We start from the raw sequence: 56,185 nt of genomic DNA on the forward strand, positions 1-56,185 counted from the left end.
CTGCTGGTTTCGCCGCAGGTTTAGCTGCTGGCTTGGCAGCTGCAGGTTTCGCGGCAGCTTTCGCAGCGGCCGGTTTGGCAGCTGGCTTGGCTGCAGCCTTAGCAGCAGGCTTGGCGGCCGGCTTCGCTGCGGGTTTGGCCGCTGCTTTCGCAGCAGGCTTGGCGGCAGGTTTAGGTGCAGCTTTGGCAGCAGGCTTGGCAACCGACTTGGCCGATACGCCAGCGATCTTCTCCAACTGCTTGGTCAGGCTGTCGACCTTGTCATTCAGTGCCTTGACCTCATTGCGGCTGGGCACGCCCAGACGCGAGATGGCATTGTTCAGACGCTTGTCGAAAGCCTCTTCCAACTCACCCCACTTGCCGATCGCCTTGCCCCGGACTTCATCGACCTTGGACTTGGCGGAACCTACCTTGGAGCCGACACCGGCTTTCACCGCGTCAACCTGCTTGTCGACTTCGCTCTTGGCCAGCTTTTCAGCCTTCTCGCCGTCCTTGACCAGCGTGTCGAACAGCTTGGTGCCGTCCTTGCTGACCTTGGAGTAAGCGCCCAAGCCTGCCAACCAGATCTGACGCGAGTATTTCTCGACCTCGCCGATCCAGGAGCTGGTCTGTTTCTCGGTTTTCTTCTTAACAGCCATCCTGATCTCCTTATTTGGTACGCGCGACATGCTCGAGCAACGCGCTCAGCTCATCCAGCTTAGCAGAGAGTGCTTCAACATCCTGCTTGGACGGAATGCCGATACGGTTCAGAGCGGAAGCCACACGAGTATCGAAAGCCTTCTCGATCTTGTCGAGTTGAACTTCGACCTTGCCTTTGACACTGGTGACATTGCTGTTGACCGACTGCTTGACCGATTCGATCTGGCTGTTGGCGGCTTCGACCTGCTCGTCGACCAGCTTCTTGCCTTTGCTTTCGACGCCTTCACCGGTTTTGACCAGTTCCTTGAAGTATTCGGCCCCCTCGCTACCCGCCTTGGCGTATGCGCCCAGGCCTGCGAGGTAGATCTTGCGGGCATAGCCCTTCACGTCGTCGAACAGACCGGCTTTGTCTTCGACCACGGCTTCTACTTTTTTCTTCACGGCAACTTTCGACATGGTGCACCTCACGCGCTTTGACAGTTAGCGGAAACGCCCACGGAATGCAGGCTTGGGTACACCCTAAGGAGAAAAATTAGAAATCGCATACTAGGAACAGGCGACAGCATGCATGCCCAAGCGACCCAGAGGCGGTGCGCACAGCGCACCCTACTGGCTTGCCACTGCTCTCAGGCCAGCGACTTGTCCAGCACCTGCTCGATTTCGCGCTGGATCATGCCGCCCATGGGCGACAGCAACAGCCCCAGCTTGAGCTCAACACGCACGGTATCGTCCCCAACCGCGATGCTGCCGTCGGCACCGCTGCGCTTGAACTCCAGGGTGTCGCCGTTCCAGCGGTAGCGCACGTTGTATTCGCTGGCCAGACGCTCGGCCAGACGCTCGGCTTTCTCCCGCGCGGCCTCGCGGCCAAGGGAATGGGATCGTTCGACACGAATACGGGACATGACAGCTCCTCAATCAGGCAGGCGCCGCAGCACTGCGGCATGAAGTCACAGCACTCTAACAGCCCGCCAACCCACCTGGCACCCAGGCAAGACAAAGGCGGCAGGCGGCTTTAGAATGGCCAGGTTTTTTACCTGGTGAGAGCGACATGAGCGATCCACGCAAGGCCCACGAGCAGGAACCCACCACCCACTTCGGTTTCCAGGACGTGCCGGAAAGCCAGAAGGCGGAGAAGGTGGCCGAAGTCTTCCACTCGGTGGCGGCCAAGTACGACCTGATGAACGACGTGCTATCCGGTGGCCTGCATCGCCTGTGGAAGCGCTTCACCATCGAGCTGTCCGGCGTGCGCACCGGTAACCGCGTGCTGGATATCGCGGGTGGCACCGGCGACCTGACGCGCAAGTTCGCCAGCATCGTCGGCCCAACCGGTCAGGTGGTGCTGGCCGATATCAACGACTCCATGCTCAAGGTCGGTCGTGATCGCCTGCTGGACAAGGGCGTGGCCGGCAACGTGCAGTTCGTCCAGGCTGACGCCGAGAAGCTGCCATTCCCCGATAACCACTTCGACGTGGTCACCATCGCCTTCGGTCTGCGCAACGTCACCCACAAGGAAGACGCCCTGCGCTCGATGCTGCGCGTGCTCAAGCCGGGCGGCCGCCTGCTCGTGCTGGAGTTCTCCAAGCCCGGCAACCCGCTGCTGGCCAAGGTCTACGACACCTACTCGTTCAGCTTCATGCCGCTGGCCGGCAAGTTGATCACCAACGATTCGGAAAGCTACCGCTACCTGGCCGAGTCGATCCGCATGCACCCGGATCAGGAAACGCTCAAGGCGATGATGGTCGAGGCCGGCTTCGAGCGCGTCACCTACCACAACATGACCGGCGGCATCGTCGCCCTGCATCGCGGCATCAAACCTTAATGCTCATCATGGGCTTGCTGGCAGGCGTCGAGACTGGCCTCAACCGCGTCCTGCGCCTCGATGGCACGGCCTTGCCGCGTCTGCAGGCACTGAGCGGCAAGGTCATCGCCGTGCAGTGTCAGAGCCCGGCACTGGAGCTGTTCATCCTGCCCAGCGGCGACGGCCTGCAACTCGCCGCACAGTGGCACGCTGCGGCTGACTGCACCCTGACGGCCCCGGCCGCCAGCCTGGCACGCCTGGCCCTGAGCCGCGAGAAAACCGCCGCCCTGCACCGCCCCGAGGTATCACTCGATGGCGACAGCGCGGTGCTGCTGCAACTGGCCGGCATCCTCCAGGATCTGGAGCTGGACTGGGAATACGAGCTCTCCCGCTGGCTCGGCCCGGTGGCCACCACCCTGCTCGCGGGTCACCTGCGCAGCCGGGCCAATCTCGCCAGCCACGGCGCCGCCAGCCTCAAGCAGAATCTGGCCGACTACCTGGCCGAAGAGTCACGCACCCTGGTGGGCCAGCGCGAAGCCGATGCGCGTTTCGCCGAGCTGGATCAACTCAAACTCGCCCTCGACCGCCTGGAAGCACGCATCGAGCGCCTCACTTCTGCCAATAAGTCCGACGCATGAAGCTGCTTGCCGTTCGCCGCCTGTTGCGCATCCAGCGCGTAGTCATCCGCTATCAACTGGACGAGATGCTCTTCGAGCTGCCGCTGCCATTCTGGCTGCGCGCGCTGTCCTGCCTGCTGCCCTGGCGCTGGCTGCCACGCAAGCCGCTGGCGCTGTCGCGCGGCGCACGCCTGCGTCTGGCACTCGAAGACCTGGGGCCGATCTTCATCAAGTTCGGCCAACTGCTGTCCACCCGCCGCGACCTGCTGCCGCCGGACATCGCCGACGAACTGGCGCGCCTGCAGGATCAGGTACCGCCCTTCCCCGAAGCCCAGGCCATCGCCCTGATCGAAGCCCAACTCGGCGCCCCGGTGAGCGAGCTTTTCGCCCGCTTCGACAGCCAGCCGCTGGCCTCGGCCTCGGTCGCGCAGGTACATGCCGCGCAGCTCAAGAGTGGCGAGCAGGTGGTGGTCAAGGTGGTGCGCCCCGGTCTCAAACCGGTGATCCGCCAGGACCTGGCCTGGCTGTTCCTGATCGCCCGCATTGCCGAAAAGGCTTCGGCCGATGCCCGCCGCCTACGCCCGGTGGAAGTGGTCAGCGACTACGAAAAAACCATTTTCGATGAACTCGATCTGCTGCGCGAAGCCGCCAACGCCAGCCAGCTGCGGCGCAACTTCGACGGCTCGCCGCTGCTCTACGTGCCGCAGGTGTACTGGGACCTGTGCCGCCACCAGGTGCTGGTGATGGAGCGCATCTACGGCATCCCGGTGACCGACCTGGCCACCCTGGCCGACCAGCGCACCGACATGAAGCTACTGGCCGAGCGCGGTGTGGAGATCTTCTTCACCCAGGTGTTCCGCGACAGTTTCTTCCACGCCGACATGCACCCCGGCAACATCTTCGTCAGCACCCGCACACCCTGGAGCCCGCAGTACATTGCCATCGACTGCGGCATCATCGGCAGCCTCACCGACGAGGACCAGGATTACCTGGCGCGCAACCTGATCGCCTTCTTCAAGCGCGACTACCGCAAGGTGGCGCAGCTGCACATCGACTCGGGCTGGGTGCCGGCCGACACCAAGGTCAACGAGTTCGAGGCGGCAATCCGCACCGTGTGCGAGCCGATCTTCGAGAAACCACTGAAGGACATTTCCTTCGGCCAGCTGCTGCTGCGCCTGTTCCAGACCGCCCGGCGTTTCAATATGGAAGTGCAGCCGCAGCTGGTGCTGCTGCAGAAGACCCTACTCAATATCGAAGGCCTGGGCCGTCAGCTCTACCCCGATCTGGATCTGTGGAGCACCGCGCAGCCCTTCCTCGAACGCTGGATGCGCGAGCGCATCAGCCCGCTGCATCTGCTGCGCAACCTGCAGCAACAAGCCGAGCAGGTACCGCACCTGTCACAGATCGCCCGCGACACCCTGGAGCGTCTGCAGCAGCCGGTACAGGTCCAGACCACCGCATCGCGCGATCACTGGGCACTGCGCCTGCTTGGCGCGGCGCTGATCGGCGCCGGCGCTATGCAGGGCCTGGCGCCACTGCTGGCCACCTGGCCAGCCTGGCTGATGGTCGGAGGCGGGCTCTATCTGGTGCTGCGCCGATAGCCAGTTGGCTGCGGCACTGGCACACTTGGCGAATTCACGGGCCGAGGCCCGGCGAGACAGACACGGAATACCGATGAACGATTGGCTCGATGAAATCCACTGGAACGAAGACGGCCTGGTGCCGGCCATCGCCCAGGACCACCAGAGCGGCCGCATCCTGATGATGGCCTGGATGAACCGCGAATCCCTCGCCCTCACCGCCAGCGAACAACGCGCCATCTACTGGTCGCGCTCACGTGGCAAGTTGTGGCGCAAGGGTGAGGAATCCGGTCATGTGCAGAAGCTGCACGAGCTGCGCCTGGACTGCGACGCCGATGTCATCGTACTGATGGTCGAACAACTGGGCGGCATCGCCTGCCACACCGGTCGCGAAAGCTGCTTCTATCGGGTATACGAGAATGGCGGCTGGAAAACCGTCGACGCCGTGCTGAAAGATCCGCACGCCATCTATGCAGGACACCGCCATGAGTGACACCCTGAGCCGCCTGGCCGAGGTACTGGAGTCGCGCAAGGGCGCAGCGGCCGACAGCTCCTACGTCGCCAGCCTGTATCACAAGGGCCTGAACAAGATTCTGGAAAAGGTCGGCGAGGAATCGGTGGAAACCATCCTCGCCGCCAAGGACGCCGCCGCCAGCGGTGACTGCAAGGACCTGATCTACGAAACCGCCGACCTGTGGTTCCATAGCCTGGTCATGCTCGCCGCCCTCGGCCAGCATCCCCAGGCCGTACTGGATGAACTGGATCGCCGTTTCGGCCTCTCCGGCCACGCGGAAAAAGCCGCGCGACCGCAATCCGAATAAACCTTCATAACGGAGTACATATCATGGGTTTCGGCGGTATCAGCATCTGGCAACTCCTGATCATCCTGCTCATCGTGGTCATGCTGTTCGGCACCAAGCGCCTGAAAGGCCTGGGCTCGGATCTGGGCGACGCGATCAAGGGTTTCCGCAAATCGATGGATAGCGGCGAAGCTGAAAAGCCAGCCGTGGAAGACCCCAAGGGCCAGACCATCGACGCCCAGGCACACAAGGTCGAAGAGCCAGCGAAGAAAGACTAAGCCATGTTCGACATCGGTTTTACCGAGCTGCTGCTGGTCGGTCTGGTGGCCCTGGTGGTGCTCGGCCCTGAGCGCCTGCCAGGTGCCGTGCGTACGGCCAGCCTGTGGATCGGCCGGATCAAGCGCAGCTTCAACTCGATCAAGGCCGAGGTGGAACGCGAGATCGGCGCTGATGAAATTCGCCGTCAGTTGCACAACGAGCGGATTCTCGAGCTCGAGCGCGAGATGAAGGCAATGAAGCAGGACATTCTCGGCACTGGCACTGGCAGCAACAGTCAGCCTGCCGAGAACGTCGCCGAAGCAGCCCCGAGCGTTCAGGACAAGAATCCCCAGCCATGAGCAAAAATTCGCAAGACGACCAGGAAATGCCTCTGGTCTCGCACCTGGCCGAACTGCGTACACGCCTGTTGCACTGCGTGGTGATCATCCTGCTGATCTTCGCCGGCCTGTTCTACTTCGCCCAGGACATCTACGCCCTGGTCGCCGCGCCGCTACGCGCCTATCTGCCGGACGGTGCGACGATGATCGCCACCGGCGTCGCCTCGCCGTTTCTCACGCCCTTCAAGCTGACCCTGATGTGCGCGCTGTTTCTCGGCATGCCGGTGATCCTGCACCAGGCCTGGGGTTTCATCGCGCCAGGGCTGTACACCCATGAGCGGCGCATCGCGGTGCCGCTGCTGATCTCCAGCATCTTCCTGTTCTATGCCGGTATGGCCTTCGCCTACTTCGTGGTGTTCCCGATCATGTTCGGCTTCTTCGCCAGCGTGACCCCGGAAGGCGTGGCGATGATGACCGACATCGGCCAGTACCTGGATTTCGTCCTGACCCTGTTCTTCGCCTTTGGCGTGGCGTTCGAGATCCCCATCGCCACCTTTCTGCTGATCTGGGTCGGCATCGTCGACGTCGCTACCCTGCGCAAGAGCCGTCCCTACGTGATCGTCGGCTGCTTCGCGGTCGGCATGGTGCTGACGCCGCCGGACGTGTTCTCGCAGACCTTGCTGGCCCTGCCGATGTGGCTGCTGTTCGAGGCCGGCGTGCTGGCTGGCGCGCTGGTCAAGCGCAAGCGCGACCAGGAACAGGCCGAAGAAGAAGCCAAGCCCGAAGACCAACCGCCCGCGCCACTGCCGTGAACCTGCTGCTGCTGGAAGACGCCGACTTCGTCGACGGCGATCGGGTACGCCTCAGTGGCAGGCGCCTGAAGCATCTACATGAAGTGCATCGCGCAGAAGCAGGTGACCGTCTGCGCGTCGGGCGCCTTGGTGGGTTGATGGGCGAAGGTCGACTGGTCGCCCTGGATGCCGAGCACGCTGAACTGCAGGTCAGCCTCGAGCAAGCACCACCGGCCAAGCTGCCGCTGACCCTGATCCTCGCCCTGCCACGCCCGAAGATGCTCAAGCGCGTGCTGCAGACGGTCAGCGCCATGGGCGTACCACGCCTGGTACTGCTCAACAGCTATCGCGTGGAGAAGAGTTTCTGGCAGACGCCATTCCTCGAACCGGAAGCGATCCGGGAACAGCTGATTCTCGGCCTGGAGCAGGCGCGCGACACGGTACTGCCTGAGGTGAGCATCGAGAAGCGCTTCAAGCCCTTCGTCGAAGACCGCCTACCGGCCCTGGCGGCGGGAACGCTTGGCCTGACCGGCCATCCCGGCGATTACCCGGCCTGCCCACGTGCGGTGCAGGAACCAGTGACCCTGGCCATCGGCCCGGAAGGCGGCTGGATTCCTTACGAAGTCGAGTTGCTGCGCGAAGCCGCAGGCCTGCAACCGGTACAGCTTGGCGAACGTATTCTGCGGGTGGAAACGGCGGTGCCGGTGCTGTTGGCCAGGTTGTTCTGATGCCTTGGCTGTGGACAAGCTTCGCGTTGTCCACCCTAGGCACCAAGAACGCGTGAGCAACCTGTAGGAGCGAGCTACCGCTATACCTCGAGCAGGAATGTCACCGGCCCATCGTTGACCAGGTGCACCTGCATGTTGGCGCCGAAGCGTCCGGTGGCGACCTGCGGGTGCTGGGCTCTGGCCATTTCGACCAGAGCATCGAACAGCGCAGCACCCTGCGCGGGCGGCGCGGCGCTGGAGAAGCTGGGGCGCATGCCGCTCTTGGTGTCGGCAGCCAGGGTGAACTGTGACACCAGCAACAGCCCGCCTTGTACGTCCGTCAGCGAGCGGTTCATCTTGCCCGCCTCGTCGCTGAATACCCGATAGTTCAACAGCTTGTGCAGGGCACGGGACAGACTGGCCTGATCGTCCTGCGGCTCGATGCCGACCAGCGCCAGCAGCCCCTGATCGATGCTGCCCACCACCTCGCCTTCGACCTCAACCCGCGCGCCAGTGACGCGCTGGATCAGCAGCTTCATGCATCCTCCGGCGGCAGGTCGAGCAGGCGCCGGGCCATCTGTTCGGCGGAGCGGATCAGCGCATCGGTGATGCCGGGTTCCGCCGCCGAGTGGCCGGCGTCACGGATGATCTGCAGTTCGCTGTTGGGCCAGGCCTGGTGCAGCGCCCAGGCGTTGTCCAGCGGGCAGATGGCGTCATAGCGGCCATGCACGATGATGCCCGGCAGGTGGGCGATCTTCGGCATGTCGCGGAGCAGCTGGTTAGGTTCGAGGAAGGCGTCGTTGACGAAGTAGTGGCACTCGATACGGGCGATGGACAGCGCCCGGTGCGCCTCACTGAAACGGTCGACTACCTGGGTATTGGGACGCAGGGTCGCGGTACGCCCTTCCCAGGTCGACCAGGCCTTGGCCGCATGCATCTGGGCAATCTGGTCGGCACCCGTCAGGCGCTTGTAGAAGGCCTGCATCAGGTCGCCACGCTCCTCCACCGGGATGGGCGCCACGTAGTCTTCCCAGTAATCGGGGAACAGGCGGCTGGCGCCCTCCTGATAGAACCAGCTGAACTCCTGCGGCCGACACAGGAAAATGCCGCGCAGAATCAGTCCATGCACGCGCTGCGGATGCGCCTGTGCATACGCCAACGCCAGGGTCGAGCCCCAGGAGCCGCCGAACAGCACGAACTTGTCGATGGCCAGATGCTCGCGAATACGCTCGATATCGGCAATCAGCGCCTGGGTGGTGTTGTTCTCCAGACTCGCGTGCGGCGTGGAACGACCGCAGCCGCGCTGGTCGAAGGTGACGATGCGGTACAGGGCGGGATCGAAGTAACGGCGGCTGGCAGAATCGCAACCAGCGCCGGGGCCTCCATGGATGAACAGTACCGGCAACCCATCCGCAGAGCCGCTCTCGTCGATATACAGCACGTGCGGCTGCTCGACCGCCAGTTCATGGCGAGCGTAGGGTTTGATCTCCGGGTACAAAGTCTGCATGGTTGGCTCCTGTTGGCTGGGCTACAACTGCCGTGTTCCACTCTGCCCGGCATCATAACCATGAAAAGGAAGTTCGGCATGTCGATGCGTCATCTGGCTTGGTCGCTGTTTATGTCCTTCACCCTCCTGCTCGCCGGCTGCGGCGACCGTGACGACCCGCAGGCCGCTCTGGAAGCGGCCGTTCAGCAGTTGCAGGACAACATCGAGGCCAAGAGCACCAGTGCAGTGCTGGACCAGCTGCATGGCGATTTCCTGGCCCGCCAGGAGCTGGACCGTGAGTGGGCCAAGCGCACCATGGCCCTGCTGTTCCTGCGCCACAAGAACATCAAGGTAATCGCACTGGGCAAGAACAGCTGGATCGACGCCGCGATCAGCAGCAAGGGCTACACCGAAGCCCAGGTCGGCCTGAGCGGCGCCGAGGGGTTGATCCCCGACAGTGCGCGGCACTACTCGGTGAAACTGGAATGGTGGCTCGACGGCGGCGAATGGAAGCTCGCGCGCCTGGATTGGGAGTGAAGGCGTAGCCCGCCCCCCGCCTGCGTAGGAGCTGGCTTGCCGGCGATCACTCGATGTTCGCCATCCGATCTGATCGCGAGCAAGCTCGCTCCTACAGGGGGCGGGCCTAAGGCACCCAGTTACGTAGCCGATGCAATCCGGGCTACAGGCTAGTCAGCCTGACGCCAGATAAGGTCCGACGTGACATAACCCTGCTCGCGCGCCACGCTGAGCAGCTTGTCGCGGGTCTGCTGATCCACTTCAGGGGTGCGCGAGAGCAGCCACAGGTACTTGTGCTCCGGGTGACCGACCAGCGCCACGCGATAGTCCTCATCGTGGTAGATCACCCAGTAGTCGCCCTTGATCGGCAGCAGTTTGCTTGCCCAGTTGTCGAAGCGCACCCACAGCTTGTCGGTTTGCCCTTCGACCTGAGGCTCGGCGACACCCTTGGCCTCGATCCACTTGCCGTCCTTGTCGCGGCAGCGGTTGGTCACGTCGATGCGGCCATCGTCACGCAGCCCGTAGTGCGCCTCGGACTGCACGCAGTTACGCTGGAAGAACATAGGCAGGCGTGCCAGCTCGTACCAGGTACCCTGGTAGCGCTGCAGGTCGACCTGCATGGTCTGCGGTGGCGGTGTGGGGATGCTGCCGGTACCGGAGTTGGCACAGCCTGAAAGGGCGAGAATGGCGCTGGCGATTAGGATCGAACGCATGGAAGCTCCTGTTTACTTGAGTCCCTTGCCGGAGAACAGCATGACCTTGTCCCCGGCGTACTGGACACTGATATAGGCCTTGTCGTCACCCCAGGTGCAGCTGGTCATCCCCAACGCACCGGCACACTCGCCCGGCGCACCGAGCAGGCTTTCCACTTCCTGCTTGCTCATGCCGGCCTTGAGTTTGGAGTAGTTTTCCTGATTGATCTTGCTGCAGGCGGCGAGCAGACAGCAGGCGAGCAACGCGAGGATACGCATCGACATGGATGAAGCTCCTGATGGGAAGGTGCCAGCAAGCTTGGCATAGCCGGCGACGACTTGCCCGCTTGGAGTTCAGAAACGCGAGCCGGGTTCCCGCAGGAAGGCTTGCTCTTCGTCAGTGGAGGCGCGACCGAGAATCGCATTGCGATGAGGGAAGCGACCGAAGCGGGCAATCACCCTCTGGTGGCGCTCGGCGAAATCGAGGAAATTGGCGAACAATGGCCGCTCATCGACAGCGGCTTCGTTCAGCAGATCAGCAAACAGCTCGACCGCGCGGTCCTGCAAGGGCAGATCTTCGGCGTGCTCGAAGACCAGATAGGCAAAGACACGCTGGATCGGCGTCAGCCTGCGATCCCAGCCGCGATCCAGGCCATCGCGCAGCAGCGGCCGGGCCAGCTGGTCACCAGCGAATGCGCGTGGCGTATCGCGAAAGATCATGCGCGGCAGCTGATCGAGCAGGATCAGCTGCGCCAGCCAGCCCTGCGGATCGTCCATCCAACCCTTGAGCTGGCCAGCCAGTGCCTGCTCGACCAGGGCGCCGAAACGCGCCTCGGCCTCACGATCCTGGCTGTCGCGCTTGCCGAACCACAACCCCTGGCGCGCTGCCGCGACTTCGGTGGCGCTGCCGTCGGCACCGAACCACCAGTCGAGCAGCGGCTGCCAGGCGTGCATCAGCTGCGGTGGTACGCGGTGATGCGCAGCACTTCTTCCTTGGAGCCAAGGTACACCGGCACACGCTGGTGCAGGGAAGTGGGCTGAATATCGAGAATGCGCTGGTTACCGTCGGTGGCAGCACCGCCAGCCTGTTCGATGATCATCGCCATCGGGTTGGCCTCGTACATCAGACGCAGCTTGCCCGGCATCGACGGATCGCGTGCGTCGCGCGGGTACATGAACACACCGCCGCGGGTGAGGATGCGATGCACGTCTGCCACCATCGAGGCGATCCAGCGCATGTTGTAGTTACGCCCCAGCGGCCCGGTTTCACCGGCCAGCAGCTCGGAGACATAACGCTGCACCGGGGCTTCCCAGTGACGCTGGTTGGACATGTTGATGGCGAACTCCTTGGTCGCCTCCGGCACCTTGATGGTGTCGTGGGTAAGCACGAAGCTGCCCAGTTCACGATCCAGGGTGAAGCCCTTGACGCCGTCGCCGAGGGTCAGCATCAGCATGGTTTGCGGACCATAGATGGCGTAGCCGGCCGCGACCTGCTGGGTACCCGGCTGGAGGAAGGCTTCCTCGCCCAGGTCGCCGGTTTCACCGTTACGCTCGGGGCTGCGCAGCACCGAGAAGATGGTGCCGACCGAGACGTTGACGTCGATGTTGCTGGAGCCGTCCAGCGGGTCGAATACCAGCAGGTAGGCACCTTTGGGGTACTTGCCAGGGATCTGGTAGGCGTTGTCCATTTCCTCGGAGGCCATGCCGGCCAGGTGGCCGCCCCACTCGTTGGCTTCGAGCAGGATCTCGTTGGAGATCACGTCGAGCTTCTTCTGCACTTCGCCCTGCACGTTCTCGCTGTCCAGGCTGCCCAGCACGCCGCCGAGGGCGCCCTTGGAAACCTGGTGGCTGATCGCCTTGCAGGCCCGTGCCACGACTTCGATAAGGAAACGCAGGTCGGCCGGGGTGTTGTGGCTGCGAGTCTGCTCGATCAGGTAGCGGCTCAGGGTGACGCGGGACATGGACGGCTCCGGAAAGGGGAAAAATCGCGCGCAGTTTAACCCGAGTCGCCGCGCAATGCTGCCTGCCGGGATGGATGGCTGAGATCGGCGTCGGCCAGCAGTCCGCAAACGCGATTGCGCCCGTCGCGTTTGGCCTGGTAAAGCGCGGCGTCGGCAACCTGCAGAAGCTCGTCGAGCGCCTGCCCCTGCTCAGGCCAATGGGCCAGGCCGGCAGACAGGGTCACACGCTGGTCACCGCCACGGGTGGCGACATCGCGAGCCGCCAGTTGCGCGCAGATGCTCTGCAGGCGTTCGCTGGCCTCATGCGGATCGACGCCCGGCAGTATCAACAGAAACTCTTCGCCACCGATACGAAACACCGCGTCGGTGCTGCGCAGGTTATCCAGCAGGTGCTGCGCGACGGCCTTGAGTACGTCGTCGCCGACCAGGTGGCCGCAGTCGTCGTTGAGGCGCTTGAAATGGTCAAGGTCGATCAGGGCCAGCGCCAGTGGCAGGTTCTCGCGCTGCGCCCTGGCCAGTTCGCGCTCGAAGAACTCATCCAGATAACGGCGGTTGTACAGCCCGGTCAGCGGATCGCACAGGGCCTGCTCACGCAGTTGCTCGTGCAGGCTGGAGATGGTGCGCAGACGTTCCTCGCTGAGCGCCAGCGCCTCGGCAAGTTTGAGCTCACTGAGGTGGCGCTGGGTCACGTCACGGATGTAGAGCATATGGCCGAGCAGCGTCGGGCCATGGCGGGTAGCGCGCCGAATGGCACGTACACGCACTTCGTAGTAGCGCGCGGCACTGGTCAGCGTCAGCGGCAGGTCCTGCTCGGTGCCGTTGTGCGCTTGCAGCAGTTGCTGCAGATCGGCACCGAAGACCGGCCACTGCCCCAACTCGGTGCCTTGCCATCCCGATTGCAGACCCGCCAGTTTCAGCGCCGCCGGGTTGGCCTCGATCACGCGCCCACGTGGGTCGATCACCAGCACTGGATCGAGCAAGGCTTCGAGCAGCAGATGACGGGCCACCGGCAACAGGTCGAACAGGCGCACACCCACGATCAGCCAGGAGAACGCCACCAATGTGAACGCGAAACTGAAGGGCGTCGGGTCGAAGCCGAACAGGGTCCAGCCGAACGCTACGTAGCCGATATTGGCCACCCAGGGCACCGCGGTGACCAGCACGAAGGCCAGGTAGTGGCCCCGATGCAGCCCCTGACTCAGCGCTGCGGCGCGGATCACTATGCCCATGCAGAAGGCCATGAACAGGTAGACGTAGACGGCCGTGGCGTAGAACAGCGGGCCATGCTCGTAGCGCACCGGCGCGCCCAGACTGGCGTCGACCGGTGCGCTGCCAGCGCCGTAGAACAGCCCGTGCCCGGGGTTGCTCAACGCCAGCCCCCAGACCAGCAGCGGCACCAGGCTCAGCCCGAGGATGCTGGAGCGCGCCATCGGCGCGCGCATGCTGTTGACGTATTGCCAGAGGAACACCGCCCAGAACGTGGGCGTGGAAATGATGCCGGGCCAGGCCATGCTGGCCCAGAACATCTTGCAGTCGGCGCTGAGGAAGGTCATTTCCAGCGCCGCAGCCACCATCCACCAGAGGCTGGCCAGATGCAGCAGGATGAAACTGTCACGTCCGGGAAAGTCGCGCTGACGGGTCACCCAGTGCGCCAGCAGAATCACGCCGAGGCACACCAGCAGCGTCACCAGTACGGGGGCCGAGAAACTCCAGCCGGAAGCCATGCAGGCTTGCATCAGCGACGCCTCCGCATTCCCGGCGAAGCAGTGCGTGAGTCGCGGAGGCAAGCGACACGAGGCGACTGGGCGATGACGCGAATCGAAATACGCAAGGGCCTTCCTGACCTTCAATGCTGGATTGGCGCGGGGCGCCTAAGATACTGCAAAAGCCCTGCCGCAGCCGGGCTTTGTTGCTCCATGCCTCTCAGGCGTCTGGCGGGCGACGCAGCACACTGGCGGCCATCGCAGCCAGCAATCCAACGCCCACTAGCAGTACAGCCCAGAGTCCCCAACGCTGCCAGTCTCGAGCGGGGCCAGTCTGTGATTCGACCGGGGAGGCAAACGCCTCGGTCAACTCGGCACGACCAAGGCTGACCAGTCGTTCCGGCTGATAACCGGGGATCAGGGTGTGCAGCGGCAATGCTGCCGACTGCGCACTCGGGCTACCCAGCGCCAGCCGATAAGGCGGCTCGCCACGTGCGAGAAACACCAGTTGCGTGGCGCGCAGCGCTACCTGCATACGTGGCGTATCCGTGCCCAAGCCGCCCCCTCGCGCATCCACCTGCACACGCAGTTGTCGCACCGGCCAACCGGGCAGGGTCAACTCATCGCTCACCACTTCGCGCCCAGCCTCGGGCAGGCGATAGAGCACACCGTTGACCAGCTGGCGCCAGGCGCCCTGATCACTGCTGCGCGCCTCGAAACGCAGTGGCGCCAGCGTATTACTCTGTTCCAGCTCGACCCGCAGTCGCTCCAGAGGCAACGACAAGGGCAACTGCCACTGGAACTGCCCCTCAGCGTTGGCCTGCGCCGACAGGGGTTCGGACCACACCAAAGGCGCAGCCTGATGAGCCTGCCGTTGACTGCGCAGGGTAACGGCCTCCAATTGCGGGGCCTGAGCAGGGTTGCGCCACAGCAACCGCAGATAACGGGCACGCTGCCCAGGCAATTCGACCTGGCGCTGATCGATACGCTCATCGGCGAAGCTCAGACGCGCTACCTGCCCCTCCCCCCAGCCGCGCCAATGCTGCAGATCGTCACTGGCCTCGATGCTGAAGCGCTGAAATCCGTCCTCTACCCCGCTCCAGTCCAGATTCAGACGCACCAGCGGCGCATCGATGGCGCTGGCATCGAGCAACCAGCCGCGCAGTTGCTGCTCGCTTTCGGCCGGCGCATCGCCGCGCAGTTCGATCAGCGTGCCCGTGGTGCTGCGCTCGACTCGCAGCGCAGGCATTTCCTGGGCATCGGCGCGGCCCCTCAACGGGAACCAGCGCACGCCATGCTCCTGTTCCTGCTGCACGGTCTCGCCACGCCCCGGAATCAGTGCATAGGCCTGCATCTGACCCTTGCTGTCGAATACGCGCAGATCACGCAAATCGCCATGCCCGGCGGCGAGGTGAGCAGCGAAGGGCAGCTCCAGGCGATACCAGGGTCCCTCGCCAGCGAGTTGCAGGGCAGCGCCATGCCGATAGTCCTGAGGTTTCTCGCTGGCCTGGCTGAGTGCACTCAGCGATAGGCCCAGGAGCAGGCCCCAACGGATGAGGTTCATACGGCAGACTCCTGTTGGTTAGCGGCCGAATCATCGACCTTGCGTGGCGGCAACGGCGCGAAGTAACCGACCACCAGCAACAGCACACCAACCCCGATGAACGAGACGATGCGCTCCAGGCCGCCGCGGTTGCCCAGCTCGACGAAGAACAACTTGGCCACCACCAGGGCGATCAGCGCGGCGCCTACCAGCCACAGCTCGCGGCGTACGCGCAGGTGGCCGAAGAGCATCAACGCCAGGGCGATCAGGGTCCAGACGATGGACAGCCCGGCCTGCACCAGCATCGAGTCGAACAGTGCCGCGCTCTGCCAGGGCACGCCGCCCCAGTGGTGCGCGGTACGCATCACCATCACCGTCAGCAGGGCGAACAGAGAAAGCCCTGCGACGCCCTGCACCAATTGCTGTGCACGCGCAGGTTCCAGGCCAAAGCGCGGCAGGGCATCGCGTGCCCAGACAAACAGCGCGCCCAGACACAGCAGCAAACCCAACTCCAGTGGATTGAACAGCGGCAGATAAGGCAGCGGATCGCTATCACCGGCGCTATTGGCATTGGCCAGCCAGAACCAGGCGAGCATCAGCGCGGCCAGCGGTGCCGCCGCCCACAACCGGTACTCGCGCTCGAAGCGGGCCACCGGCCAGGGCAGGCGGCGCGCCTGCGCCATCGCCCAGAGGTAGGCGGTCGGCAGCAACGCCCACCCCAGCCAGCGCCAGGCGTTGTAGTGATCGGACAGGCTCAGCAGCAGATAACGCAGCTCCAGTGCCAGCACGCCAAGCAGCAGCCAGCAACCGAGTACATGGGCGACGCTGGCCGCCTTACTCGGCAGCAGATCGGCCAGGGACCGCAGGATAAGCAGATGCACCGCGATCACCGCAGCCCAGCCCAACCAGCCGAAATTAGCCGCCGGGTGATAAAGCGGGTGCCAGGCATGAATCAGGATCAAACCCGCCACCGGCGCCAGCAGGCTGCACAGCATCGCCAGTTCGCGCCAGCGAGTACGCAGGGCAAGTAGCATCCACACCACAGCCGACAGGGCTGCCAGTACCAGCAGCACGCTGGCTTGCTGTTGCGGCGCGACGAAGCGCAGCACTTCGCTGGCCAGTGCCAATGCCCACCAGGCGCCTCCCCAGGCCAGCAACAGCTGGCCCAGGCGCTGCAAACTGACGCCATCGATGCCCGTATCACGGCCGCTACGCGCCAGCCCCTGCAGGCGCCAGGCGCCGATCTGCGCAGCCAGGCCGAGCACAGCGGGCGTCCAGAAGCCGGTGTGCGCCAGCGGCGCCAGCCCCTCGCCACTGATGCCCGACAGCAGCAACGGCCCGGCAGCGAGGAAGGCCAGGCCGGCAAACACTTGCAGGAGCAAGCTGAACAGGAAGGCGGCGCGCTGCTGCAGATACAGCGCCAGCCAGAGAATCAGCAGGCCCGTACCGCCCCACACGGCCGCAGCCGCCACCCAGGGCAGCACGAACAGCACCGCCAGATTGATGAACACCAGGCCCACCAGCATCACCATCGACAAGGCGCCGAGCAGCCGGCGATTCTCGCGAATCTGCGGGTCGCGCGCCGCCAGCAGCATGCCGGCGATCAGGCCGAAACCGACCATCGACGCGGCCAGCAGGCCGAACCAGCCGGCGCTGAAGCCGCCACGCCCGAACAGCGAATCCAGCGCCATCTGCCCGAGGAACAGCAGCCCGCCCAGCAACTGCACGGCAAAGGCGCTGTAGACGAAGCTCGGCGCAGCGATGCGCAGGCCGACGAACAGGGTCGCCAGCCCCGCCAGCGCCCAGGCGATGGCCGTGCCGGGAGCCTCGAACAGCAGCGGTGCGATCAGATAGAGAAACGCCAGGCCGACGATACCGAGCCAGGGCAGCAGGCGATTTTCCCAGGCGTTTGCCGCTTCGGGCATCGACCGCAACTGCCAGTAGCTGAACAGCAGCGCCGCACCGAGCATCAGCGCGCCCAGCGGCGAGCCATCGAGCAGGCTTTCATGGCCGACGTCCAGACCACTGACGAAGGCCAGGGCCGCGCCCACCTGCAGCAGCAGGGCAAAAGCCCGCGCCAGCGGTCGGCGCTGACGCAGGCCCAACCAGTAGATGCCGGCGCCCTCCACGGCCCAGGCCGCCGCCGTCCAGCGCGCATCGAGACCCAGTGGGATGGCCAGGCTGGCGAAGACCACGCCGAGCGCCAGGCAAGTCTCCACCAGTAACAGTGCACGGTCGCCAGCGCGCGCCTTGAGCACCCGTGCCAGCAACAAATAGAAGAAACCCAGGCCGAGGGCACTGAACGCCGCGGCGAATTCGATATGCCGTACCAGCGCCACCTGCAGACCGAAGCCGATCAACGGTGGACCGAACAGCGTAGTGGCATCGACATAGTCACCACGGCGCAACGACCAGCGCAGCAGTTCGTCACGCGACTCGGGCGCATCCGTCGCGTCACGCAGGGTGCGGCGGGCGAACAAGAGGCCGATGCCCACGTACATCAGGAAGAACAGGATCAGGAAAGGTTCGGTGCTCCAGAGCAGATCCGCTGTATAGGAGCGCAGGCCCCAGGCAAGGCCGATACCGAAGGTGCCGACGAAACCGATCAGATTGAGCAGACGCCAGGCCTTGAACCAGGCGATGGCGAAGATGCCGGCGTTGAGCAGGGCGAAGTAGGAGAACAGGGCAACATGATTGCCGCTACCCGTGGAAGTGAGAATGGGCGCGGCGAAACCGCCGAGTGCCGCTGCAGCCGCCAGGCCCAGGGCGTTCTGCTGCACCGCGAGAATCGCCGAGAACAGCGTCACCGCCACCAGCAGGCCGAGTGCCAGGCCAGGGTCCAGCAATGGATGCAGACGCATGGCGGCGAACACCGTCAGGTACAGCACGGCGATACCGGTACCTTGCAGCACCAGGGCATAGTTGCGATTGCGCAGGCGTAGCCACCAGCCAAGGCCGAGCAAGGCCAGGGCACTGGCCGCGACGCCCATGTAACGCAGCTCTACCGGCACCTCGACACCTTCGGTGGCGTAACGCAGGAGGAAGGCCAGACCGAGAAACAGCAGCACCACGCCGACTCGCAGCACGGTATTGCCACCGAACAACCAGGCCTTGGCAGCAGCGATACCACGTTCGATCAGATTCGGCTCGCGCGGGGTCTGCTCGCGCCAGGGGCTCTGCTGGGGACCAGGCTGCGGCTCGTGGACGACCTGTGCGGCAAGCGGGACAGGCTGTTCGGCTGGAGGGGTTTCGAGTTCCGGCAGCGTCCAGTCCAGCTCCGGCTGCGCTTCTTCGACAACGGCCGGCTCGGGCGGCAGTTCTGGCGCTGGACTGGCGACGGGTTCGACGGGAGCAGGTTGCGGCTCGCCCCGCTCGCCCTGCTCGACCTTGACCAGGCGTTCATGCATGGCGCGCGTACCGCGATCGAAGCGCTCGGCGAAGTCCTTGAGCTGCGCAGTCAGTTGCGCATTGCGCGTCTCCAATCCCTGCAGACGCAGCGCCTGACCCAGACCGAGGCCGATGAGCCCGCCAAGCAGCGCGCCTGTGACCGATTCGCTGACGCCCGCACCGAGCACCAAACCGACCAGCATGAAAATCCATTGCATGCGTTATGTCCCAATCCTGAGAAAGAAGTCGCCTCACGTTCCTGCTGGCCGCCAGAGACGAGCCACAGTATAGGAGTCGCGCCGACCCACACCCAGAGAGACGACTGCCAAGCTGTTCACAGGCACAACGGAAAACGATCAGCCGCCAGCCGGTGCTTCACAAACGCCCCGCGCCCGCTATCATCGCCGCCCCCGTGACAGCAGCGGCGCAGACCGCACGATAGCCAAAACCATGATGAAGCCCCGCCTGATAGCCGCTGCAGAGATCGACCGCCTGGAAACCTGGGCCAAATACACCAGCGACATGTGCCACAGCTGCATGTCCACCTGCTGCACCATGCCGGTTGAGGTGCGCCTCAACGATCTGATCCGCCTGGAGCTGGTGGACGAGTTCGAGCGCAGCGAGCCGCCGAAGAATATCGCCAAGCGCCTGCAGAAGGACGGCATCGTCGAGCGCTTCAACCAGAAATCAGGCATCTTCACCCTGATCCGCATGTCCAATAACGACTGCCTGTTCCTCGATCGCAAGACGCGCCTGTGCACCGTTTACGACAAGCGCCCGGACACCTGCCGCCACCACCCCAAGGTCGGCCCGCGGCCGGGGTATTGCGCTTACAAGCCGAAGTAGGCCGCGCGTTCCGGGGTTTCAGCGCTGCAGCACGCGGATGCGCGACAGCAGTTCGTCGCGGTCGACATAGCAGCCCTGGAAATGCCGCGCGCCGCTGGCGGGGTCGAATTCGCTGCGCGCGTGCATGACCCGGCGGTTGTCGAAGCACCACAGCTGGCCGGCCTCGAGCCGGCGCTGCAGGCGAAAACGTGGCTCGCGGGTCAGCGCGATGAAGCGCCGATAGGCCCGATACAGCGCCGGCATGCGCTCGACCGGCGCGTCGAACGGGCCGCGCAGGAAGTTGGCCATGCGCACCTCGCCGATCCGCCCCTCGGCATCCAGCGCGATGATCGGCGCCAGGCAGCGGTAGTCGCTGTTGCGGCTCTTGTTGCGGAACTCCACCAGCGTCGTGCACAGGATGTCGAACAGCTCGGGCGACTCCTGATGCAGCGCCTCGGCGATGGCGAAACCGTCGACGAATACGCTCTCGCCACCCGTCGCATCGTTGACCAGGCAATGCAGGAACTGCAGGCCCGGCTGCAGCTCGCGAGTCGGCAGGTCGGTGTGCAGCGGCAGGTTGAAGGCGGTGTAGGCGTTGCTGTCGGCATCGGCCTTGGACTGCACGTCGAACAGCACGCCGAAGTTGCTCTCACGAATGAAGGAGATGCGCTTGGCGAGCCGGAGCAGAACGCCCTCGCTGGCCGGCACCGCCACCAGCTGGGTCAGGCCCAGATCGCGCACCGCCAGCAACCAGCGCAACAGGGTGCCATCATCCTCGAGCACCGCCTGGTAGTCGAAGCGCGGCAACTGCTCGGCCAGTTCGGCGCCCCACAGCTGTGGTTGCGGACGCTGCGCCTGGCGCTCGTCGCGTGATGCCAGGTCATAGGCGTGGGCCCGCAGCCAGCCGGGGTGGAAGCGGCTGTGGTGACCGCCCTGCCAGTCGATCAACAGATGGCCCTGCTCGTCGATGCAGGTCCGCTGCGGAGCCAGCTCCTCCGCCACGTCGACGATCTCCAGCAGTTGCTCCCGGGTCACACCGTAGACGCACTGGCTGCAGGGACAGTTGTCGCGCAGCCACTGGTAATGGAAGGGGCTGACCCGACCATCGCTCCAGGTCACCTGCAGGCTGTCGCGGGTAGCGTCGAGGCCAACCAGATCGGCACTGATCGGGTAGGTACGCCAATCGGCGATGGGCGCGGCCTGGAGCGAGGGGTCTACGGCATTCATGGCGGTCTCCTTGCGGGATGCTGGCCCGCGAAATCGTTGTCAGGGATGGGTGTACGCGCACCAGGCCATCCTGGTCTGCCGGCCGGGCACTAGGCCCTGGCCGGGGGCAAAGCTATGACCCGGCCGACATGCAGCGGCATGGGCAGGCTCCGATGGGCCTGCGCCAACGCCAGCAACCGTTGCCGCACCTGCTCGTCGAACGCGGCCGAGCGACCGCCGGCGCTGTCGATGTTCATCAGCATCTGCTCGCTGGCGGCGAGCAGTTCCTCGCCCTCCGGGTAGTAGAGGCCGTGGTGGATGTGCAGGCGCTTGCCGTCATGCGCCAGCAACTGGGTACGCACCTGCACCTCGGCGCCGAGCTTGACCTCGGCCAGGTAGTTGAGGTGGCACTCCAGGGTGTACAGGGTGTGGCCGCTGCGGGCACGCCCCGCCTCGTCCAGGCCCAGGTGGTCCATGAGCGCGTCGGTGGCGTAGCTGAAGATCAGCAGATAGAAGGCGTCGCGCAGATGGCCGTTGTAATCCACCCACTCGGTGGAGATGGTGGTGCGATAAGTCGGCAGATTCATGTTCAGCTTCCGATGAGGCCTCTCCCCCGGCCCCTCCCATCAATGGGAGACGGGAGCTAGACAGGAGTTGCCCGTAGGGTGCGCCGTGCGCACCGGAAAGACGCGGTTACTCGGCAAACTCGAAACCATGCTTCGTCTTGGTCTCACGGATCGCACCAAGCACCGCCAGCAGGCAGTCGTCGCGGTAGCGCTCCAGGGCATCCAGGCTGCGTTCGCCCTGCTGCTCGGCGGTGCCCTCGACCACCGCGTCGATCAGCCCCTCGGTCAGCTCCGGCGCCTCGAGGTAGGTCCAGGGCAGCTTCAATGCCGGGCCGAACTGGGCCATGAAGTGGCGCATGCCAGCCGGGCCACCGGCCAGGGTGTAGGTGAGAAAGCTGCCCATGAACGACCAGCGCAGGCCGGCACCGAAGCGGATCGCGTCATCGATCTCGCCGGTGGTCGCCACGCCGTCGTTGACCAGGTGCAGCGCCTCGCGCCACAGCGCCTCGAGCAGGCGGTCGGCGATAAAGCCGGGCACCTCCTTGCGCACATGCAGCGGGCGCATGCCGAGCGACTCGTACACGTTGATCGCTGCCTGTACCGCTTCGGGCGCGGTCCTGGCTCCGCCCACCACCTCCACCAGCGGCAGCAGATAGACCGGGTTGAACGGGTGGCCGACCACGCAGCGCTCAGGATGCTTGGCGTCTGCATAGAACTCGCTGGGCAGCAGGCCCGAGGTGCTGGAGCCGATCAGCACATCCGGGCGCGCGGCGGCGCTGATCTTCGCGTGCAGCTCACACTTGAGTTCGAGGCGCTCGGGCGCGCTCTCCTGGATAAAGTCGGCATCGCGCACGCAGTCTTCGATGGTGTTCACGAAACTCAGGCGATCCAGCGAGGCGCCGGGCGCCAGACCCTGTTTTTCCAGCGCCGGCCAGGCATTGGCCAGGCGCGTGCGCAACGCGGCCTCGGCGCCGGGCGCCGGGTCCCAGGCGATCACATCCAAGCCATGGGCCAGGGCGCGGGCGATCCAGCCGGCGCCGATCACGCCGGTGCCGAGGGCGGCGAAAGTCTTGATATCGGTAACGAAGGTCATGGTGAACTCCGGTAGCCCGGATGCAATCCGGGGCATGACAGGTGAAGTTTTCCCGGATTTCATCCGGGCTACGGGAGCGCTGGGCATCAGCCCTCTCCCCCGGCCCCTCTCCCAGAGGGAGAGGGGAGATAATCGTTAACGGCGCTTGAGCTTCATCTTCTCGCGCCCTTCGGCCGGGGTCAGGGCGCGACCGCCGAGGCGTTCGATGATCTCGATGGCGCGCTCGACCAGCTGGCCGTTGCTGGCGTGCACGCCGCGATCCAGCCAGATGTTGTCCTCCAGGCCTACCCGCACGTGGCCGCCGAGCAGCATGGCCTGGGCCACCATCGGCATCTGCATGCGGCCGATGCCGAAGCCGGCCCAGGTGATGCCGGGCGGCAGGTTGTCGGCCATGGCCTTCATGGTCGTGGTATCGGCCGGCGCGCCCCAAGGGATGCCCAGGCACAGCTGGATCAGTGGGTCGTCCAGCAGGCCTTCCTTGATCATCTGCTTGGCGAACCACAGGTGGCCGGTGTCGAAGATTTCCAGCTCGGCCTTCACCCCCAGTTCGGTGATGCGCTTGGCACCGGCACGCAATTGCGCCGGGGTGGAAACGTAGATGAAGTCGCCGTCGCCGAAATTCAGCGTGCCGCAGTCCAGGGTGCAGATTTCCGGCAGCAGCTCCTCGACATGCGCCAGGCGGGTGATCGGCCCGACCAGGTCGGTGCCGGCGCCGAATTCCAGCGGCTGCTCGCCGCGACCGATTTCCAGGTCGCCGCCCATGCCGGCGGTGAGGTTGATGATCACGTCGGTGTCGCTCTCACGAATGCGCTCGACCAACTCGCGGTACAGCGCCACGTCACGGCTCGGCTTGCCGGTCTGCGGATCGCGCACATGGCAGTGGGCGACGGTGGCGCCGGCCTTGGCTGCCTCGATGGCGGCGGCAGCGATCTCCTTGGGCGTGACCGGGATCGCCGGGTGCTTGCCGACGGTGTCGCCAGCGCCGGTCACCGCGCAGGTGACGATGACTTCGTGGTTCATGGAATCTCCATCCTTATTCGAGGCGAAAGGGTGCCGTACGCCGCGAGAGAGGCGCACGCACGGCAGGTAATCGTTGAAGTTGGGGGGCGGCGCGTCTCAGTCGAGGGCGGCTCGTACCGCCGCGATACCGTCCTGACCGTCGAAGGTGGACACCCCGGCCAGCAGGCGGCTGAGGTCCTGCGGATTGTCCTTGAGCCAGCGACGGGCCACGGCCTTGGCATCCTCACGGGCCATGATCGGCTCCATCAGCTGGCTTTCCTGGGCGGCGCTGAAGGTCAGGTTGTGGAGCAGGCGGTCGACGTTCGGGCAGCGCTGGGCATAATCCGGGGCGACCACGGTCCAGACCGTGGCCAGGCCTTCATCGGCGCCGAACACATCCTCGCTGCCGGTAAGGTAGGTCAGGTCCATCTTGATGTTCATCGGGTGCGGCTTCCAGCCGAAGAACACCACTGGCTTCTTGGCCTTGACCGCGCGACTGACCGCCGCGAGCATGGCCGCCTCGCTGGACTCCACCAGCTTGAAGCCGCCGAGGCCGAACTGGTCGCTGTCGATCATCTTCTGGATGGTGGTGTTGGCCCCGGTGCCCGGGTCGATGCCATAGATCTTGCCATCCAGCTGGTCGCGGAACTTGGCGATGTCGGCATAGGTTTTCAAGCCCGCCTCAGCCAGATAGGTGGGCACCGCCAGGCTGGAGATGCCGTCGCTCAGACCCGGTTCGGCGAGCACCTTGACCTCGCCCTTGTCCAGGAACGGCTTGATGTTGTCATCCATCAGCGGTTTCCAGTAGCCGAGGAAGAAGTCGACCTGCTTCTTGCCAATGCCGGAAAAGATGATCTGCTGCGAGGCCTGGGTCTGGGTGGTTTGATACCCCAGGCCTTCAAGCAGGGTCGCGGCCACGGCGGTGGTGGCGACCACGTCGGTCCAGCCGACGAGGCCGATACGCGCCTTCTGACAGCTGGCATCTTCGGCGGCCAGCAGGGAGGAACTGAACAAGCTCAGGGTGCAGCATGCGGCCAGCGCAGTAAGACCTTTCATCTGGGTGCTCCTCATCGTGTCACAGCGGTTTGCTTTCGTTGTTCTAGAGGCCGGTCGGCCCCCACCGTGTTCCGGGATCTATTTGTCCCGATGGAGCCACCTTACGCGCCGCTACGCGGGAAAATTCCCACTTACCCGACCATTGCTTGACCTATGGCGACCTTACCTTGCGCGGCGCTGGCGCTTGGCTTCCTAATGGACGGCACTCTATTCGCGGATTGCCCATGACCCAGACCTTCGCCTTCCTGCTGCTGCCCGGCTTCTCGATGATAGGCCTGATGTCGGCCATCGAACCGCTGCGCGTGGCCAACCGCTTTCGCGGCGAGCTGTACCGCTGGCGCCTGCTCAGCCTGGACAGCGAGGCGGTGGCGGCGAGCAACGGCATGTCGCTCAACGTCGAGGCCGGGCTGGAACTGCCGGAGGAGACCCAGGCGCTGTTCGTGGTCGCCGGTTTCGAGCCCCTGGCGCACTACGACAAACACCTGGCCCATTGGCTGCAACGCCGCGAACGCGAGGTCAAGGTGCTCGGCGCCATCGACACCGGCAGCTTCGTGCTGGCCGAGGCCGGGCTGTTCGAGCAGCAGCGCCTGACCCTGCACTGGGAAGCGATCGACGCCTTCTGCGAGCGTTATCCGCAGCTGCAGGTGACCCAGGAGCTGTTCGAGATCGATGGCCGGCGCATCACCAGCGCCGGCGGCACCAGCAGCCTCGACCTGATGCTCGGGCTGATCGGTCGCGACCACGGCGAACCGCTGGCGGTGCAGGTGTCCGAGCAGTTCGTGCTCGGCCGCATCCGCACCCGTCAGGATCACCAGCGCATGCAGATCGCCAGCCGCTACGACCTGCACAACAAGAAGCTGGTGCGGGTGATCGGCGAGATGGAGCGCCATGGCGAGCAACCGTTGCCCTGCGAGGCGCTGGCCGAGCAGGTCGGGGTCAGCGTGCGCCAGCTGGAGCGATTGTTCCGCCACCACCTGAACACCACGCCGTCGGCCTTCTATCTCGGCCTGCGCCTGGACAAGGCGCGCCAGCTGCTGCGCCAGAGCGACCTGAGCGTGCTGGAGGTGAGCCTGGCCTGCGGCTTCGACTCGGCGTCGTACTTCTCGCGCTGCTATCGCAGGCGCTTCGCCGCCAGCCCCAGCCAGGATCGCCACGAACGACCAGGCAGCTAGGCCAACCGTAGCCCGGATGCAATCCGGGGCCAGGCGCCACCGATTCCCCGGATTGCATCCGGGCTACGCGGTGACGGGCGAAACGCTGGCATATCCGTCCGCGACCTCGGCTTGACGCTTTCGGCAAACCCCCAGTCGTTTTTGCACCGGGTCGCCCTGCCCCCCAGGGATAAGCTCTCCCCAAAGCGCCGACGACCGACTCGGCGCATCCGTTTAGGGGACAAGCCTGATGAGCCCAGCCGAATTGCACGCCGACAGCATCGTCATCGACGGTCTGATCATCGCCAAGTGGAACCGCGAGTTGTTCGAGGACATGCGCAAGGGTGGCCTGACTGCGGCCAACTGCACCGTGTCCGTATGGGAAGGGTTCCAGGCCACGGTGAACAACATCGTTGCCAGCAACAAGCTGATCCGCGACAACGGCGACCTGGTCATCCCGGTGCGCAGCACCGCCGATATCCGCAAGGCCAAGGAACAGGGCAAGACCGGCATCCTCTACGGCTTCCAGAACGCCCATGCGTTCGAGGACCAGATCGGCTACGTCGAGGTGTTCAAGCAGCTCGGCGTGGGCATCGTGCAGATGTGCTACAACACCCAGAACCTGGTCGGCACCGGCTGCTACGAGCGCGACGGAGGCCTGTCCGGCTTCGGCCGCGAGATCGTCGCCGAGATGAACCGTGTCGGCATCATGTGCGACCTGTCACACGTCGGCTCCAAGACCAGTGAGGAAGTCATCCTCGAATCGAAAAAGCCCGTCTGCTATTCCCACTGCCTGCCCTCGGGCCTGAAAGAACATCCGCGCAACAAGTCCGATGCCGAGCTGAAGTTCATCGCCGACCACGGCGGTTTCGTCGGCGTGACCATGTTCGCCCCGTTCCTGGCCAAGGGCATCGACTCGACCATCGACGATTACGCCGAGGCGATCGAGTACGTGATGAACATCGTCGGCGAAGACGCCATCGGCATCGGCACCGATTTCACCCAGGGCCACGGCAAGGAATTCTTCGAGTGGCTGACCCATGACAAGGGTTACGCCCGCCGCCTGACCAACTTCGGCAAGATCGTCAACCCGCTGGGCATCCGCACCGTGGGCGAGTTCCCCAACCTCACCGAGACGCTGCTCAAACGCGGCATGCCCGAGCGCGTGGTGCGCAAGGTCATGGGCGAGAACTGGGTGCGCGTACTCAAGGACGTCTGGGGCGAGTAAGCCCCTTCCAACCCAATTCTGTAGGAGCGGCTTCAGCCGCGATCCGTCCAGACAGGACGGCGTGCCCTGAAGCTTCGCGGCTGAAGCCGCTCCTACGATTCAAACTCAGGAGTTTGCGCACATGGCCACCCACGCCCCCGAAATGCCCATCGAAGTCGACGACGAAACCGGCGTCTGGACCACCGACGCCCTGCCGATGCTCTACGTGCCGCGTCACTTCTTCGTCAACAACCATATGGGTATCGAGGAAGTGCTCGGCGCCGACAAGTACGCCGAGATTCTCTACAAGGCCGGCTACAAGTCCGCCTGGCACTGGTGCGAGAAGGAAGCCGAGTGCCACGGCATCGAAGGCGCTGCGGTGTTCGAGCACTACATGAAACGCCTGTCGCAACGCGGCTGGGGCCTGTTCGAAACACAGAAGCTCGACCTGGAAACCGGCCATGCCGAGGTCAAGCTCAAGCACTCGGCCTTCGTCTACGTGTACGGCAAGGTGGGTCGCAAGGTGGACTACATGTTCACCGGCTGGTTCTCCGGCGCCATCGACCAGATCCTCGCCGCCAAGGGCAGCCCGATCCGCACCGTCACCGTGCAGGAATACAGCGGCGCCGAAGAAGGCCACGACGATGGCCTGTTCGTGACCCGGCCACTCTGAGTCACCCATAAGAAATCCGTGGGAGGGCCGGACTTCAGCTGCGACGCCATCGCCGCTGAAGCGCCTCCCACAACGCTAGAGCGCTTACCGTGAGGATGCCGTAATGGCCTTCGAAGCAATGTTCCAGCCGATCCAGATCGGCAAGCTGACCATCCGCAACCGTGTGCTCAGCACCGCGCACGCCGAGGTCTACGCCACCGACGGCGGCATGACCACCGAGCGCTACGTGAAGTACTACGAAGAGAAGGCCAAGGGCGGCATCGGCCTGGCCATCTGCGGCGGCTCCTCGGTGGTGGCCATCGACAGCCCGCAGCAGTGGTGGAGTTCGGTCAACCTGGCCACCGACCGCATCATCCCGCACTTCCAGAATCTCGCTGACGCCATGCACAAGCACGGCGCCAAGATCATGATCCAGATTACCCACATGGGCCGTCGCTCACGCTGGGACGGTTTCCACTGGCCGACCCTGATGTCGCCGTCAGGCATCCGCGAGCCCGTGCACCGCGCCACCTGCAAGACCATCGAGCCGGAAGAGATCTGGCGGGTGATCGGCAACTACGCGCAGGCTGCACGCCGCGCCAAGGAAGGCGGGCTGGACGGCGTCGAACTGTCGGCCGTGCACCAGCACATGATCGACCAGTTCTGGTCGCCGCGCGTCAACAAGCGCACCGACGAATGGGGCGGCAGCTTCGAGGGCCGCATGAAGTTCGGCCTGGAGGTGCTCAAGGCCGTGCGCGCCGAGGTCGGTGACGACTTCTGCGTCGGCATGCGCATCTGCGGCGACGAATTCCACCCGGACGGCCTGTCCCACGAGGACATGAAGCAGATCGCCGCCTACTACGATGCTACCGGCATGCTCGACTTCATCGGCGTCGTCGGCTCGGGCTGCGACACCCACAACACCCTGGCCAACGTCATCCCGAACATGAGCTACCCGCCGGAGCCCTTCCTGCACCTGGCGGCCGGCATCAAGGAAGTGGTCAAGGTGCCGGTGCTGCACGCGCAGAACATCAAGGACCCGAACCAGGCCACGCGCATTCTTGAAGGCGGCTACGTGGACATGGTCGGCATGACCCGCGCGCACATCGCCGACCCGCACCTGATCGCCAAGATCAAGATGGGCCAGGTCGACCAGATCAAGCAGTGCGTCGGCGCCAACTACTGCATCGACCGCCAGTACCAGGGTCTGGACGTGCTGTGCATCCAGAATGCCGCGACCAGCCGCGAATACATGGGTGTGCCGCACATCATCGAGAAAACCACCGGCGCCAAGCGCAAGGTGGTGATCGTCGGCGGCGGACCGGCTGGCATGGAAGCGGCGCGCGTCGCGGCCGAGCGCGGCCATGACGTGACCCTGTTCGAGAAGCAGGAACAACTGGGCGGGCAGATCACCATCGCCGCCAAGGCGCCGCAACGCGACCAGATCGCCGGTATCACCCGCTGGTACCAACTGGAACTGGCGCGCTTGGGGATAGACCTGCGCCTGGGCACCGGCGCCGACGAAGCGAGCATTCTCGACCTGCGTCCGGACATCATCGTGCTGGCCAACGGCGGCAATCCGTTCCTCGAACAGAACGAGCACTGGGGTGCAGCCGAAGGCCTGGTGGTCAGTAGCTGGGACGTGCTCTCGGGCAAGGTGGCGCCGGGCAAGAACGTGCTGGTGTACGACACCATCTGCGAGTTCACCGGCATGTCCGTTGCCGACTTCCTCGCCGACAAGGGCGCGCAGGTGGAAATCGTCACCGACGACATCAAGCCCGGCGTGGCCATTGGCGGCACCAGCTTCCCCACCTACTACCGCAGCATGTACCCCAAGGAAGTGATCATGACCGGCGACATGATGCTGGAAAAGGTCTACCGCGAGGGCGACAAGCTGGTAGCCGTGCTGGAGAACGAATACACCGGTGCCAAGGAAGAGCGCGTGGTCGATCAGGTGGTGGTGGAGAACGGCGTACGCCCTGACGAATCGCTCTACTACGCACTCAAGCAGGGCTCGCGCAACAAGGGCCAGATCGACGTCGAGGCGCTGTTCGCGATCAAGCCGCAGCCATGTTTGTCCGAGGCGGGCGACGGCTACCTGCTGTTCCGCATCGGCGACTGCGTAGCCCAGCGCAACACCCATGCGGCGATCTACGACGCTTTGCGGTTGTGCAAGGACTTTTAGCCACGACACGAACGGCCCCCTCTCCCGCTTGCGGGAGAGGGCGGGGGGAGATGGGCTGTTGGGCGGAGATCTATGCCGTCTGCCCCCTCTCCCTAACCCTCTCCCCGCAGGGGCGAGGGGACTGAACCGTGTTGTTTTCCGGTCCCGCGAAGGAGACCACGAGATGTTGAACACCCTCCTCCCCATCCTGCTCTTCGCCGCCCTGGCCCTCGCGGTCCTCGGCGCGGCCAGGCGCTTCTTCATGTGGCGCCGTGGCCGGCCGTCGAAAGTCGACTGGATTGGCGGCCTGCTGAAGATGCCGCGGCGCTACCTGGTGGATCTGCACCACGTGGTCGAGCGCGACAAGTACATGTCCAAAACCCACGTGGCCACGGCAGGCGGTTTCGTCCTGGCGGCCGTGCTGGCCATCGTCGTGCATGGTTTCGGCCTGCATAACCGCATCCTCGGCTTCGCCCTGCTGGGCGCCACGGTACTGATGTTCGTCGGCGCCCTGTTCGTCGCCAAGCGTCGTCTCGATCCGCCATCGCGCCTGTCGAAAGGCCCGTGGATGCGCCTGCCGAAAAGCCTGCTGATGTTCGCCGGCAGCTTCTTTATCGCCACGCTGCCGGTTGCCGGCATCCTCCCCGAAGGCTTCGGCGGCTGGATACTGGCCATCATCCTCGCTGTTGGCGTGGCCTGGGGCGTGTCCGAGCTGTTCTTCGGCATGACCTGGGGCGGGCCGATGAAGCACGCCTTCGCCGGCGCCCTGCACCTGGCCTGGCACCGCCGCGCCGAACGCTTCAGCGGCGGTCGCTCCACCGGCCTGAAAGCGCTCGACCTGGACGACCCCAAGGCCCCACTGGGCGTGGAAAAGCCCACCGACTTCACCTGGAACCAGTTGCTCGGCTTCGACGCCTGCGTGCAGTGCGGCAAGTGCGAGGCCATGTGCCCGGCCTTCGCCGCTGGCCAGCCGCTGAACCCGAAGAAGCTGATCCAGGACATGGTCATCGGCCTGGCCGGTGGCAACGACGCCCAGTTCGCCGGCTCGCCCTACCCATCCCTTGACGGCAGTGGCATCCCGCTGGGCGAGCACAGCGGCGGCCCGCATCAGCCCATCGTCTCGCTGCAAGGCAAGGCGCTGGTGGATGCCGAGACCCTCTGGTCCTGCACCACCTGCCGCGCCTGCGTCGAGGAATGCCCGATGATGATCGAGCACGTCGACGCCATCGTCGATATGCGCCGCCACCTGACCCTGGAAAGAGGCGCAACGCCGAACAAGGGCGCCGAGGTGCTGGACAACCTGATCGCCACCGACAACCCCGGCGGCTTCAATCCCGGCGGTCGTCTGAACTGGGCCGCCGACCTCAACCTGCCACTGCTGAGCGAGAAGAAAGAGACCGACGTGCTGTTCTGGGTCGGCGATGGCGCCTTCGACATGCGCAACCAGCGCACCCTGCGCGCCTTCGTCAAGATCCTCAAGGCCGCCGACGTCAATTTCGCCGTGCTCGGCCTGGAAGAACGCGACAGCGGCGACGTGGCCCGGCGCCTGGGCGACGAGGCAACCTTCCAGCACCTGGCCAAACGCAATATCGCCACCCTGGCCAAGTACCGCTTCAAGCGCATCGTCAGCTGCGACCCGCACAGCTTCCACGTGCTGAAGAACGAATACGGCGCCCTCGGCGGCCACTACGACGTGCTGCACCACAGCACCTTCATCGACGAACTGGTACGTGGCGGCGCGCTGAATCTCGGCCAGAGCAAGGCCGCCAGCGTGACCTATCACGACCCCTGCTACCTCGGCCGTTACAACGGCGAGTACGAGGCGCCCCGCGCCGTGCTCAAGGCCATCGGCATCGAGGTCAAGGAGATGGAGCGTTCGGGCTTCCGTTCGCGCTGCTGCGGCGGCGGTGGCGGCGCGCCGATCACCGATATTCCCGGCAAGCAGCGCATCCCCGACATGCGCATGGTCGACATCAAGGAGACCGGCGCCGAACTGGTGGCCGTGGGTTGCCCACAGTGCACCGCGATGCTCGAAGGCGTGGTCGCCCCGCGCCCGGAGATCAAGGACATCGCCGAACTGGTGGCCGAGGTGCTGATCGAGCCCGTCGAGGTGGCCGCAAAAAAGCCGGCAGCCAGGCGTGAACTGGCGGAGGTGCAGTGATGAAACGACAATCCCAGCGCATCCAGGAGGCGCAGGCATGAGCGACCTTATCCGCCGCGACCCACGCGCCGAGTGGATCGCCCGCAACCGCCTGCACCCGCTGCATGCGGCCATGCAGAGCCAGACTCAGACCAGCTGGATGGGCCCCAACGGCATCCTGCGCAAGAACCCGCACGCCATCGCCGCCGGCTTTATCGGCCCGGCCGGGCTCAAGCGAATCGACCGCAGCGGCGCCCAGCAGGGCACTGCCGGCAAGCGCAGCAGCGCCAGCGTCGAGGTGCAACTGCCGCTGCACGTGGTCGAGCAACCGGCCTTCCACGTCTGCGTGGTGCCGGACATGGTCGGCGGGCGCCTGTCCAGCCATGACAAGGACCTGCTCGGCCTGGCCCGCAAGCTGGCCGGCGACAGCGGCGCGGTGGTGGCCGTGGTGTTCGGCGAGGACAAGGAAAGCGCCTTCGATACCGCCGGCGTCGACCGCCTGCTGCGTATCACCGGCGACACCTTCGACGGCTATGCACCGGAAGCCCGCGTGCTGGCCCTCAGCGCCGTGGAAAGCCAACTGGCGCCACGCCACTGGCTGCTGCCCGATAGCCGCACCGGCGGTGGTGAGCTGGGTCGGCGCCTGGCCGCCAAGCTGGGTGAACGCCCGGCCACGCGCGTCTGGCAGGTTGCCGGCGAGCAGGCCATCGGCCGCGCCGGCAGCGGCCAGCAGGACATCCAGCGCGCCCTGCCCCGCTTGATCCTGGCTGCCGCCGAATGCACCGAGCCGGTCAGCGAAACGCGCCATGAAGTTCGGCCACTGGAGCTGGGCGCGAAGATCGCCCACAGCCTGCCACGCATCGAGGATCTCGGTCCGGTGGCCGTGGACCCGGCGCAGATTCCCATGGCCGAGGCCGAGTTCATTCTCTCCGGCGGCAACGGCGTGAAGGACTGGACGCTGTTCCACCAGGCCGCCGTCGCCCTGGGCGCCACCGAAGGCGCCTCGCGCGTGGCGGTGGACGACGGCTTCATGCCGCGCAATCGCCAGGTCGGCGCCACTGGTACCTGGGTCACCGCCCGCGTCTACCTGGCCGTCGGTATCTCCGGTGCCATTCAGCACCTGCAGGGCATCGGTGCCTGCGACAAGGTGGTGGCGGTGAACATGGATCCCGGCTGCGACATGATCAAACGCGCCGACCTCTCGGTGATCGGCGATTCGGCGGCGATCCTGGCGGCGCTGATCGCACGCGTCGCCGCCTGGCGCCAGGAAGGAAAACGTGATGCGGCCTGACCCTGACAGACATTACTCCGTGGGAAGGGCTTTAGCCGCGAACACCTGTGCGCACGGCCAGATCGCGGCTGAAGCCGCTCCCACGGTTCGAGGTTTCCACCATGACTGACCTGAATATCGTCGCCCTGGTCTCGGTCGGCGCTCACCCGACATCGGGTCGACCGCGCCGCGCTGAGCAGGACGCCCGCGCCGTCGAACTCGGCCTGCGCCTGAGCGGATCAAACCTGCAACTGCTGCACGCCGGCGACCCGCAGGCAGAAGCCCTGCGCGGCTACCTGGGCATGGGTCTGGAGCAGCTCGATGTGCTGGAACAACCCGAAGGCGCGGATGCCCTGCCGCTGCTGGTCGACTATCTGCAAGGCAGTCGCACGCAGCTGGTGCTGACCGGCAGCCAGGCGGAAACCGGCGAAGGCTCCGGCATGCTGCCGTTCCTGCTGGCCGAGCGCCTGGGCTGGCCGATGGTCGTCGGCCTGGCGGAAGTGGAGAAGGTCGAGAATGGCGTGGCCCAGGTGCTGCAAGCACTACCGCGCGGCCAGCGACGCCGCCTCAAGGTACGCCTGCCCTGCGTGGCCAGCGTCGACAACGCCGCCCCGATCGCCCGCCAGAGCGCCTTCGGCCCGGCACGGCGCGGGCAGATCGAGGCTCATGAGGTGACGGTGGTGGACGACCTGCTGCTGGCCGGCGCCACCTTGCAACCGGCCAAACCACGCCCCAAACGCCTCAAGGTGATCAAAGCGAAAACGGGGGCGGAACGGATGAAGGCGGCCACGGCCAAAGCCAGTGGTGGCGGCGGCCAGGTGCTCAAGGATGTCTCGCCACAGGAGGGCGCAGAGGCTATCTTCAAGCTGTTGATCGAAGAAGGCGTTCTGCGCTAACCGAAGGTTGAAGACCAACTGCGCAGCGCCTGCGTTTCCACAAGGAGCCACGACCATGATGCATGCCGATCTGATCGACCAGGAAGACTTCCGTGAGCGCCTGATCGCGCTGGGCCTGAGCATTCCAGCAGGCGTAACGCCCGAGCAGGCTTGCGAACTGGCCGTCAGCGGCCTCAGCGCCGAGCGCGCCGTGGCCTTGCGCCACCTGGTGGAAGAACTGCTTGGCGGCAGCGCTACCCTGCTGCCCAACGTACGCGAAGCCATCAGCCGCCACCTGCTGCCGGCGCTGGTACCCAAGCCAGCCTGAGGGCCGGTGCGCCAGCGCAGCAACTCTCACTCCAGCATCAGGTCGGGCTTGCGCCTCATGAAGTAGCGGTACAACAGCTGGTGGGCTGAAGCCCACCCTACAGCGTCGCGCGCACCGTACTGCGTAGGGTGGGCCGGGCGGCGATCCGCTTTAGCCCACCAGAAACAACCACTGCTCACAACGAAACGGGGCGCCACTGGCGCCCCGTTTTCATTGCGGTTCGACTCAGATGCGCACGCTGGCGAAGGTCGACTCGCCTTGCGCACGGTTGAGCGCCAGCACCGCGCTGGAGCTGACCTGATGTTCGGGAATCGGCAACAACACCACCAGGTTGTTGCCCTGTTGACCGGCACGTTCGTCGCGCGGCGGAATGCCGAAATACTCGCGGTAGCACTTGGAGAAATGCGGCGTGGAGACGAAACCACAGACCGAAGCCACTTCGATGATCGACATGCTGGTCTGCTTGAGCAGTTGCCGTGCACGAATCAGGCGCAGCTTGAGGTAGTAACGCGACGGCGAGCAGTGCAGGTACTTCTGGAACAGGCGCTCGAGTTGGCGACGGGAGATATCGACGAAACAGGCCAGCTCGTCGAGGTCGATCGGCTCCTCCAGATTCGCCTCCATCAGCGCGACGATTTCCTGCAGCTTGGGTTGGTTGCTGCCAAGCATGTGCTTGAGCGGCACGCGCTGGTGATCCTGCTCGTTGCGGATGCGCTCGTAGATGAACATCTCGGAGATGCCGGCAGCCAGCTCGCGGCCATGCTGCTGACCGATCAGGTGCAGCATCATGTCCATCGGTGCGGTACCGCCGGACGAGGTGTGACGATTGCGGTCGATGGAGAACAGGCGAGTGGTGATGGCCGCACGCGGGAAGGCTTCCTGCATCGAGGCCAGGCACTCCCAATGCACGCTGCAATCGTAGCCATCGAGCAGACCGGCCTTGGCCAGCGCCCAGCTGCCGGTGCATACCGCACCGAGCAGGCGACCCTGGCGCGCCTGCAGTTGCAGCCAGCTGACATGCTCGCGCTTGACGCTGTGCTGAATGTCCACGCCACCACAGACGATCACCACATCCAACGCCGGCGCACTCTGCATGGCAGCGTCCGGGGTGATCTGCAAACCATCGCTGGCGCAGACCGGCAGGCCATCATGAGTCAGGGTATGCCAGCGAAACAGCTCCTTGCCGGAAAGCTGGTTGGCCATGCGCAGGGGCTCTACCGCCGAAGCGAGGGAAATCAGGGTGAAGTTGTCCAGGAGCAGGAAGCCGATGGACTGGGCGACACGGTTCTGGGGTTGCGCCCCTTGGCTGAACTGCGACATTGGTGGAACCCTCTCACGCTAAGCACGGTGTGAGCCCAATTGAAGTGGGCCTCTGTTTTATCCTGGCCAGGTTTGAAACCGGGCGGTCATGCATCTCTACGCAAAGGTCATGCCTAAATTGATCAGGCGTTCAATAAAAACAAAGCCCTCGATGCACGGCGCACCAGACGGGCTTCCTGACCCTGCCTAGAGGGCTTGCGAAACGCTCTCAAAGCCTCTTTCCACAAGGTCTTGAGCATTTCGGTAGCACGGCTTGAGTGGCCTGCTACGGCGTCTCTGGCTGTCAGTAACAGACGGACGGTAACAACAGTGACCGGCCGGTCACTCCTGATGAAATCGACGCCCGCAAACGTCGCACCAAAATCTCGCGAAGCGCAGGCTTCGCCAGAATCGCTGCACCAGCACAGGTCAACCTTCGCCAGCTTGTCAGCCGTCGGGCTCCCATGGAGAAGAGCATCCTGACGAATCCGCAACAGGTTCGCGATGATCCAACTTTCGGCAGCGCGCCCAGATCTCCAACCGACTCACGCATATCCAATCGCGCCGTGGTGAGTCGTCCGCGTCGAGGTCTTTTCTCGACATGCCAGTGTCGCTTCTCGCCCAGAGGGCGGCCCACCTCTTGCTGTGAAATAGCCAATCGCCCGTCCCGGGAACCTTCCTGCGGCTCCAGCCGCCCGAACAGAGGCACGCCCCATGAACAGATTTGCTCGCTGGCTGCTCGTGATCGCCCTCACCTCCTCCACCGCCCTGCACGCCGCCGAAGCCGAGCGCTGCGAGTTGGTGCGCCTGAGCGATGTCGGCTGGACCGACATCACCATGACCACCGCCGTTGCTCGCCTGGTACTGGGCGAGATCGGCTATCGCACGCAGATCCGCCGCCTGTCGTTGCCCGACACTTACCGCGGATTGTCCGAAGGCCAGCTGGACGTGTTCCTCGGCAACTGGATGCCGGCCCAGAGCGAGCTGGTGCAACCCCACCTGGACAGCGGCAGGATCGAGAAGCTGCACACCAACCTGCCAACGGTGCGTTACACCCTGGCGGTACTGACGCCAGGCCATGAAGGCGGGCTGAAGGATTTCGCCGACATCCACCGCTTCAAGGACGAACTCGGCGGGCAGATCTTCGGCATCGAACCTGGCAACGAAGGCAACGAGATGGTCAAGGGCATGATTCGCGACAACACCTTCGGTCTCGCTGGTTTCAGCCTGGTCGAGTCCAGCGAAAGCGGCATGCTCAACCACGTCGAACGCGCTCAACGCCTGGGCAAATGGGCGGTATTTCTCGGCTGGGAACCGCACCCGATGAACGAGCGTCTGAAAATGAACTATCTGGCCGGTGGCGATGATTATTTCGGCCCCAATTACGGAGCAGCGCAGGTCAACACAGTGGCGCGCGGTGGTCTGAGCCAGCAGTGCCCCAACCTGGCTCGGTTGTTCCGCAATATGACCTTCACCATCAGCGCAGAAAACCAGTTGATGAGCGCCGTACTGGAAGGCAACACCAACCGCCGCCGCGTGGCCAAGAAATGGATCGAAGACAACCCGCAGATGGTCGCGGCCTGGCTGGAAGGCGTGACCCGCTATCAAGGCGCTCCAATCAGCAAGGTGTTCGACATATCACTGGCGAAAAATGACTAACAAGTTCAACGAAAAAGCCTAGAAAACCACCAAAAATGGCCAAAAATAGAGATTTATCCAGAGCAGGAAAGGGCTTTCTCTCCCCTCATCGAGAATCACGCTCGGGCTCGCGAGCCGAATCAGGCGTGACCAAATGGTCACATCGCGCCGACTTTCGTTTTTTCAACGATTTTCGGCACGCCACCACCTCTTCTTGTAAATTTTTTTCAACATCGCCACAGCCCCCGCGCTACGCCGCCTGCGCCTCGCTTGCAGGGCTGAAAACCAGTCCCGGCGCGGCTTTGAGGCTTGGCCAAGGGGCAAAAAAGTCTGTTAAGGTTTTTAAAGCACGTTCTCGAAGACGCGCCTCGATGCTCACACCGAGCGCGATTCGAAACGGCATCACGCAGTGCTTTCAGGAGCCCGGAAAACGGCGAAAACATGGGAAAACACACGGTGTGACGGGCCATGTCGTCGCCCAACACGTCAGGGTCGCAAACCGATAATTGCGCAGACCCCAAGACTATATCGTTGAGTCAGCCGATGACGTCGCTGCCGCCTCCCAAAGGGAACGGCAGACTGGGGCCCACCGCCCCGGACCGAAGAACATACAAGCGCTGGCCCACCATCGATAGGGCGCCAGCCCAACAAGAAATTTCGGATGTACGCATGCGCCAGGACGACGCATGAACCCCCAAGGGAATGGGCTTCGAAACACTGCCAGAGGGTTTGGAAAGCGGTTTGCAGCACGGCAAGACAGTGGTCACTCATCAGCAGGTTGCAACGACGCAGCGGGCAGTTTTTGCCACCAGCCGCGTGCGCTGCAGCGTGCCCGAGTGCCACACTCGAATCCCGCAGCAAAGCGTTCGCCAGCCTCGAAACTCAGCAAACACCCACACAGGTATCAGAGGCCTGACACAGCTGATCTACGCTTCGACGATGCGTGCCCAGCTGTGCCAGCGCGAACTGGATGCCGATTGAAGGGGAAACGTCCCATGCAGTCTGGAAAGATCGTGGTCGAACACCTGTACAAGGTTTTCGGCCCCAACCCACAAGAAGCCATCGACCTGCTCAAGGAAGGCTGGAGCAAGGAGAGGATTCTGGCCGAGAAAGGCGCCGTGATCGGCGTCAGCGATGTGTCGTTCAGTGTCGAGGAGGGCGAAATATTCGTTCTCATGGGACTGTCCGGCTCCGGCAAATCCACCCTCATCCGTCTGATCAACCGTCTGGTCGAACCCAGCGCCGGTGATGTCTACATCGATGGCCAGAACGTGGCCAAGCTGCCGCAATCGCAATTGATCGACCTGCGGCGGCGCGACATGAGCATGGTCTTCCAGTCCTTCGCCCTGATGCCTTCGCGCAGCGTGCTGGACAACGCGGCCTTCGGCCTGGAAGTGGCCGGCACCGGCCGCAAGGAGCGCGAGAAGCGCGCCATGGAAGTGCTCACGCAGGTCGGCCTGGACACCTTCGCCCACAAGTATCCGCACGAGCTCTCCGGTGGCATGCAGCAGCGCGTCGGCCTGGCTCGCGCGCTGACGGTGAACCCGTCGATGATCATCATGGACGAGGCCTTCTCCGCCCTCGACCCACTCAAGCGCCGCGAGATGCAGGACGTGCTGCTGGAGCTGCAGAAGACGCATCGCCGCACCATCATTTTCGTCTCGCACGACATCGAAGAGGCCATGCGCATCGGTACCCGCATCGGCATCATGGAAGGCGGCAAGCTGATCCAGGTCGGCACCCCGCAGGAACTGATCGAGAAGCCGGCCAACGAATACGTGCGCAACTTCTTCGACACCGTCGACACCAGCCGCTACCTCACCGCTGGCCAGCTCAAGGCTGACAGCGTGCCGACCTATATCTACAACGGCAAGGCGCCGGATGCGGCGAAGATCTGCAAGGAGTTGCAGGCGCTGGACAAGCACTACGCCTTCATCGTCGATGAGCAGAACAACTTCCAGGGCTCCATCAGCCTGGAACGGATCGCCCTGATGGTCGACGGCGATGAACCCAGGCCACTCGAGGCGGATGCGCTCAAGCAAGTGGTACCGGTACCCGAAGACATGCCGCTGGAAGATGTCATCACCCGCCTGGTGGACAACGAAGGCCCGATCCCGGTGGTGGACGCCGAAGGCCACTACTGCGGCGCCATCAGCAAGGGCCGCCTGCTGACCCGACTGCAGGGGGAATCCCATGAGTGACAAGAAACTCGACCTGGGTAGCTGGGTCAACGATGTCGTCCAGCACCTGCTGGACAACTACAGCGGTGCCTTCGACAGCATCGGCGGCGTGGTCGCCGGCTTCTCCGAAGCCATCGAAGCCCTGCTCATGCTGCCGCCGGCCTGGCTGTTGATCGCCATCTTCGTCGCCCTCGGCCTGTGGCGCATCGGCGCACGTTTCGCGGTATTCACCGCGGTGGCCTTCATCCTCATCGTCATGACCGGTTTCTGGGAGCAGACAGTCGTAACCCTCGGCCTGACCTTCTCCTCGACGCTGATCAGCCTGCTGCTGGGTATTCCGCTGGGCATCTGGGCCGCCAAGAGCGAGCGCGTGGCGACCATCATCCGGCCGATCCTCGACTTCATGCAGACCATGCCGGCATTCGTCTACCTGATCCCGGCAGCCATGCTCTTCGGTCTAGGTCGCGTGCCCGGCATCATCGCCACGGTGATCTTCGCCATGCCGCCGGCGGTACGCCTGACCAGCCTGGGGATTCGCCAGGTGAACAAGGAAATCGTCGAGGCCGGTCAGTCCTTCGGCTGCACCAGCCGCCAGTTGCTGTTCAAGGTACAACTGCCCAATGCCATGCCGTCGATCATGGCCGGGGTCAACCAGACCATCATGATGGCCCTGTCGATGGTGATCATCGCCTCCATGGTCGGCGCCGGTGGCCTGGGTAACGATGTACTGGCGAGTATCCAGCGCCTGGACATCGGGCTAGGCTTCGAAAGCGGCATGGCCGTGGTGCTGCTGGCGATCATTCTCGACCGCATCACTGAAAGTTTTGGCACCAAGCAGACTGCCCGCAGCGGCATCTTTGCCTGGTTCAGCGGCAAGCTGCAGCGCCAGTAAAGATTTTTCACTTCACAGGGAACCGCAGATGAAAATGATCAAAACCACCGCCGCCATCGGCCTGCTGTCCTGCGCACTGGCGCAGGGCGCCATGGCCGCGGAGCCGGCGAGCTGCAAGCAGGTGCGTTTCGCCGAGATTGGCTGGGCCGACATCGCCGCCACCACCGGTGTGGCCATGACCCTGGTCGAAGGTCTGGGCTATCAGCCGCGCAAGATCATGGCTTCTGTCCCCATCGCCTTCACCGGCGTCAAGAGCGGCCAGGTCGACGTGTTCCTCGGCTACTGGGCACCGTCGATGGACTCGGTGATCGAGCCCTTCCTCAAGGACGGCGGCGTCAAGGTGCTGGAGAAAGCCAATCTCGAGGGTGCCAAATACACCCTGGCCGTACCGACCTATACAGCCGAGGCCGGCCTGAAGAGCTTCCAGGACATCGCCAAGTTCAAGGATCAACTGGGCGGCAAGATCTACGGCATCGAGCCGGGCAACGACGGCAACCTGCTGATCGACGGCATGATCAAGAACAACCAGTTCGACCTCGGCGGCTTCCGCATGGTCGAGTCCAGCGAGGCTGGCATGCTGGTGCAGGTATCGCGTGCCATGCGCAAAAAAGAGCCGGTGGTCTTCCTCGGCTGGGCGCCGCACCCGATGAATACCCAGCACGACATCACCTACCTGTCCGGTGGTGACGACGTGTTCGGCCCCGACTACGGCGCGGCCAAGGTCTACACCGTGGTACCGCCGGACTACGAGGCGCGCTGTGAGAACGTCGGCAAGCTGCTGAACAACCTGCAGTTCACCGTCGACATCGAAAGCCAGCTGATGGAAAAGGTACTGGAGAAGGAAAACCCGCAGAACGTCGCCAAGGAGTGGATCAAGGCCAACCCGGCGATCCTCGACCAGTGGCTGAGCGGCGTGACCACCTTTGACGGTCAGGACGGCGTAGCTGCCGTGAAGAAACACGTCGGGCTGTAACAGGCCACAACCCGATTCGGGCTCGAACCTGAGGGTTCGAGCTCGGAAACCTCCTCGTACACCACTAGCGGCTGATTTCTGGCCGTGACGGGGAGACTTTGCCCGCGAACCGGCAATCTGCTGCGCAACACGGATTCGCAAGGCCCGCAATGAGAACGAGCCAGTCAACGATTTTGCAACTGCCACTCACTGATGGAGCACAACAAACATGCGCGTAATCAAGCACCTCTGCCTCGGCGCTGCCGCCCTGGCCATCGGCATGGGCAGCGCCCTGGCCGCCGACAAACCCACCCTGAAGATCGGCTACGTCAACGGCTGGGACGACAGCGTCGCCGTCACCCATGTCGCCGGTGAAATCCTGCAAAGCAAACTCGGCTACACCGTCGAACTGAAGCCGGTCGAACCCGCCATCATGTGGCAGGGCGTGGCCCGTGGCGATCTCGATGCCACCCTCTCCGCCTGGCTGCCAGCCACCCACGGCGAGTACTACGACAAGCTCAAGGACAAGGTGGAAATCCTCGGCACCAACTACTCCGGCGCCAAGATCGGCCTGATCGTGCCCGACTACGTCGACGCCAAGAGCATCGAAGACCTGGAGAAATACGCCAAGGACTTCGACGGCAAGATCACCGGCATCGACGCTGGCGCCGGCGTGATGCGCCGCACCGAGGAAGCCATCAAGGAATACAACCTGGCCAGCATCAAGCTGATGCCGAGTTCGGGCCCGGCCATGGCCACCGCCCTGACCCGTGCCGAGAAAGCGCAGAAGCCGATCGTGGTCACCGGCTGGATTCCGCACTGGATGTTCGCCAAGTGGAAACTGCGCTTCCTCGAAGATCCGAAGAAAGTCTTCGGCGACGACGAGCGCGTCGACACCGTTGCCAATCCTGAGCTGAAGGGCAAGGCTGCCGACGCTGCCGCCTTCCTCAGCAAGATTTCCTGGAGCGGTGAAGAAGTCGGCGCGGTGATGCTGGCCATCCGTGAAGGCGCCAAACCGGACCAGGCCGCCAAGGACTGGATCGCCGCCAACCCGAAGCGCGTGGAAAGCTGGTTGAAATAAGCCACGCACCTGCAATAGCACAAAGCGGGCTTCGGCCCGCTTTGTGGTTTCTGGCAATTCGCGACGCCACCCATATCAATTTTTCGGACATTTCGGCTAGAGCATGCGAGACGTGACCTCTAGACTCTCGCCTCCCGAAATGAACAGACCGAACACAGATGAAAAATACCGCCAGCGTCTTCGCCGTTATCGGCTGCCTTTCCCTGCTGACATTTCTGTTGATCTACACCAGTTCAGTCAACATCTTCTTGATCTGGGACGCGAAGGCCTACCGCTATCTGGCTACCTGCGTCGGGCTGATGATCGCCGCCGTCGTCGGGACGGCTCTGCTGGCAGCAGGCAAACCCGTAACCTCGAGACTTGCCATCGGCGTCCTGCTGCTGACAGCACTGATCACCCAGTTTCTATTCGGCTTCGATCTTTACACCGGCATGGCGGTCGGGCTGCTGTATGTCGCGGCGCTGATCGAGTACACCGCCCAGCCCTCGGATGCAGTCGAAGCGCCGCAACAGTGATCGCCAGCGCATGAGCCTGCGATGAGCAAGCGACAGCACCGCCACAGGCGGCCCGCTCGTAATGGCCTTGAGCGCCGGATACAAGCCGTTGCCAACCTGCCTGAGGGCTATAAGCTGCTGCTTCTGCCCTTTCTTCCCGCCTGGCTCGCTCCGGCGTCCTGGAGCCTGTGGGGAGCCGCAGCCGGTGCTTTTGGCATATTCATCTGCGTGGCGGTTGCCCTGTATTCCATTCACCGCAACGAACGTACGTTGGCTGCTCTGCTGTACGGCGATGAGGCGCATAGCGTTACCACCCTCTTTTTCAGCCACCTGTTGCAGGGCCTGGGCCTGAGCATCGCCCTGTTCCTGCCACACCTTCTACTCGCGGGCCGCTGACTCCAAACACCGGAGCACGCATTGATTGATCGCTCAGTCAAAAACTGCCTAGACTTCGGCTCCCCCGCCCCTCACGGAGTGCCCCATGCCCAAGGTCGGCATGCAGCCCATTCGCCGTTCGCAACTGATCGCCGCCACCCTGGAAGCCGTCGACCAGGTCGGTATGGCTGACGCCAGCATCGCCTATATCGCCCGTCTGGCCGGGGTATCCAACGGCATCATCAGCCACTACTTCAACGACAAGAACGGCCTGCTCGAAGCCACCATGCGCCATCTGATGCAGGCGCTCAGCGATGCCGTGGGCGCACGCCGTCGCGCATTGCGCGAGGACAGCCCGCGTGCTCATCTGAAGGCGATGATCGACGGCAACTTCGACGACAGCCAGGTCAGCGGCCCGGCGATGAAGACCTGGCTGGCGTTCTGGGCCAGCAGCATGCACCAGCCGGCCCTGCGCCGCCTGCAGCGGGTCAACGATCACCGCCTCTACTCCAACCTCTGCGGCCAGTTCCATCGCGCGCTGCCGCGCGATCAGGCCCGCTTCGCGGCGCGCGGCCTGGCCTCGCTGATCGATGGCCTGTGGCTGCGCGGCGCGCTTTCCGGCGAAGCCTTCGACACCGAGCAGGCGCGCCGCATCGCCTACGACTACCTCGACCTGCAGCTGGCCAAGGCATCGTAGGCTGTCGCGGGGCTGCCTGGGCGGCGTGCACCGCGTTTAACGCCCTCTCCGATCATTTGGATCGCCCGGTGCGCACGGCGCACCCTACGACATCGAACCTTGCGTGCATGTCGCGTTTGGCTGCGCCTTGTCGTTTTTATTGATTGATCGTTCAATTTAAATAAAATAGGCTGTTCTCCAAGCAGATTGCCAAGTGCAGAGGACAGCCCATGCCCCGTTTCGCCGAACAGCAGCTCTACATCGGTGGCCAGTACGTCGCCGCCAGCAGTGGAGAAACCTTCGACAGCATCAACCCCGCTACCGGCGAGGTGCTGGCCAGGGTGCAGCGCGCCAGTCAGGCGGATGTCGATCGTGCGGTGGCCAGCGCTGCCGAGGGGCAGAAGGTGTGGGCGGCGATGACCGCCATGCAGCGCTCGCGCATTCTGCGCAAGGCCGTGGATATCCTGCGCGAGCACAACGATGAGCTGGCCGAGCTGGAAACCCTCGACACTGGCAAACCCCTGAGCGAAACCCGCTACGTCGACATTGTCACCGGCGCCGACGTGCTGGAGTACTACGCCGGCCTGATCCCGGCCATCGAGGGCGAGCAGATTCCGCTGCGCGACACCTCCTTCGTCTATACCCGTCGCGAACCACTGGGCGTGGTCGCCGGCATCGGCGCCTGGAACTACCCGATCCAGATCGCCCTGTGGAAATCCGCCCCGGCCCTGGCCGCCGGCAACGCGATGATCTTCAAGCCCAGCGAAGTCACCTCGCTGACCGCGCTGAAACTCGCCGAGATCTACACCCAGGCCGGCCTGCCGGCGGGCGTGTTCAACGTACTCACCGGCAGCGGCCGCGAAGTCGGTCAGTGGCTGACCGAGCATCCGGGCATCGAGAAGATTTCCTTCACCGGCGGCACCGTCACCGGCAAGAAGGTGATGGCCAGCGCCTCCAGTTCCAGCCTCAAGGAAGTGACCATGGAGCTGGGTGGCAAGTCGCCGCTGATCATCTTCGAAGACGCCGACCTGGACCGCGCAGCCGACATCGCGGTGATGGCCAACTTCTACAGCTCCGGCCAGGTGTGCACCAACGGCACCCGCGTGTTCGTGCCGCGCATGCTGCAAGCGCGCTTCGAGGCCAAGGTGCTGGAGCGGGTCAAACGCATCCGCCTCGGCGATCCGCTGAATGACGCCACCAACTTCGGCCCGCTGGTGAGCTACGCGCACATGGAAAGCGTGCTCGGCTACATCGAGAAGGGCCGCAGCGAGGGCGCGCGCCTGCTGATCGGCGGGGCGCGCGTGACCGACGGCGAGCATGCCAAGGGCGCCTACGTCGCCCCCACCGTGTTCACCGACTGCCGGGACGACATGACCATCGTGCGCGAGGAAATCTTCGGCCCGGTGATGAGCATCCTCATCTACGACAGCGAAGAGGAAGTGATCCGCCGCGCCAACGACACCGACTACGGCCTGGCCGCCGGCGTGGTGACCCGCGATCTGAACCGCGCGCACCGGGTGATCCACAAGCTGGAAGCCGGCATCTGCTGGATCAACACCTGGGGCGAATCGCCGGCCGAGATGCCGGTGGGCGGCTACAAGCAGTCCGGTGTCGGCCGCGAGAACGGCCTGGTCACCCTTGGCCACTACACCCGCATCAAGTCGGTGCAACTGGAAATGGGCGATTACGCCTCGGTGTTCTGACAGCCAACGCCATGCCATGTAGGAGCGGATTTATCCGCGATGCCTTTCGCGGATAAATCCGCTCCTACAAAAACGTCGCCCCGTAGCCCGGATGCAATCCGGGAACCGTCACCGCGTTTTCCCGGATCGCAGCCGGGCAACAGGAGGACTCATGACCCAGGAATTCGACTACATCATCATCGGCGCCGGCTCGGCCGGTAACGTCCTGGCCACTCGCCTGACCGAAGATGCAGACGTCAGCGTGCTGCTGCTCGAAGCCGGTGGCCCCGACTACCGCTTGGATTTCCGCACCCAGATGCCCGCTGCCCTGGCGTTCCCGCTGCAAGGCCGGCGCTACAACTGGGCCTACGAGACCGACCCCGAGCCGCACATGAACAATCGCCGCATGGAATGCGGACGCGGCAAGGGCCTGGGCGGCTCATCCCTGATCAACGGTATGTGCTACATCCGCGGCAACGCCATGGACTTCGACAACTGGGCCAAGGCCAAGGGCCTGGAAGACTGGACCTACCTCGACTGCCTGCCGTACTTCCGCAAGGCGGAAAGCCGCGACATCGGCCCCAACGACTACCACGGCGGTGACGGCCCGGTCAGCGTGACCACGCCCAAGGCCGGCAACAACCCGTTGTTCCACGCCATGGTCGAGGCCGGCGTGCAGGCCGGTTATCCGCGCACGGACGACCTCAACGGCTACCAGCAGGAAGGCTTTGGCCCGATGGATCGCACCGTGACCCCGGAAGGACGACGCGCCAGCACCGCGCGCGGCTATCTGGACCAGGCACGGGCGCGGCCCAACCTGACCATCGTCACCCATGCCACCACCGACCGCATCCTCTTCGACGGCAAGCGCGCCAGCGGCGTCAGCTACCTGATCGGCAACGCCAACGAGCCAACCATTGCTCGTGCTCGCCGCGAAGTGCTGCTGTGCGCTGGCGCCATCGCCTCACCGCAAATCCTGCAGCGCTCCGGCGTCGGCCCCGCCGCGCTGCTGCGCGAGCTGGACATTGCACTGGTGCACGAACTGCCCGGCGTCGGCCAGAACCTGCAGGATCACCTGGAGATGTACCTGCAATACGCCTGCACCGAACCAGTGTCGCTGTACCCCGCGCTCAAGCTGCTCAACCAGCCCGGCATCGGCGCGCAATGGCTGTTCGCCGGCAACGGCATCGGCGCCAGCAACCAGTTCGAGGCTGGCGGTTTCATCCGCACGCGCCCGGAGTTCGCCTGGCCCAACATCCAGTTCCACTTCCTGCCGGTGGCGATCAACTACAACGGCAGCAACGCGGTCAACGAGCATGGTTTCCAGGCTCACGTCGGCTCGATGCGCTCGCTCAGCCGCGGACGCATCCAGCTCAAGTCGAAGGACCCGCGCCAGCACCCGAGCATCCTCTTCAACTACATGAGTCATGAGCAGGACTGGCAGGAGTTTCGCGACGGCATTCGCCTTACCCGCGAGATCATGGCGCAACCGGCGCTCGATCCTTACCGTGGGCGTGAAATCAGCCCAGGCGCGCATGTACAGAACGACGCCGAACTGGATGCCTTCATTCGCGAGCATGCGGAAACGGCTTTCCACCCGTCCTGCTCGTGCAAGATGGGCGAAGACGACATGGCGGTGGTCGACGGGCAAGGCCGTGTGCACGGTCTGCAGGGTCTGCGCGTAGTGGATGCGTCGATCATGCCGGAGATCATTACTGGCAACCTCAACGCCACCACCATCATGATCGCCGAGAAGATCGCCGACCGCATTCGCGGGCGCCAACCGCTGCCGCGCAGCACTGCACCTTACTTCGTCGCGGGCGAGCGGCCGGTGCGCGGTACGCCACTGCGCAGCCAGGAAGCTCGGTTAGTCGGGTAATTCCTGGCGGATCATCCAGTGCCCTTCGGGCGGCATCAGCCGGCTGAGGTCGAAGCGCTCCAGCGAGTCGGCGTCGAACATCTCGATCTGCGGGCTCACCAGCTGCGGCAGCTTTTCGCCCTGCAGGCCACGAACAGCCAGATCCAGGGCGATGCGCGCCTGAATCACCGGTGAATCGGTAGGCGCAGCCAGCACCTGGCCTTCGCGAATCTGCTCCAGCACCCGCTCGGTGGCGTAGAACGACACCACCTGCACCTCGGAACCGATATTGCGCACCAGTTGCGCAGCGAAGGCCGCTGCTTCGGCATTGGCCACCAGGTAATCGAGATGGGGATGCTGCTTGAACAGCTCCCGCGCCAGCTGGGCCTGCCGGCTGCGATCCACCGGGGCATAACCGCCATGGGCAAGGATCACCTGGGTTCCAGGCAAGGCATCACGCAGACCACGCTCGGCATCCTGCACCCAGCCAGCATCGGCCGGCCCGGGTAGCCAGCCGATCTGAATCGGTCGACCGTCGCTGATACGCACCAGGTACTCGAGCGTGGCACGCGCCATGTCGGCGAAGTCGACTCGCGAATGCGCGCTGAGCCCCGGGCACTCCAGACGATTGACCAGATCGATCACGGGCCGACCGGCCTTGATCTGCACTTCTGCCGCGCTGCACAGGTCATAGGTGTTGATGCTGGCCACGACGAAGGCATCGGCGCCCTCGGCCACGCAATGCTCGAACTGCTCCACCTGCACATCGGCATGCTCGTAACCACCGGCTTCGTAGATGCCCAGCCGCACGCCAAGGCGTTTGGCCTCCTGATCCAGCCCCCAGGCCACACCCCACCAGTAGCGGTCCTTGCCATGGGGCAGCAGCGCGCAGATGCGCCAGGGCTGGCTGGCCACGGGTAAAGGCCGGTAATCCAGCATGCGGCCATCGGCACGCACCGGATAAGGAAACCACTCGGCCGCCAGCAGCGACTGGCAAGCCAGCGAAAGCCACAGAGTCAACCAGCGCATGACGCCGTCCTTAGCCCTTGCGGGGCGATGTGCCAGTAACCCCAGCGTAGCACCACCTCTGGCACCTGCCTGCACGTCGGCAACGCGCAGTTGCCCGGGCCCGGTCGGCGGCCTAGAGTGAAGCGCACAGACCATGAGAACAGCATGACCAACCCCACCCTGCTCGACCCCAAAACCGCCCGCCTGCTGCCCTGGATCGTCGCCATCGCCTTCTTCATGCAGACGCTGGATGGCACCATCCTCAACACCGCACTACCGGCCATGGCCGCCGACCTCGGCGAAAACCCATTGCGCATGCAGTCGGTGGTGATCGCCTACATGCTCACCGTGGCCCTGCTGATTCCGGCATCGGGCTGGGTCGCCGACCGCTTCGGCACGCGGCGCATCTTCTTCGGCGCCATCGCCCTGTTCAGCCTCGGCTCGCTGCTCTGCGCACTGTCGGAGTCGCTGAGCATGCTGATCGGCGCGCGCGTCATCCAGGGTCTCGGCGGCGCGCTAATGATGCCGGTCGGACGCCTGGTGGTGCTGCGTGCCTACCCACGCTCGGAGCTGGTACGGATCATGAGCTTCATCACCTTGCCCGGCCTGCTCGGCCCGCTGATCGGCCCGAGCCTAGGTGGCTGGCTGGTGGAGGTGGCCAGCTGGCATTGGATCTTCCTGATCAACCTGCCGGTGGGGCTGCTCGGCTGCTGGGCGGCCCTGCGCCATATGCCCGACCTGCGCGGCCCTGAGCGCAGCCGCTTCGATACCGCAGGTTTCCTGCTGTTCGGCGCCGCCATGCTGCTGATCACCGTGGCCCTGGAAGGGCTCGGCGAACTGCACCTGCCGACCATGCGCGTGGTGCTGCTGTTGCTCGGCGGCATGGCCTGCCTGGCCGCCTACTGGCTGCGCGCCGGGCGCATCGAACACCCGTTGTTCGCCCCCAAGCTGTTCCACACCCGCAGCTTCGCCGTGGGCATCATCGGCAACCTGTTCGCCCGCCTCGGCAGCGGCGCGCTGCCCTTTCTCACGCCGCTGCTGCTGCAACTGGCGATGGGCTATTCGCCGGCCCAGGCCGGCATGAGTCTGATTCCGCTGGCGCTGGCGGCCATGGCAGCCAAACCCCTGGCCAGGCCGCTGATCGAGCGCCTGGGCTACCGCAACATCCTCACCAGCAACACCCTGCTGCTCGGCGCCCTGATCGCCAGCCTGGCCCTGGTCGATGCACAAACCTCGACGTTGCAGCTGATCATCCAACTGAGCCTGATCGGCGCCTGCAACTCACTGCAGTTCACCGCGATGAACACCGTGACCCTGATCGATCTGGACAACCGCGACGCCAGCAGCGGCAACAGCCTGCTGTCGGTGGTGGTCCAACTGGCGATGGGCCTTGGCGTTGCCTCGGCGGCGGCGCTGCTCAGCGGCTTCAGCCGTGAACTGGGCGGCAGCGAGCATGTGCTGCAGGCATTCCAGGCGACCTACCTGTGCGTTGGCCTGCTGTCGATGCTGGCGGCGGCGATCTTCCTGCAACTGGACGGGAAAGATGGCCGTGGCGGGCGCAATATCGAGGTTTCAGCGGACGAATGAGCGGGCCTGCTACACTGCCGGCCTGTTTCTTCACCCCCGAGCTCTTGCCGTGACCGCTACTGCCTTCGCCAGCCTGCCCATTTCTGCCGCCATGCAGGCCAACCTCGCCGCCATCGGCTATGCCGAGATGACGCCCATCCAGGCCGCCAGCCTGCCGCTGATTCTCAAGGGCCGCGACCTGATCGCCCAGGCCAAGACCGGCAGCGGCAAGACCGCGGCCTTCGGCATCGGCCTGCTGCACCCGCTCAACCCGCGCTACTTCGGCTGCCAGGCCATGGTGCTGTGCCCGACGCGCGAACTGGCCGATCAAGTGGCCAAGGAAATCCGCCGCCTGGCCCGTGCTGCCGACAACATCAAGGTGCTTACCCTGTGCGGCGGCGTGCCCTTCGGCCCGCAGATCGGCTCGCTGGAGCACGGTGCGCACGTGATCGTCGGCACACCGGGCCGGGTGCAGGAGCATCTGCGCAAAGGCACGCTGAAAGTCGATGGGCTCAATACCCTGGTACTCGACGAAGCCGACCGCATGCTCGACATGGGCTTCATCGACAGCATCGCCGAAATCATCGAGCAGACCCCGGCACGCCGTCAGACTCTGCTGTTCTCCGCCACCTATCCGCCAGCCATCGAACAGCTTGCCGCACGTTTCTTGCGTAGCCCGGAGCGGGTCGAAGTGGAGGCTCAGCATGACGACGGGCAGATCGAGCAGCGCTTCTACGAAATAGCGCCGAGCCAACGTATGGAAGCGGTCAGCACCCTGCTGCGGCATTTCCGCAAGCAACCGACGGTGGCCTTCTGCGCCACCCGCCAACAATGCGACGAACTGGCCGCACAGCTGGAGGCCGAGAAGATTTCCGCCGCCGCGCTGCATGGCGATCTGGAACAGCGTGATCGCGATCAGATTCTCGCGCTGTTCGCCAATCGCAGCCTCAGCGTGCTGGTAGCCACCGACGTCGCAGCGCGCGGCCTGGATATCGCCGGGCTGGAAATGGTGATCAACGTCGAGCTGTCGCGTGATGCCGAGGTGCATATCCACCGCATCGGCCGTAGTGGTCGCGCTGGCGAGAAAGGCCTGGCACTGAGCCTGGTGGCCCCGGCCGAAGCTGGTCGCGCCCAGGCCATCGAAACCCTGCAAGGCAAGGAACTGGCCTGGTACCCGCTGCCTGCAGCAAAGGCGACGGGTGAGCCGCTGCTGCCGCCGATGCACACCCTGTGCATCGGCGCCGGACGCAAGGACAAACTACGCCCCGGCGATATCCTTGGTGCCCTGACCGGCGACGCCGGGCTGCCCGGTAGCCAGGTCGGCAAGATCGCCCTGTTCGACTACCAGGCCTATGTCGCCGTCGAACGCGACGTCGCCCGCCAGGCGCTCAAGCGCCTCACTGAAGGCAAGATCAAGGGTAGAACGCTGCGTGTGCGTCTATTGTAAGGCTGATATAAAGAATCAAACGGCCTGGGCCGGAGTCACCCATGCGCAATATTCTGGTCATTGAAGACAGCCCACTGGTACTGAAGATCCTCGAGCATCTGTTCCGTCAGGAAACCGATCTGGAACCGATCTTCTGTGCCTCACTGGCAGAAGCGGAAGTCATGCTGGAGACCTCTGCGGCGCTGTTCTTCGCCGCCATCGTCGACCTGCACCTACCGGACGCGCCGGACGGCGAAAGCGTCGATCTGGTGATGCGCTACCACCTGCCGTGCATCGTGCTCAGCGGCAGCTACAACGAACAGCGCCGCGACGAATTGCTGATGAAAGGCGTGGTCGATTACGTACTCAAGGAGAGCCAGCACTCCTACGAGTACGCCTTCCGCCTGCTGCACCGGCTCGACCACAACAGCCATATCAAGATTCTCATCGCCGACGACTCTGCGGCGCAGCGTCACTACATTCGCCATATCCTCGAGCCGCACCACTACCAGATCATCGAGGCCAGCGACGGCAAGGAGACCCTGCGCCAGCTCAATGAGCATCCAGATATCGACCTGCTGGTGCTCGACCATGCCATGCCCGGCGTCAGCGGTTTCGAGCTGGTCAAGCTGCTGCGCCAGAAACTGCGCCTCAATGACCTGATCATCATCGGCGTGTCCGCCGACCCCAAGGGCTCGCTCAGTGCGCAGTTCATCAAGCACGGTGCCGACGACTTCCTGCGCAAACCCTTCTGCCCTGAAGAACTGAACTGCCGGGTAATGTCGACCCTGGAGCGACGCGACCTGTTGCGCGCACTGAAGAAGGCCGCGCAGTTCGATGCCCTGACCGGCCTGAACAACCGCCGCGCCTTCTACGAACAAGGCATGCAAATACTGCAGAAGGCGCAACGGGAAAGTCGCGAGGTCAGCGTGGCGATGCTCGATCTCGACCACTTCAAACAGATCAACGACGGCTTCGGTCATGCCAGCGGCGACAGCGCCCTGGTGGTGTTCGCCCGAGCGATGAGCAATGCCTTCCCCGACATACTGCTGGGTCGCCTGGGCGGTGAGGAGTTTGCCCTGCTGACCCTGCATGGCGCGGACCATGTGGCTCAGGCACTGGATAAACTGCGCCGGCAGTGCGCCGGCCTGCATTACGCCGTCGGTGCGCCCGCGCTATCGTTCAGCGCAGGCCTCTATCAGGGTGAACCCGAGGACCTGGAAAGCCTGCTGCATGAAGCCGACATTCGCCTGTACCGGGCCAAGCAACAGGGCCGTGCCCGCACCGTACTGGCCTGATCAGGGGCTGTGGCGCTGCAGCGTCGCGGCATAACTGCCGTCGCCGCTCATGGCCTGAATCGCCGTATCGAAGCGCCTGGCAATGTCGCGATGCTGGGCCAGACTGCGCCGCACCAGGATATGCAGGCCGTTCTCGCTCAAGGGCTGCGGCAGGAACTCCAGTTCATCGCGGATGGCACTCAGCTTGCGACCGAGCAGGTGGCGCGCGACCAGCTCATCCTCCAGCGCCAGCTGCACGCGCCCGGCATGCAGCATCCGCGCGGCGATTTCGAAACTGCCGACACCAACCTTGAGCAACTGCGGATCGCTGTCGAATTCCCTGGAATAGGCATAGCCCCTGACCACCGCGATGTTGTGCGGGTAGAGATCGGCCAGGGTCTCGAACTGAATGTCGCTCCCTTTGCGCCGCATGAAGCGGATACGGTTGACCAGATAGGGCTGGGAGAAATAGCCGTACTCGGTGCGATCGACGCTGTACCAGGCGTTGATCAGCACATCGTAATCGCCACGCTTGAGCCCCAGCACCGCGCGTTCCCAGGGCACCTCCACGTAGCTGGTGGTGTAGCCGGCACGGGCGAGCGCCTGCTCCACCAGATCACTGGCCAGACCTTTGCCGGGCAACCGTTGATCATTGAACGGCGGCCAGGGGTCGGCCACCAGGCGCAACAGCTCGGCCGAGGCCAGTGCCGGCGACAGCATCAAGAGCAATAGCCAGGCACGCACTGCGGGCATTGGTGGCGATCCATTCGTAATGATCAGTTCTAGTGATAGCAGGCACAACGCCACTCGTCACTGTTTCATATCTGAGACAGTCAGACGGGCGTTACACGCTTGCCAGCCACACCGCGACAGAAGCGTCGGCCCAGAGCGGCTTCGGGTAAACTTCAGCGGTTTTCGCGCAGCGCTGGCTGCGTCAGCGATTCACCTGAGGACATTTCGTGTTGCAAACCGACGTACTGATCATCGGCGCAGGCGCCGCCGGCCTGATGTGCGCAGCCACCGCCGCAGCCCGTGGGCGCCGCGTGCTGGTGCTCGACCATGCCAACAAGGCCGGCAAGAAGATCCTCATGTCCGGTGGTGGGCGCTGCAACTTCACCAACCTGTACTGCGAGCCGAACAACTTCCTTTCCGGCAACCCGCATTTCTGCAAGTCCGCCCTGGCGCGCTTCACCCAGTGGGACTTCATCGGCCTGGTGGCCAAGCACGGCGTGCCCTACCACGAGAAGAAGCTTGGCCAGCTGTTCTGCGACAACAAGTCCAGCGACATCCTTGAACTGCTGCTGGCCGAATGTGCCGAGGCCGGGGCACAGATTCGCCTGGACACGGCAGTACACAGCATCGAAAAAACCGCAGGCGGCTTCCTGCTGCAAAGCGACCTCGGCGAAGTGGCCTGCCAGTCACTGGTGATCGCCACCGGCGGGCTGTCGATCCCGACCCTCGGCGCCACCGGCTTCGGCTATCAGGTGGCCAAGCAATTCGGTCATGAGCTGCTGCCGACCCGCGCCGGACTGGTGCCTTTCACCCTCACCGACCCGCAGCTCAAGACGCTGTGCACCGAGCTGTCCGGCACCTCGGTGGAAGACTGCCGGGTGAGCTGCAATGGCCAGAGCTTCGTCGAGAACATCCTCTTTACCCACCGTGGCCTGTCCGGGCCGGCGATCCTGCAGATATCGTCCTACTGGCAGCCGGGCGATACCGTACATATCGACCTGCTGCCGCATATCGATCTGCCCGAGTGGCTCGCCACCCAACAGCACGAGCGCGGCAACAGCGAGCTGAAAACCCTGCTGGCCGAGCTGTTCACCAAGAAGATGGCGAACCTGCTGGTCGACAGCTGGTTCGCCAACAAACCGCTGAAGCAGTACACGCCTGGCGAACTCAAGGCGATCGCCGAGCGCCTCTCTGACTGGCAACTGGTGCCGGCCGGCACCGAGGGCTACCGCACTGCGGAAGTGACCCTGGGTGGGGTGAACACCGACGAGGTGTCGTCGAAAACCATGGAATCGCTCAAGGTGCCGGGGCTGTACTTCATCGGTGAGGTGCTGGACGTCACCGGCCATCTCGGCGGTTTCAACTTCCAGTGGGCCTGGGCTTCGGGCTACGCCGCCGCACAATACGTTTGAGGCGAGGGTCTGTTGCCGTTTCGACGCCTGGTGCGTTGTGGCTCCACGTAAGAACTGGCGCCGTCGCGGTCGTGCACGCAACGGCAACAGCCCCAAGATATTTGCCCCCCATTTGACGGCGTAGCGGGAACTGCCGACGCGGCGCAGACTCTGCTATGAACAGCAGACACGAAGCTGCGTATAACAGGGACGGCGCCGCCTCATGACATTCGAGCAAGGCCAGATTTTCGTCATTCTCGTTGCCAGCATGGGCTTGTTCATCTGGGGTCGATGGCGCCACGACGTGGTGGCACTGGGCGCCCTGCTGACCTGCGTCATCGCCGGCCTGGTGCCAGAACGCGAAGCCTTCTCCGGCTTCGGTCATCCGGCAGTGATCACCGTCGCCAGCGTGCTGGTGCTCAGCCACGGCTTGCAGCGTACCGGCGCGGTCAATCGACTGGCCCAGCGGCTGCTACCCAGCGGTGCTGGCGTGCTGCTCTCCATTGCCGCGCTGACCAGCCTTGGCGCCCTGCTCTCTGCGTTCATGAACAACGTGGGCGCCCTTGCCCTGCTGATGCCCATCGCCCTGCAGATTGCCGCACGCCTGGAGTTGCCGCCGGGGCGAGTGCTGATGCCGCTGGCCTTCGGCACCATCCTCGGCGGCATGACCACGCTGATCGGTACACCGCCGAATCTGATCGTATCCAGCTTCCGCGCCCAGCATGGCGACGGTCCCTTTGCCATGTTCGATTTCAGCCCGATCGGGGTAGCCGTGGCGCTGGCCGGCGTGTTGTTCATCACCCTGCTCGGTTGGCGCCTGGTACCCAAGCGCGAAGTGGGCAACGCCGCCAGCTTCGACACCGGTCACTACCTGACCGAGGCGCGGGTCAAGGAAGGCGGCAAGGCACAAGGCAAGACCCTGCGCGAGATCGAGCAACTGCTCGATGAGGCCGACGCCCAGGTGGTGGCCATGGTGCGCAACAAGCTGCGCCTGACCGCACCCAATCCGCGGCGCGTGCTGCAGGCCGACGACGTACTGGTGATCGAGGCCGACCCGGGAGAGCTGGGCGAAGTACTCAGCCAGCTGGACCTGCTGCTCGAAGCCGAGCGCGAAGCCAAGGAAGCCGAACAGCGGGACGACAAGGCCAGTGATGCGGAGAAGAAAGGCAGCAATGACGAAGACCGCGCCATGCAGGAGCTGCTGGTCAAACCCGACTCATCGCTGATCGGTCGTTCCGCCAGCAGCACGCGTTTGCGCAGTCGCTACTCCATCAACCTGCTGGCTATCTCCAGACAGAGTCATCGCTCGAT

General features: G+C 64.3%; 55 protein-coding genes (2 of these 55 running past the window's edge). 35 read left to right on the plus strand and 20 right to left on the minus strand.

The window, feature by feature from the left end; genetic code table 11:
• From BLR77_RS07765 to BLR77_RS07775, 3 genes are all read right to left on the minus strand, one after another.
• Positions 1-637, minus strand: partial view of a phasin family protein gene (locus BLR77_RS07765; RefSeq protein WP_074676437.1) — the 5' portion only. 218 nt of this gene lie to the left of the window's left edge; 637 of the gene's 855 nt are visible here — the first part of the coding sequence; it begins with the start codon at positions 635-637; its stop codon lies beyond the left edge, outside the window.
• Between the two features lie 10 nt (positions 638-647).
• Positions 648-1,094: a phasin family protein gene (locus BLR77_RS07770; protein WP_074676438.1), complete on the minus strand. Its 447-nt coding sequence runs from the start codon at positions 1,092-1,094 to the stop codon at positions 648-650.
• A gap of 170 nt (positions 1,095-1,264) precedes the next feature.
• Positions 1,265-1,540: a polyhydroxyalkanoic acid system family protein gene (locus BLR77_RS07775; RefSeq protein ID WP_074676439.1), complete on the minus strand. Its 276-nt coding sequence runs from the start codon at positions 1,538-1,540 to the stop codon at positions 1,265-1,267.
• 146 nt (positions 1,541-1,686) lie between these two features.
• Between BLR77_RS07775 and ubiE the strand changes: the two genes are divergently transcribed.
• The 9 genes from ubiE to BLR77_RS07820 all read left to right on the plus strand — a co-directional run bounded on the left by ubiE (position 1,687) and on the right by BLR77_RS07820 (position 7,548).
• Positions 1,687-2,457: a bifunctional demethylmenaquinone methyltransferase/2-methoxy-6-polyprenyl-1,4-benzoquinol methylase UbiE gene (gene ubiE / locus BLR77_RS07780; RefSeq protein WP_074676440.1), complete on the plus strand. Its 771-nt coding sequence runs from the start codon at positions 1,687-1,689 to the stop codon at positions 2,455-2,457.
• Positions 2,457-3,074, plus strand: coding sequence for a ubiquinone biosynthesis accessory factor UbiJ (locus BLR77_RS07785; RefSeq protein WP_074676441.1), 618 nt, complete (start codon positions 2,457-2,459; stop codon positions 3,072-3,074). The genes ubiE and BLR77_RS07785 overlap by 1 nt, the downstream gene beginning before the upstream one ends.
• Positions 3,071-4,654, plus strand: coding sequence for a ubiquinone biosynthesis regulatory protein kinase UbiB (gene ubiB, locus BLR77_RS07790; RefSeq protein ID WP_074676442.1), 1,584 nt, complete (start codon positions 3,071-3,073; stop codon positions 4,652-4,654). The genes BLR77_RS07785 and ubiB overlap by 4 nt, the downstream gene beginning before the upstream one ends.
• Before the next feature lie 73 nt (positions 4,655-4,727).
• Positions 4,728-5,126 carry a phosphoribosyl-AMP cyclohydrolase gene (gene hisI / locus BLR77_RS07795; protein ID WP_074676443.1) on the plus strand — a complete coding sequence of 133 codons (399 nt, stop codon included), beginning with the start codon at positions 4,728-4,730 and terminating at the stop codon, positions 5,124-5,126.
• Positions 5,119-5,454 carry a phosphoribosyl-ATP diphosphatase gene (locus tag BLR77_RS07800; RefSeq protein ID WP_003458971.1) on the plus strand — a complete coding sequence of 112 codons (336 nt, stop codon included), beginning with the start codon at positions 5,119-5,121 and terminating at the stop codon, positions 5,452-5,454. Before hisI ends, BLR77_RS07800 begins: the two co-directional genes overlap by 8 nt.
• A gap of 23 nt (positions 5,455-5,477) precedes the next feature.
• Positions 5,478-5,711 carry a twin-arginine translocase TatA/TatE family subunit gene (tatA, locus tag BLR77_RS07805; RefSeq protein ID WP_074676444.1) on the plus strand — a complete coding sequence of 78 codons (234 nt, stop codon included), beginning with the start codon at positions 5,478-5,480 and terminating at the stop codon, positions 5,709-5,711.
• A 3-nt stretch (positions 5,712-5,714) separates the two neighbouring features.
• Entirely contained in the window at positions 5,715-6,050 is a 336-nt protein-coding gene (tatB, locus tag BLR77_RS07810) for a Sec-independent protein translocase protein TatB (protein WP_074676445.1), read from the plus strand.
• Positions 6,047-6,841 (plus strand): twin-arginine translocase subunit TatC, encoded by a 795-nt coding sequence (tatC, locus tag BLR77_RS07815; protein WP_074676446.1) that lies wholly within the window; start codon positions 6,047-6,049, stop codon positions 6,839-6,841. The genes tatB and tatC overlap by 4 nt, the downstream gene beginning before the upstream one ends.
• Complete coding sequence (locus BLR77_RS07820) at positions 6,838-7,548, plus strand: 16S rRNA (uracil(1498)-N(3))-methyltransferase (protein WP_074676447.1); 711 nt, start codon at positions 6,838-6,840, stop codon at positions 7,546-7,548. The genes tatC and BLR77_RS07820 overlap by 4 nt, the downstream gene beginning before the upstream one ends.
• 80 nt (positions 7,549-7,628) lie before the next feature.
• Here the strand turns inward: BLR77_RS07820 and dtd are convergent, their stop codons facing one another.
• Together dtd and pip are read right to left on the minus strand one after the other, a co-directional pair.
• Positions 7,629-8,066: a D-aminoacyl-tRNA deacylase gene (gene dtd, locus BLR77_RS07825; protein WP_074676448.1), complete on the minus strand. Its 438-nt coding sequence runs from the start codon at positions 8,064-8,066 to the stop codon at positions 7,629-7,631.
• Positions 8,063-9,034, minus strand: coding sequence for a prolyl aminopeptidase (gene pip / locus BLR77_RS07830; RefSeq protein ID WP_074676449.1), 972 nt, complete (start codon positions 9,032-9,034; stop codon positions 8,063-8,065). The genes dtd and pip overlap by 4 nt, the downstream gene beginning before the upstream one ends.
• Positions 9,035-9,112: 78 nt before the next feature.
• Between pip and BLR77_RS07835 the strand changes: the two genes are divergently transcribed.
• Complete coding sequence (locus tag BLR77_RS07835) at positions 9,113-9,550, plus strand: hypothetical protein (protein ID WP_074676450.1); 438 nt, start codon at positions 9,113-9,115, stop codon at positions 9,548-9,550.
• Between the two features lie 149 nt (positions 9,551-9,699).
• Here BLR77_RS07835 and BLR77_RS07840 read toward each other — a convergent pair whose 3' ends face one another.
• From BLR77_RS07840 to BLR77_RS07870, 7 genes are all read right to left on the minus strand, one after another.
• Positions 9,700-10,242 (minus strand): lipocalin family protein, encoded by a 543-nt coding sequence (locus tag BLR77_RS07840; protein ID WP_074676451.1) that lies wholly within the window; start codon positions 10,240-10,242, stop codon positions 9,700-9,702.
• Positions 10,243-10,254: 12 nt separating this feature from the next.
• Entirely contained in the window at positions 10,255-10,506 is a 252-nt protein-coding gene (gene bamE, locus BLR77_RS07845) for an outer membrane protein assembly factor BamE domain-containing protein (RefSeq protein ID WP_074676452.1), read from the minus strand.
• A 69-nt stretch (positions 10,507-10,575) separates the two neighbouring features.
• Positions 10,576-11,175 carry a DUF924 family protein gene (locus BLR77_RS07850; RefSeq protein ID WP_074676453.1) on the minus strand — a complete coding sequence of 200 codons (600 nt, stop codon included), beginning with the start codon at positions 11,173-11,175 and terminating at the stop codon, positions 10,576-10,578.
• Positions 11,175-12,182, minus strand: a complete 1,008-nt coding sequence (locus BLR77_RS07855; protein WP_074676454.1) for a class 1 fructose-bisphosphatase — start codon at positions 12,180-12,182, stop codon at positions 11,175-11,177. Before BLR77_RS07855 ends, BLR77_RS07850 begins: the two co-directional genes overlap by 1 nt.
• Positions 12,183-12,217: 35 nt before the next feature.
• Positions 12,218-13,918, minus strand: coding sequence for a histidine kinase N-terminal 7TM domain-containing diguanylate cyclase (locus BLR77_RS07860; RefSeq protein ID WP_074676455.1), 1,701 nt, complete (start codon positions 13,916-13,918; stop codon positions 12,218-12,220).
• Between the two features lie 187 nt (positions 13,919-14,105).
• The gene (locus BLR77_RS07865; protein ID WP_074676456.1) at positions 14,106-15,449 is read right to left on the minus strand and encodes a DUF3999 domain-containing protein; all 1,344 of its coding nucleotides are present in this window, start codon (positions 15,447-15,449) and stop codon (positions 14,106-14,108) included.
• Positions 15,446-19,033, minus strand: a complete 3,588-nt coding sequence (locus BLR77_RS07870) for a DUF2339 domain-containing protein (protein ID WP_074676457.1) — start codon at positions 19,031-19,033, stop codon at positions 15,446-15,448. Before BLR77_RS07870 ends, BLR77_RS07865 begins: the two co-directional genes overlap by 4 nt.
• Positions 19,034-19,265: 232 nt before the next feature.
• On the opposite strand from BLR77_RS07870, the gene BLR77_RS07875 reads away from it, so the two are divergent.
• The gene (locus BLR77_RS07875; protein WP_074676458.1) at positions 19,266-19,661 is read left to right on the plus strand and encodes a YkgJ family cysteine cluster protein; all 396 of its coding nucleotides are present in this window, start codon (positions 19,266-19,268) and stop codon (positions 19,659-19,661) included.
• Positions 19,662-19,679: 18 nt separating this feature from the next.
• Here BLR77_RS07875 and BLR77_RS07880 read toward each other — a convergent pair whose 3' ends face one another.
• The 5 genes from BLR77_RS07880 to choX form a co-directional block, all read right to left on the minus strand.
• Positions 19,680-20,867, minus strand: coding sequence for a gamma-butyrobetaine dioxygenase (locus BLR77_RS07880; protein WP_074676459.1), 1,188 nt, complete (start codon positions 20,865-20,867; stop codon positions 19,680-19,682).
• A gap of 89 nt (positions 20,868-20,956) precedes the next feature.
• Positions 20,957-21,433: a thioesterase family protein gene (locus tag BLR77_RS07885; protein ID WP_074676460.1), complete on the minus strand. Its 477-nt coding sequence runs from the start codon at positions 21,431-21,433 to the stop codon at positions 20,957-20,959.
• 106 nt (positions 21,434-21,539) lie between these two features.
• Positions 21,540-22,505, minus strand: coding sequence for an L-carnitine dehydrogenase (locus tag BLR77_RS07890; protein ID WP_074676461.1), 966 nt, complete (start codon positions 22,503-22,505; stop codon positions 21,540-21,542).
• Between the two features lie 135 nt (positions 22,506-22,640).
• Positions 22,641-23,525 (minus strand): 3-dehydrocarnitine:acetyl-CoA trimethylamine transferase CdhC, encoded by an 885-nt coding sequence (locus BLR77_RS07895; protein WP_074676462.1) that lies wholly within the window; start codon positions 23,523-23,525, stop codon positions 22,641-22,643.
• Between the two features lie 96 nt (positions 23,526-23,621).
• Positions 23,622-24,560: a choline ABC transporter substrate-binding protein gene (gene choX, locus BLR77_RS07900; protein WP_074676463.1), complete on the minus strand. Its 939-nt coding sequence runs from the start codon at positions 24,558-24,560 to the stop codon at positions 23,622-23,624.
• Between the two features lie 224 nt (positions 24,561-24,784).
• Between choX and BLR77_RS07905 the strand changes: the two genes are divergently transcribed.
• From BLR77_RS07905 to BLR77_RS07940, 8 genes are all read left to right on the plus strand, one after another.
• Positions 24,785-25,732 carry a GlxA family transcriptional regulator gene (locus BLR77_RS07905; protein ID WP_074676464.1) on the plus strand — a complete coding sequence of 316 codons (948 nt, stop codon included), beginning with the start codon at positions 24,785-24,787 and terminating at the stop codon, positions 25,730-25,732.
• Positions 25,733-25,961: 229 nt separating this feature from the next.
• Positions 25,962-26,939 (plus strand): dipeptidase, encoded by a 978-nt coding sequence (locus BLR77_RS07910; protein ID WP_074676465.1) that lies wholly within the window; start codon positions 25,962-25,964, stop codon positions 26,937-26,939.
• A gap of 121 nt (positions 26,940-27,060) precedes the next feature.
• The gene (locus BLR77_RS07915) at positions 27,061-27,591 is read left to right on the plus strand and encodes a DUF5943 domain-containing protein (RefSeq protein WP_074676466.1); all 531 of its coding nucleotides are present in this window, start codon (positions 27,061-27,063) and stop codon (positions 27,589-27,591) included.
• A 103-nt stretch (positions 27,592-27,694) separates the two neighbouring features.
• Positions 27,695-29,755, plus strand: coding sequence for a dimethylglycine demethylation protein DgcA (gene dgcA / locus BLR77_RS07920; protein WP_074676467.1), 2,061 nt, complete (start codon positions 27,695-27,697; stop codon positions 29,753-29,755).
• A gap of 163 nt (positions 29,756-29,918) precedes the next feature.
• On the plus strand, positions 29,919-31,895 hold the full coding sequence (gene dgcB, locus BLR77_RS07925; protein ID WP_074676468.1) for a dimethylglycine demethylation protein DgcB: 1,977 nt from the start codon (positions 29,919-29,921) through the stop codon (positions 31,893-31,895).
• A gap of 37 nt (positions 31,896-31,932) precedes the next feature.
• Positions 31,933-33,165 (plus strand): electron transfer flavoprotein subunit alpha, encoded by a 1,233-nt coding sequence (gene etfA / locus BLR77_RS07930; RefSeq protein ID WP_074676469.1) that lies wholly within the window; start codon positions 31,933-31,935, stop codon positions 33,163-33,165.
• A 101-nt stretch (positions 33,166-33,266) separates the two neighbouring features.
• Positions 33,267-34,040, plus strand: a complete 774-nt coding sequence (etfB, locus tag BLR77_RS07935; protein WP_074676470.1) for an electron transfer flavoprotein subunit beta — start codon at positions 33,267-33,269, stop codon at positions 34,038-34,040.
• A gap of 55 nt (positions 34,041-34,095) precedes the next feature.
• The gene (locus BLR77_RS07940; protein ID WP_074676471.1) at positions 34,096-34,347 is read left to right on the plus strand and encodes a hypothetical protein; all 252 of its coding nucleotides are present in this window, start codon (positions 34,096-34,098) and stop codon (positions 34,345-34,347) included.
• A 225-nt stretch (positions 34,348-34,572) separates the two neighbouring features.
• On the opposite strand, the gene gbdR is transcribed toward BLR77_RS07940, so the two are convergent.
• Positions 34,573-35,667 carry a choline metabolism transcriptional regulator GbdR gene (gbdR, locus tag BLR77_RS07945; RefSeq protein WP_074676472.1) on the minus strand — a complete coding sequence of 365 codons (1,095 nt, stop codon included), beginning with the start codon at positions 35,665-35,667 and terminating at the stop codon, positions 34,573-34,575.
• A 693-nt stretch (positions 35,668-36,360) separates the two neighbouring features.
• Here gbdR and BLR77_RS07950 point away from each other — a divergent pair.
• From BLR77_RS07950 to betA, 11 genes are all read left to right on the plus strand, one after another.
• Positions 36,361-37,305, plus strand: coding sequence for an ABC transporter substrate-binding protein (locus tag BLR77_RS07950; protein ID WP_074676473.1), 945 nt, complete (start codon positions 36,361-36,363; stop codon positions 37,303-37,305).
• Positions 37,306-37,986: 681 nt separating this feature from the next.
• The gene (locus tag BLR77_RS07955) at positions 37,987-38,265 is read left to right on the plus strand and encodes a hypothetical protein (protein ID WP_074676474.1); all 279 of its coding nucleotides are present in this window, start codon (positions 37,987-37,989) and stop codon (positions 38,263-38,265) included.
• 14 nt (positions 38,266-38,279) lie between these two features.
• Positions 38,280-39,485, plus strand: a complete 1,206-nt coding sequence (locus BLR77_RS07960) for a quaternary amine ABC transporter ATP-binding protein (RefSeq protein WP_074676475.1) — start codon at positions 38,280-38,282, stop codon at positions 39,483-39,485.
• Positions 39,478-40,356: an ABC transporter permease gene (locus BLR77_RS07965; protein WP_074676476.1), complete on the plus strand. Its 879-nt coding sequence runs from the start codon at positions 39,478-39,480 to the stop codon at positions 40,354-40,356. The genes BLR77_RS07960 and BLR77_RS07965 overlap by 8 nt, the downstream gene beginning before the upstream one ends.
• Before the next feature lie 28 nt (positions 40,357-40,384).
• Positions 40,385-41,329, plus strand: a complete 945-nt coding sequence (locus BLR77_RS07970; protein ID WP_074676477.1) for a choline ABC transporter substrate-binding protein — start codon at positions 40,385-40,387, stop codon at positions 41,327-41,329.
• Positions 41,330-41,537: 208 nt separating this feature from the next.
• Positions 41,538-42,389: a glycine betaine ABC transporter substrate-binding protein gene (locus BLR77_RS07975; RefSeq protein ID WP_074676478.1), complete on the plus strand. Its 852-nt coding sequence runs from the start codon at positions 41,538-41,540 to the stop codon at positions 42,387-42,389.
• A gap of 158 nt (positions 42,390-42,547) precedes the next feature.
• Entirely contained in the window at positions 42,548-42,904 is a 357-nt protein-coding gene (locus BLR77_RS07980) for a hypothetical protein (RefSeq protein ID WP_074676479.1), read from the plus strand.
• A 21-nt stretch (positions 42,905-42,925) separates the two neighbouring features.
• Positions 42,926-43,279, plus strand: a complete 354-nt coding sequence (locus BLR77_RS25585; RefSeq protein WP_169716320.1) for a hypothetical protein — start codon at positions 42,926-42,928, stop codon at positions 43,277-43,279.
• 85 nt (positions 43,280-43,364) lie between these two features.
• Entirely contained in the window at positions 43,365-43,955 is a 591-nt protein-coding gene (gene betI / locus BLR77_RS07990) for a transcriptional regulator BetI (protein ID WP_074676480.1), read from the plus strand.
• 209 nt (positions 43,956-44,164) lie between these two features.
• Positions 44,165-45,637 carry a betaine-aldehyde dehydrogenase gene (betB, locus tag BLR77_RS07995; RefSeq protein ID WP_074676481.1) on the plus strand — a complete coding sequence of 491 codons (1,473 nt, stop codon included), beginning with the start codon at positions 44,165-44,167 and terminating at the stop codon, positions 45,635-45,637.
• A gap of 151 nt (positions 45,638-45,788) precedes the next feature.
• Entirely contained in the window at positions 45,789-47,495 is a 1,707-nt protein-coding gene (betA, locus tag BLR77_RS08000) for a choline dehydrogenase (protein ID WP_074676482.1), read from the plus strand.
• Here the strand turns inward: betA and torT are convergent.
• Positions 47,484-48,503 carry a TMAO reductase system periplasmic protein TorT gene (gene torT, locus BLR77_RS08005; protein WP_074676483.1) on the minus strand — a complete coding sequence of 340 codons (1,020 nt, stop codon included), beginning with the start codon at positions 48,501-48,503 and terminating at the stop codon, positions 47,484-47,486. The genes betA and torT overlap by 12 nt on opposite strands.
• Before the next feature lie 144 nt (positions 48,504-48,647).
• Between torT and mdtD the strand changes: the two genes are divergently transcribed.
• From mdtD to BLR77_RS08020, 3 genes are read left to right on the plus strand one after another with little or no spacing between them, the layout of a single operon-like run.
• Entirely contained in the window at positions 48,648-50,069 is a 1,422-nt protein-coding gene (gene mdtD / locus BLR77_RS08010) for a multidrug transporter subunit MdtD (RefSeq protein ID WP_083366033.1), read from the plus strand.
• A 49-nt stretch (positions 50,070-50,118) separates the two neighbouring features.
• A complete protein-coding gene (gene dbpA / locus BLR77_RS08015) occupies positions 50,119-51,495 on the plus strand; it encodes an ATP-dependent RNA helicase DbpA (protein WP_072423413.1) in 1,377 nt (458 codons plus the stop codon).
• Positions 51,496-51,536: 41 nt separating this feature from the next.
• Positions 51,537-52,772, plus strand: coding sequence for a GGDEF domain-containing response regulator (locus BLR77_RS08020; protein WP_072423414.1), 1,236 nt, complete (start codon positions 51,537-51,539; stop codon positions 52,770-52,772).
• Here the strand turns inward: BLR77_RS08020 and BLR77_RS08025 are convergent, their stop codons facing one another.
• On the minus strand, positions 52,773-53,504 hold the full coding sequence (locus BLR77_RS08025; protein WP_074676485.1) for a substrate-binding periplasmic protein: 732 nt from the start codon (positions 53,502-53,504) through the stop codon (positions 52,773-52,775). It abuts the gene before it with no gap.
• A 206-nt stretch (positions 53,505-53,710) separates the two neighbouring features.
• Between BLR77_RS08025 and BLR77_RS08030 the strand changes: the two genes are divergently transcribed.
• Both BLR77_RS08030 and BLR77_RS08035 read left to right on the plus strand, forming a co-directional pair.
• Positions 53,711-54,895 (plus strand): BaiN/RdsA family NAD(P)/FAD-dependent oxidoreductase, encoded by a 1,185-nt coding sequence (locus BLR77_RS08030; protein WP_074676486.1) that lies wholly within the window; start codon positions 53,711-53,713, stop codon positions 54,893-54,895.
• A 202-nt stretch (positions 54,896-55,097) separates the two neighbouring features.
• Positions 55,098-56,185, plus strand: partial view of an SLC13 family permease gene (locus tag BLR77_RS08035; protein WP_074676487.1) — the 5' portion only. It continues 724 nt past the right edge of the window; 1,088 of the gene's 1,812 nt are visible here — the first part of the coding sequence; it begins with the start codon at positions 55,098-55,100; its stop codon lies beyond the right edge, outside the window.

Origin of the sequence: Ectopseudomonas alcaliphila (assembly GCF_900101755.1) — a bacterium.
Lineage (GTDB): Bacteria > Pseudomonadota > Gammaproteobacteria > Pseudomonadales > Pseudomonadaceae > Aquipseudomonas > Aquipseudomonas alcaliphila.

Bases quoted from the DNA above. Each gene is read 5' to 3' on its own strand.
- etfA (WP_074676469.1), top strand. From the start codon at position 31,933: ATGAGCGACCTTATCCGCCGCGACCCACGCGCCGAGTGGATCGCCCGC.
- BLR77_RS07885 (WP_074676460.1), bottom strand. From the start codon at position 21,433: ATGAATCTGCCGACTTATCGCACCACCATCTCCACCGAGTGGGTGGAT.
- BLR77_RS07970 (WP_074676477.1), top strand. From the start codon at position 40,385: ATGAAAATGATCAAAACCACCGCCGCCATCGGCCTGCTGTCCTGCGCA.
- BLR77_RS07870 (WP_074676457.1), bottom strand. From the start codon at position 19,033: ATGCAATGGATTTTCATGCTGGTCGGTTTGGTGCTCGGTGCGGGCGTC.
- ubiB (WP_074676442.1), top strand. From the start codon at position 3,071: ATGAAGCTGCTTGCCGTTCGCCGCCTGTTGCGCATCCAGCGCGTAGTC.
- BLR77_RS07860 (WP_074676455.1), bottom strand. From the start codon at position 13,918: ATGCAAGCCTGCATGGCTTCCGGCTGGAGTTTCTCGGCCCCCGTACTG.
- BLR77_RS07775 (WP_074676439.1), bottom strand. From the start codon at position 1,540: ATGTCCCGTATTCGTGTCGAACGATCCCATTCCCTTGGCCGCGAGGCC.
- BLR77_RS07865 (WP_074676456.1), bottom strand. From the start codon at position 15,449: ATGAACCTCATCCGTTGGGGCCTGCTCCTGGGCCTATCGCTGAGTGCA.
- BLR77_RS07955 (WP_074676474.1), top strand. From the start codon at position 37,987: ATGGGCTTCGAAACACTGCCAGAGGGTTTGGAAAGCGGTTTGCAGCAC.
- BLR77_RS07800 (WP_003458971.1), top strand. From the start codon at position 5,119: ATGAGTGACACCCTGAGCCGCCTGGCCGAGGTACTGGAGTCGCGCAAG.
- tatB (WP_074676445.1), top strand. From the start codon at position 5,715: ATGTTCGACATCGGTTTTACCGAGCTGCTGCTGGTCGGTCTGGTGGCC.
- BLR77_RS07965 (WP_074676476.1), top strand. From the start codon at position 39,478: ATGAGTGACAAGAAACTCGACCTGGGTAGCTGGGTCAACGATGTCGTC.
- tatC (WP_074676446.1), top strand. From the start codon at position 6,047: ATGAGCAAAAATTCGCAAGACGACCAGGAAATGCCTCTGGTCTCGCAC.
- BLR77_RS07880 (WP_074676459.1), bottom strand. From the start codon at position 20,867: ATGAATGCCGTAGACCCCTCGCTCCAGGCCGCGCCCATCGCCGATTGG.
- tatA (WP_074676444.1), top strand. From the start codon at position 5,478: ATGGGTTTCGGCGGTATCAGCATCTGGCAACTCCTGATCATCCTGCTC.
- bamE (WP_074676452.1), bottom strand. From the start codon at position 10,506: ATGTCGATGCGTATCCTCGCGTTGCTCGCCTGCTGTCTGCTCGCCGCC.
- etfB (WP_074676470.1), top strand. From the start codon at position 33,267: ATGACTGACCTGAATATCGTCGCCCTGGTCTCGGTCGGCGCTCACCCG.
- hisI (WP_074676443.1), top strand. From the start codon at position 4,728: ATGAACGATTGGCTCGATGAAATCCACTGGAACGAAGACGGCCTGGTG.
- BLR77_RS08020 (WP_072423414.1), top strand. From the start codon at position 51,537: ATGCGCAATATTCTGGTCATTGAAGACAGCCCACTGGTACTGAAGATC.
- BLR77_RS07975 (WP_074676478.1), top strand. From the start codon at position 41,538: ATGCGCGTAATCAAGCACCTCTGCCTCGGCGCTGCCGCCCTGGCCATC.
- BLR77_RS07905 (WP_074676464.1), top strand. From the start codon at position 24,785: ATGACCCAGACCTTCGCCTTCCTGCTGCTGCCCGGCTTCTCGATGATA.
- BLR77_RS07770 (WP_074676438.1), bottom strand. From the start codon at position 1,094: ATGTCGAAAGTTGCCGTGAAGAAAAAAGTAGAAGCCGTGGTCGAAGAC.
- dgcA (WP_074676467.1), top strand. From the start codon at position 27,695: ATGGCCTTCGAAGCAATGTTCCAGCCGATCCAGATCGGCAAGCTGACC.
- BLR77_RS07980 (WP_074676479.1), top strand. From the start codon at position 42,548: ATGAAAAATACCGCCAGCGTCTTCGCCGTTATCGGCTGCCTTTCCCTG.
- BLR77_RS07895 (WP_074676462.1), bottom strand. From the start codon at position 23,525: ATGAACCACGAAGTCATCGTCACCTGCGCGGTGACCGGCGCTGGCGAC.
- BLR77_RS07855 (WP_074676454.1), bottom strand. From the start codon at position 12,182: ATGTCCCGCGTCACCCTGAGCCGCTACCTGATCGAGCAGACTCGCAGC.
- BLR77_RS07910 (WP_074676465.1), top strand. From the start codon at position 25,962: ATGAGCCCAGCCGAATTGCACGCCGACAGCATCGTCATCGACGGTCTG.
- BLR77_RS07915 (WP_074676466.1), top strand. From the start codon at position 27,061: ATGGCCACCCACGCCCCCGAAATGCCCATCGAAGTCGACGACGAAACC.
- BLR77_RS07940 (WP_074676471.1), top strand. From the start codon at position 34,096: ATGATGCATGCCGATCTGATCGACCAGGAAGACTTCCGTGAGCGCCTG.
- BLR77_RS07890 (WP_074676461.1), bottom strand. From the start codon at position 22,505: ATGACCTTCGTTACCGATATCAAGACTTTCGCCGCCCTCGGCACCGGC.
- BLR77_RS07950 (WP_074676473.1), top strand. From the start codon at position 36,361: ATGAACAGATTTGCTCGCTGGCTGCTCGTGATCGCCCTCACCTCCTCC.
- dgcB (WP_074676468.1), top strand. From the start codon at position 29,919: ATGTTGAACACCCTCCTCCCCATCCTGCTCTTCGCCGCCCTGGCCCTC.
- pip (WP_074676449.1), bottom strand. From the start codon at position 9,034: ATGCAGACTTTGTACCCGGAGATCAAACCCTACGCTCGCCATGAACTG.
- torT (WP_074676483.1), bottom strand. From the start codon at position 48,503: ATGCGCTGGTTGACTCTGTGGCTTTCGCTGGCTTGCCAGTCGCTGCTG.
- BLR77_RS08025 (WP_074676485.1), bottom strand. From the start codon at position 53,504: ATGCCCGCAGTGCGTGCCTGGCTATTGCTCTTGATGCTGTCGCCGGCA.
- betB (WP_074676481.1), top strand. From the start codon at position 44,165: ATGCCCCGTTTCGCCGAACAGCAGCTCTACATCGGTGGCCAGTACGTC.
- betA (WP_074676482.1), top strand. From the start codon at position 45,789: ATGACCCAGGAATTCGACTACATCATCATCGGCGCCGGCTCGGCCGGT.
- BLR77_RS07785 (WP_074676441.1), top strand. From the start codon at position 2,457: ATGCTCATCATGGGCTTGCTGGCAGGCGTCGAGACTGGCCTCAACCGC.
- gbdR (WP_074676472.1), bottom strand. From the start codon at position 35,667: ATGTCGCAGTTCAGCCAAGGGGCGCAACCCCAGAACCGTGTCGCCCAG.
- ubiE (WP_074676440.1), top strand. From the start codon at position 1,687: ATGAGCGATCCACGCAAGGCCCACGAGCAGGAACCCACCACCCACTTC.
- choX (WP_074676463.1), bottom strand. From the start codon at position 24,560: ATGAAAGGTCTTACTGCGCTGGCCGCATGCTGCACCCTGAGCTTGTTC.
- BLR77_RS07875 (WP_074676458.1), top strand. From the start codon at position 19,266: ATGATGAAGCCCCGCCTGATAGCCGCTGCAGAGATCGACCGCCTGGAA.
- BLR77_RS25585 (WP_169716320.1), top strand. From the start codon at position 42,926: ATGAGCAAGCGACAGCACCGCCACAGGCGGCCCGCTCGTAATGGCCTT.
- BLR77_RS07840 (WP_074676451.1), bottom strand. From the start codon at position 10,242: ATGCGTTCGATCCTAATCGCCAGCGCCATTCTCGCCCTTTCAGGCTGT.
- mdtD (WP_083366033.1), top strand. From the start codon at position 48,648: ATGACCAACCCCACCCTGCTCGACCCCAAAACCGCCCGCCTGCTGCCC.
- BLR77_RS07960 (WP_074676475.1), top strand. From the start codon at position 38,280: ATGCAGTCTGGAAAGATCGTGGTCGAACACCTGTACAAGGTTTTCGGC.
- dtd (WP_074676448.1), bottom strand. From the start codon at position 8,066: ATGAAGCTGCTGATCCAGCGCGTCACTGGCGCGCGGGTTGAGGTCGAA.
- betI (WP_074676480.1), top strand. From the start codon at position 43,365: ATGCCCAAGGTCGGCATGCAGCCCATTCGCCGTTCGCAACTGATCGCC.
- BLR77_RS07835 (WP_074676450.1), top strand. From the start codon at position 9,113: ATGTCGATGCGTCATCTGGCTTGGTCGCTGTTTATGTCCTTCACCCTC.
- BLR77_RS07850 (WP_074676453.1), bottom strand. From the start codon at position 11,175: ATGCACGCCTGGCAGCCGCTGCTCGACTGGTGGTTCGGTGCCGACGGC.